This window comes from Georgenia sp. Z2081, assembly GCF_055326445.1.
This window is the reverse complement of record NZ_JBUZNK010000010.1, coordinates 90655-146810: the sequence shown is the minus strand read 5'-3', so window position 1 is coordinate 146810 and position 56156 is coordinate 90655. Positions and strand designations below refer to the sequence as shown.

Here is a 56156-nt window from a genome sequence, read left to right as displayed (position 1 = left end):
GAGGTCATCGCGGCGCCCGCGAAGGCGAGCTTGCGCACCGAGCGCCCCACGCGATCGAGCCCGCCGGTCTGGGCGAGTGCCCAGAAGGCGGTCGGCACGAGGTACAGGGCGGAGACCTGCTCGGCCTCGATGAGCTCGACGGCCTGCGGCGCGTTGTAGACGGGCATCTCGACGAACGTGCCGCCGACGATGAGCATCGACTGCAGCGAGCGCAGCCCCATCGTGTGGTACATCGGCATGGCGCCGAGCGTGGACTCGCCGTACTGGTAGCTGCACTGCATGACGTGCGCGGCCGAGGCCGCGAACTCGTTGCGCTGGGTCCGCGGCACGCCCTTGGGCTTGGCCGTGGTGCCCGACGTGTAGAGCATGACGGCGGGGTCGTCCTCGGTGACGACGACGTCCGGCGCCGCGTTGCCGGCGGCGGCGACGACGCTCTCGAAGTCCTCCGCCCCGTCCAGCGGGTCGGTACCGGCGTACAGCAGGACGGGGCTCACCGTCGCCATGCGCAGCGCCTCCTCGGCGACCCCCCGTGCGAGGTCGTCGACGACGACGACCTTCGGCTCGGCGTCGTCGAGGCAGTAGGCGAGCTCCGGCCCCGAGAGCCGGATGTTGTACGGGGTCGAGAGCACGCCGAGCTTCTGCAGCGCGAGGTGCGTGGAGGCCATGACCTCCGAGTTCGACAGGAACATGGCGACCCGGTCGCCCGGGGCCACCCCCAGCCCGCGCACGGCGTTGGCGATCCGGTTGGTGCGCTCGTCCCACTCGCGGTACGTCATGCGTCGCGAGCCGGCGAACCCGAGCCGCTCGGGGAACCGCTCCGCCGTCCAGGCGAGCGTGCGTCCGATCTCCATCGATCAGTTCCTCCTCGTGATGCGGTTGAGAACCCCGCGCACGCGCGCGGTGGTGAGCTGGGTGACCATGGCGATCGCGCTCGGCGGCGCCGTGCTGACGGGCTCCTCGCCACGCGCGGTGGCGTCCATCGCGCGCGTGAACTGGCCGAACATCTCGCGACTGACGTCGCCGGCCAGCGAGCGCCCGAACTGGGCGATGCGACCCGTCATGTGCAGGTCGGCCTCGGCGTGGATCACTGCACCGTCGCCGTGCGGGGCGACCGTAAGGAGCACCTTCGCCTGCACGTTGCCGCCGCCGGCGTCCTCGGCCTGGGCGAGCGCAACGATCCGGCGGTCGGCCTCGTCCCGCTCGACCACGTGGATGTCGCCGACGAAGGCGAGCTTGACGGGACCGAGCGCGACCCGGATGCGGCCCTTGTACCGGTCGTCGCCGAAGTCGGAGACGAGCTCGGCCCCGGGGAGGCAGCGGGCGAGACGTTCGGTGTCCGCCATGACGGCCCAGATCTGCTCGGGGGTGGCGGCCACCTCGTCGTCGACCTCGATCGCCACGGTCGGCTCGGTGGCGGGCATGCGGATCTCGGCGACGCCCTGGTCGTCGTCGGTCTCGTCCTGCCCGGCGTCCGAGGCGCGCCCGCCCACGCTGTCGCGCGGGAGGAGGGCGGCCGTGGCGCAGTTGTGCGGCGCGGGGACGCCATCCGGGTGGTCCTCGGAGACCTCCGCGACCGCGTCCATGATGTTCCGGTACCCGGTGCAACGGCACAGGACGCCGGACATCTTCTCGGGCAGCTCCTCGCGCGACACCCCGGGCTCGTGGTCGAGGAGGTCGTAGGCGCTCATCAGCTGGCCGGGCGTGCAGAAGCCGCACTGGAGCGCGTGATGGCGGCCGAACGACTCCTGCAGCGGGTGAAGGTCGTCGGGCCGGCCCAGGCCCTCGACCGTCATGATCTCGGCCCCCTCGAGCTGGCAGGCCAGGAGGAGGCAGGCGCGGGCGGCGTCGCTGTCGACGATCACGGTGCACATCCCGCACACGCCGTGCTCGCAGCCGATGTGGGTGCCCGTGAGGCCGAGGTGGTCGCGCAGGGCGTCGGAGAGCGTGACCCGGGGCGCCACGTCGACGGTGGCGGGCCGACCGTTGACGGTGAAGGACACGCGCACGGTCTCCCCGGCCTCGACCCGCAGGGTCTCCGGGGCGTCCTCGGCCGTGCGGCCGGAGCGTCCGGTCCGGCTCGAGCGGCCCGTGAGGAGGTCGCGGGTGGCGGACAGGGTGCGCGGGGGGTTCATGCGGCGACGCTCCTCACGGTCGAGGTGTAGGCGCGGGCGAGCTCGCGGGCGGCGAGCGTGCGGACCAGGCGGCGGCGGTAGGCGGGAGAGCCGCCGGCGTCGCCGCCGGTCGTCACGACGTCGGCAGCCATCGCGTCGGTCGCTTCGGTCAGCCGGGCGGCCAGGTCGGCGGCCGACCCGTCGGAGCCCTCGAGAGCCTCGGCGAGCGCGCCACCGAGGTCGCGGCGCTGCGGCCGGTCGGAGACCCCGAAGGAGGTGACGTGGGCGTCGCGGATCTCGCCGTCCCGGGTGCGCACCCGGACGCCGACGCCTGCGAGCGCGAAGTCGCCGTGGCGGCGAGCGACCTCGGAGAACCCGTACCCGTCACCGGCCTCGGGCACGGGCATCCGCACCGAGGTGACGACGTCGGTGGGGCCCAGCGCCGTCGTCATGGCCCCGACGAAGAAGTCCTCGGCCGTGACCTGTCGCCGTCCGGCCGGCCCCGCGACGTCGAGCGTGGCGCCCAGGCAGAGCGCGACCGCGGGCAGCTCGGAGGACGGGTCCGCGTGTGCGAGCGAGCCGCACACGGTGCCGCGGCTGCGGATCTCCCGGTGGCCGATCCACGGGAGCGCCTGGCTCAGCAGCGGCACGGTGCCGCGGTGCTCCCGCTCGATGCGGCGCTGGCGGACGGCGGCACCGATGCGCAGGCACCCGTCGGAGATGCCGACCTGGGCGAGCTCGGGGACGCGGGTGATGTCGACGAGCGTGGCCGGCCGGCCGAGCCGCATCGCGAGGACGGGCACCAACGACTGTCCGCCGGCGATGACCTTGCCGCCGCCCTGCTCGTCCGCGGCGACGAGCTCGGCGACGACGTCCGCGAGCCTGGTCGGTCGGACGTAGGCGAAGGGGGCGGCCTTCACGTCAACGGCCCTCGAAGACGGGCGCGCGCTTCTCGGTGAACGCGGCGACGCCCTCGGCGAAGTCGTGCGTCGCGCGCAGCATCGAGTAGGACTTGCGCTCGAGCTCGACGCCGGTGGACAGGGGCCCGTCGACGCCGCGGTCGAGGACCTCCTTGGCGGTGCGCAGGGCGACGGGCGAGTAGCCGAGCATCGTCGACACGACGCGCTCGACCTCGGCCTCGAGGCCGTCGCGGTCCTCGGAGACGGACGCCAGCAGGCCCCAGTCGAGCGCCTGCTGCGCCTGGATCCGCTCGGCGGTGAGGACGTGGTACTTGGCTCGGGAGAGGCCGATGAGGCGGGCGAGGCGCTGGGTCCCGCCGCTGCCGGGCATCATGCCGAGACGCAGCTCGGGCAGGGCGAACTCCGAGCGCGCGGTCGCGAGCCGGATGTCGGTGGACAGGGCGAGCTCGAAGCCGACGCCGAAGCAGTAACCGTCGACCGCGGTGATGACGGGCTTCGGCGAGCGGGCCGGTGCCGTGATGTCCTGACCGAGGTCGGTGAGATCGAACGGCTCGACCTCCATGAAGCCGGCGATGTCGCCGCCCGAGGTGAAGTGCTCGCCCTCGCCGCGGACGACGACGACCGCCACGCGCGGGTCGGCGTCGATCTCGGCGAACCGCTCGGCCATCAGCGCGCGGGTCTCCATCGTCACGATGTTGAACCGCCCGTGGTCGAGCGTGAGGTTGGCGACGCGGCCGTCGTGGCTGCGCTCGAGTCGGATGTCTCCGCCGGTCAGGGGCATGTCGTCTCTTTCCTTCGTGGGTCAGCGGGAGGTGGTGAGCAGGTCGTGGATGACGTTGCCGTGGAGCGGGAGGCGCGTGATCTCGACGTCGTGCGCGGACAGGGCGTCCTCGACGGCGTTGGCCACGGCCACGGGGAAGCTCATCGAGCTCCCCTCGCCGGAGCCCTTCGCGCCGAGCCTCGTGACGGGGGATGGTGTCACCAGCCGGTTCCCCACCAGCGGGAACATCGACTCCGCGGCCGTGGGCACGAGGTAGTCCATGAACGTCGAGGTCGGCTGCCCGGAGTCCGTGTAGGCCATCTCCTCGTACAGCGCGCCGCCCAGGCCGTGGACGATCGCCCCGTGCACCTGGCCCTCGATGAGCAGCGGGTTGAGGACGGTGCCGGCGTCGTGCACGCCGGTGACCTTCTCGACGGCGATCTCGTACGTCTCGGGGTCGATGCGGACCTGGACGAGCTCGGCGACGAAGCCGTAGCACAGGGAGGAGTTGACCTGGTCCGTGCGCGAGGGCGCCTTCGCCTCCGGCGGGACGAACGCGGCCTCGGCGTAGAGGCTGGCCTCGACGTCGTCGGGCAGGGAGCCCGGGTCCCAGTGGACGACGCCCGCGGCATGCCGGAACTTCACCGAGCGCTCGGGCTCGGCGGCGACCCGCACGAGGCCGTCGACCAGCTCGAGCTCGTCCGGCTCCGCCTGGAGCAGCACCCCGGCCGCCACCTTGATCGACGCCGCGATCCGGTCGGTGGCCTCGACGATGGCCGAGGTCAGGAGCGGTGAGAAGCGCGAGGAGTAGCTGCCGGAGGTGACCGTCCACGGCGTCGTCGAGGTGTCCATGTCCACCTTGGGCACGACCTGCTCCAGCGGCAGCCCGAGCTGGTCGGCGACCACCTGCCGGGCGACCGTCGCGTGCCCCTGGCCCTGCGGGACCGTGCCGAGCAGCACGGAGACGACGCCGAACGGGTCGACCGTCACGCGCACGTGCTCCGTCGAGCCGGACTTGTCCCGCCCGGGCGGGCGGTCCTCCGAGGGGGTCGCGAGGCCGACGTAGCCGATGTTCGTGGCCGACGGCTCGACGACGACCGCCACGCCGCTGCCGACGAGCTCGCCGCGCGCGCGGGCCTCGGCCTGCTCGGCGCGCAGCCGCGCGTAGTCGGTCGACTCCAGCAGCAGCTCGACGGCCTTCTCGTAGTCCCCGGAGTCGTAGATGCCGCCGGTGGGCGTGGCGTAGGGGAACGATCCGGAGCGTACGAGGTTGCGCTGCCGCAGCTCGACGGGGTCGGCGCCGAGCTCGCGCGCGATCTTGTCCATCACGCGCTCGAGGCCGAAGTACAGCTGCTGGCCGCCGAACCCGCGGTTGAGCCCGGTGGGTGTCTTGTTCGTGACGACCGCGCGGGACCTCAGGCGCACCGCGTCGATCCGGTAGGCGCCGGTGATGTTGCCGAAGCACCGGTAGAGCGTCGCCGGCTCGGGCGGGCGCAGGTAGGCACCGACGTTCTCGGTGAAGTCGACGTCCAGGGCCTGGACGAGCCCGTCGGCATCGACGGCGGCGGTGAAGCGCATGAGCCGGTCCGACCCGGCCGAGCTCGCGAGCAGGTGCTCGTTGCGGTCCTCGGTCCACCGCACCGGGCGGCCCGCATGCCGGCTCGCGAGCGCCATGAGCGCGATGTAGGGGTAGATGCCCGCCTTGATGCCGAAGCTGCCCCCGTTGTCCTCCGGCACGATCAGCCGCAGCTGCGCCGGCCCGATCCCCAGCGCGCCGGACAGCACCGGCACCATCGAGAACGGTCCGTGGAAGTTGGAGTACGCGGTCACGTGCGGGCCGTCGGCCTCGTCCCGCCACTCGGCGACGACCGAGTAGCACTCCATCGGTGTGGACGAGTACCGCGGGAAGCTGTACTCCCCGGTGACCACGCGCGCTGCCGAGGCGAACGTCTCGTCGACCTCGCCGAAGGTGAACGTGCGGTCGCTCGCGACGTTGGTCTCCGCCGTGTCGTGCAGCAGGGGCGCGTCCGGCTCGATCGCCTTTGCGGTGTCGACGACGGCGGGCAGCAGGTCGTAGTCCACACGGACGAGCTCGGCGGCGTCCTCCGCGGTGTACCGGTCGGTGGCGACGACGACGGCGACCGGCTCGCCGACGAAGCGGACCTTGTCCGTGCCCGTGGGGTAGTAGGGCATCGGTGCGCGCAGCGAGAGGGGGAACGGCTTGAGCGCCTCGAGGACCTCCTCGGGGCCGATGACCGCGGCGACGCCGGGGTGGGCGCGGGCCCGGTCGAGGTCGACCGAACGGATGTAGGCGTGCGGGTGCGGGCTGCGCACGACGGCGGCGACCAGCGTGCCCGGAAGGGGGTCGAGATCGTCGAGGAAGCGGCCACGGCCCGTGAGCAGCGCGGGGTCCTCGAGGCGCGCGAGGCCCTGCCCCACGAACCTCTCGCGGCCGTTCGTATCCCCGGTCATGGCATCCTCCGCCGACATCGTCACATAACCATCCGCTTCAGACGGTATGTCCCGGAGGATGAAACTAGAGTACGGTCGGGGACATGTCAACGGTGCGGCTCTCGACGACGTCCTACGTCGTCCTCGGACTCATCGGGCTGCGTGGCCCGTCCACCTCGTACGACCTCAAGCGCGCCGTCGGCCGCTCAGTCGGCTACTTCTGGCCGTTCCCGCACGCCCAGCTGTACTCCGAGCCGCGCCGCCTCGCCGACGCCGGACTGCTGGAGGTCGAGACGGAGTCGGACGGGCGCCGCCGGCAGACGTTCTCACTGACGTCGCAGGGCCGCACCGAGCTGTCGCGGTGGCTCGCCGAGCCCGTGACGGACCCCATGCAGATCCGTGACGTCGCCGAGCTCAAGCTCTTCCTCGGTGAGCTTGCCACCGAGGACGACCTGCTCGCGCTCGCCGAGGAGCAGGTCCGCCAGCACGGCGCACGGCTGGGCGTGTACGACGACATGGCGGCCCGCTACGAGGGCGCCCCGCGCCTGGCCCCACGTCTGCGCTCGCTACGGCTCGGGCAGCGGCTCGAGCGCGCCGCGCTCGAGTTCTGGACCGAGCTCGTCGACGAGGTGAGCACCGGCGCCGGCCGGGCTGACGAGGAAGGCACCGGCACCGACCCGGCCGACGAGGTGGGGACGGAGGGCGATCTCATCTACACGGTGGCCGCCACCGAGGACCTGAGGCGCCGGGCATGACCGGCGAGCTCCACGTCACGAGAACCAGCGACCTCCACGTCACCACGACCGGCGACGGCCCACGGGTGGTCCTGCTGCACTGCGACGCCGCCACCGGCAGCACGGGGTGGCGCGCGCAGCGCGGACTGGCTTCGCGCTGGACCCTCGTGGTCCCGGACCGACCGGGCTACGGCCGCAGCCCGCGCGCCCGGGTCGACTTCGAGGCCGAGGCGCCCGCACACGCGGGCCTCCTGAGCGAAGGCGCGCACCTGGTGGGCCACTCGAACGGTGGCGTGGCCGCCATGCACGTCGCCGCGCTGGCACCGCACCTGGTCAGGTCCCTGACCCTCGTCGAGCCGCCCGCCTTCGGCGTCACCGACGCGCCCGAGGCCGTCGCCACCCGCGAGCGGCTCATCGAGCTCTGGGAACAGGGGCCGGACGACCCGTTCGAGTTCTGGGACCGGTTCTCCCGAACGATCGGCGAGCGCCCGTGGCCCCGGCCGCCCCTGCCCACCGCCTTCGAGGACGGCGTGCGGGCCGTGATGGGCTCGCGCGGCCCGTGGGAGGCGCGCCCCGACCTCGCCGGACTCCGCGCGGCGAGCTTCCCGGTCCTCGTCGTGTCCGGCGGGCACCACGCCGGGTTCGAGGCGGTGGCGGACACGATCGCCTCCGCCACGGCCGCCGAGCGGGCGGTGCTGCCGGGCCGCCAGCACATGGTGCCGCTGGTGGGCGAACCGTTCGACGCGCTCGTCGAGGACTTCTGGCTGCGGGCCGAGAGCGCCGAGGAGCGCAACCCCGGCCCCGGTCAGGCCCCGCTCGCGTCCGCGTGAACGGCTGACAGTTCGAGGTACGTCTCGGCGTTCCGGCGGATCGCCTCGACCTCCTCGTCCGTGGTCTGCCGGCGCACCTTGCCCGGGACGCCCGCCACGAGCGAGCGCGGCGGGATCTCGGTCCCCTCGAGGACGACCGTCCCGGCGGCGATCAGGCTGCCCGCGCCGATCCGTGCGCCGGTGAGCACGACGGCGCCCATGCCGATGAGGACGTCGTCCTCGATCTCGGCGGCGTGCACCACCGCGTTGTGCCCGACGGAGACCCCCTCCCCGATGCGGGCGGACTGCCCGACCTCGACGTGGACGCTCACGTTGTCCTGGATGTTGCTCCGTGCGCCGAGCCGGATCTCCTGACCGTCGAGGTCCGCGCGCAGGACGGCGCCGTACCAGATGCTCGATCGCTCGGCCGCCCTCACGCGTCCGACGACCGTGGCGCCGGGGGCGACGAAGGCGTCCTCGGCGAGCTGGGGCGTCGCGCCGTCGGGCAGGGCGAGGGTGCGGGGGGCACGGTCGGCGTTCATGCGCGGCCCCCTGCGCCCGGGCGGCCGTCGAGGCTCGCAGCGACGCCGGGCCAGCGCTCGACAAGCCCGACCTCGATGTCGAACAGGTCCAGCATCCGCCCGACCGAGTGGTCGACCACGTCCTGCACCGTCGCCGGGTGCGTATAGAACGCCGGCACGGGCGGGGCGATCACGGCACCCAGCTCACTCAGCTCGGCCATGGTTCGAAGATGGTTGCGGTGCAGGGGTGTCTCCCGTATCCCGAGGACGAGACGCCTGCGCTCCTTGAGCTGCACGTCCGCTGCGCGTGCCATGAGGGAGGAGGTCACTCCCGAGGCGATCTCGGACATGGTCTTGACCGAGCACGGTGCCACGACCATGCCCATGGTCCGGAACGATCCGCTCGCGATGCTCGCGCCGATGTCGTGGTTGGCGTGGACGACGTCGGCGAGGTCCTCGAGGTCGCCCGTCCGCAGGCCGGTCTCCTGGGCGAGCGTGAGCCGTCCGGCCTTGCTGACGATCAGGTGCGTCTCCACCGGAGTGTCCCGCAGCACCTGGAGGATCCGGATGCCGTAGGCAGCGCCGGACGCGCCGGAGATGCCGACGATCAGGCGCGGCGTCATGTCGGAGAGATCCATGCGTCCATCCTCCTCATCGAGCGGTGACTGCTGCGTGCCAGTCTGTCACGGAGGCGTCGACGACCGCCTCGAGGTCGACGTCGTCCTCGCCCGGCACCCGGATCCTCAGGAACTTCATGTCGGGAGCGCCCGCCGGGACGGTCGCGTCGAAGCCCAGCTTCGCACCGACACCCTCGGTCGTGGACGGATCGAGCTTGGAACCCTGGGACGGTCCCACGACGACGAGGTCACGATCCGCCTGGAACCTCGTAGCGACGGCCCACTCGACCTCGCGCGGATCGTGCACGTCGACGTCGGTGTCCACCACCGTGACGTGCTTGATGTCGTAGTGGGTGGCGAGTGCGCCGAGGATGACGTTCTTCGCCTCGCCCGGCTGTGCCTGGTCGACCTGCACATAGAGGTGGTAGCGAGCGACTCCGCCGAGCGAGAGGTGGACGTCCTTCACGCAGGGAAAGGTGCGTCGCAGGTGCGAGAGGAACGACGCCTCGCGCGGGATGCCCCCCAGCAGGAGGTGTTCGAGCCCGCCTCCGACGATCGTGTGGAACAGCGGGTCCTTGCGATGCGTGACCCGGTCGACCTCGATGACGTGCCTCTCCGCGCGCTCGCCGTAGTACTGGGGGAACTCTCCGAACGGCCCCTCGGGCTCTCGGCGGTTGGCCAGCAACCGACCCTCGATGACGATCTCTGCGTCCGCCGGGACCCGGACGTCGTTGGTACGGCATCGCGTCACCCGAAGCGGCGCACCACGCAGTGCACCCGAGATCTCGAGCTCGTCCTGCCCGAGCGGGACGATCGCCTGGGAGGCCATGAGGGTCAGCGGGTCGACACCGACCACGACGGCGATCTCGAGGTCCTCGTCGGCGGCCTCGAGCTCGTCGAAGAACCGCATCGTGTGCCGCGGCAGCAGGAGCGCCCCCAGGCGGTCCGGCCCGCTCACCTGGAGCCGGTGGATGGAGACGTTCTGGGCGCCGGTCGAGGGCTGACGGGAGATGAGCAGCCCCGCCGTGATGTAGCTGCCGCTGTCGTGCTCGTTGTGCGTCGGGATCGGAAGGATCCGCTCGAGGTCGACCTCTTCGTGCTCGACCTCCTGGACCGGGGCGTGGGGAACCTCCGTCCACGGCAATGGATTGCGACAGGCAGCCTCGAACGTGCTGACCAACTCGTCTTCCCCGACGCCGACCGCCTCAGCCATCCACGCCCTCTGAGAGAGCAGGCCGGAGATCACCGTGCCGTTATGGGTTCCCGGTCGAGGGAACAACGATGCGGTCGATCCGTCCAAGCGGTTGGCGACCGCGGCGACACCGTGCCGCAGATCGATCCCATGGTGGATGACGGACAGGCGGTTGCTCGCCGCCAGGTGGTCCAGCCAGCCTCGGAGGTCACTGCCAGGCGGAAGCTCCTCCCGGTGGTCCGGGTCGTCCGTCGATGCCGCTCGCGTACTCATCTCTGACTCTCCTGCTCGGTTTCATGAAGGGATGGCGGGCACGGATCCGGGATCTACAGGGAGAAGTGGACGTGCTTGAGCTCGGTGAACTGCTCTATGCCCTCGACCCCGCGGGTGCGCCCCAGCCCTGACATGCGATATCCACCCGAGGGGGCTTCTGCGTAGGACCTGTTGTAACCATTGATCCAGACCGTGCCGGAGCGGATTCCTCGTGACACGGACAGAGCGCGGCCGAGATCGCGACTCCACACCGAGGTGGCGAGACCGAACGAGTTCGCATTGACGAGCTCGACCGCGTCGTCCTCGTCCCGGTAGGACTCGACCGAGAGCACAGGACCGAAGATGTCGTCCTGAACGAGTGCCGATCCCGGCTCAGCGTCCGTCACGACACTCGGCGTCATGAAGAATCCGCGGGTGCCCGCCGGTTGAACCTGCTCGCCACCGACGCGGACAGTTGCGTCCCGACGGGCAAGGTCGACATACGACGACACCTTCTCGAAGGCTGCCTCGGAGATCAACGGGCCGAGGTCCGACGTCGGATCACGCGGGTCCCCGACCTTGAGCGCGCCGATCGACTCGCCCAGTCGGTCGGCGGTCTCGCCGAGCTGATCCTCGTGAACCAGCACACGGGTGCAGGCCATGCACATCTGCCCGGAGGTCGTCACCGCGGCGCGGGATGCTGCTGCGAGTGCCTGGTCGAGGTCGCCGTCCGGGAGGACGAGCATCGAGGCCTTGCCCCCGAGCTCGAGCAGCGGCCGAGTCATCGTCTCCGCCGAGTCGCGCAGGACTGCCTGTCCGGCTGCCGTCGACGCTGTCAGAGCCACGGCCGCCGTCCCCGGGTGACGCACGAGGGCAGAGCCGGCCACGGCTCCACCGGCGACGACCTGCAGCACGCCCGCCTCGATCCCCGACTCGTGGCCCAGTCGAACGATGTGCTCCGTGACCATGTGGGTCTGCGGACTCGGCTTGACGATCGCGGTCACCCCGGCAGCGAAGGCCGGCGCCAGGTCCCGCAGCAGGAGAAGGACGGGCCAGTTCCATGGTGTGATGAATACCGTCGGGCCAACAGGCTCACGCACGAGATGCGACTCGCTGCCGTCGGACATCGAACCTGCGCGACCGAGCGGAAGTCGCGCGAGTCCGGCGTTGAACCGCAACGCATCGATACTTCCGACGAGCTCCGTCCGCGCCTCGGCCGTGATCTTGCCGGTCTCCAGGACGATCTCGTCGACCAGGCTGTCGAACTCCGACTCGATCCGTTCCGCCCACCCGAGCAGCACCTCCGCCCGGCGCTTGTGGTCTCGGGGCCACGATCCACGGAAGGCGGCGAGCGAGGCGGAGACGACACGGTCGATCTCCTGGTCGCTTGCCTCGTCGGGGACCTCGAGCTCGTCCTGACTGACCGGTAGAAGGACGTGAGTCATACGAACACCCCACCGCCGTCGACGACGATCGTCTGTCCTGAGACAAAGCCTGCGCTCGGTCCGGACAGCCACATGACTGCTCCCACGAGGTCCTCCGGGACCATCGAGCGTTGGACGGACCGGGTCGAGGCGACCTTGCTCATGTATTCGTCGGTGTTGACTGCGCGGGACCCCGTGTCGTCCACGAGCCCCGGGGATACGGCGTTCACCGTGGTGCCTGATGCGCCCAGCTCACGCGCGGCAGCTCGGGTGAGCCCCTCGACCGCCGCCTTCGACGCGACATAGTGCGCGAATCCTGCGGCCCCCATCCGCGTCACGGTCGAGGCAATGTTGACGACGCGTCCCCCGCCGCCGTCGGCGAGTGCGGGTGCAGCGGCGCGCATCATCTGCCACGTTCCAACGACGTTGACCCGCAGGACGAGGTCCCACTCGGCCTCGGTGAGCTCGAGCATCGAGCGCTTCGCACCGAGCCCGTGATAAACAGCTGCGTTGTTGACGAGGGCATCGAGGCGCCCGAAGCTCTCGACGGCAGCCTCTACCGCGCGGTCGGCGCTCGCCCGATCGGTGATGTCGCCGCCCATGAACTGCGCCCTACCCGGACCAGCGGAGCTTGCCCGTTCGACGAGAGCGCTCGCCTGATCAGCCGTGGACTCGAGGTCCATCGCGAGCACGTTCGCACCGGCTGCCACGAGGGCGCGGAGATACGCCTGGCCGATGTCCCCCACCACACCCGTGAGCAGGACGGTGCGCCCTGCGTGTTCGTTGGTCATGTGTCGCCTTTCAGGTGGTCGACGGTCGGCCGGATCAGTAGAGGAGGCTCTCAGGGGCAACTTCCTCCTCGAGCAGACCGTGCTGATAGGCCAGATCGGCGAGGGTCTCGATCGACTCGATCGCGAACTCGCTGGGCCACCGAGGCAGAACGATCGCTTCACGCACCTCCGGAGCGATCTCCGTGAACTCGGAGAGAACGGCACGCGCCTCGTCCGGGTGCTCCTCCGCGTACGTCAACGACTCCTGCATCGCGGCCTGGAAGGCCTCGATGACCTCCGGGTCCGAGCTCGCGAGCTGCTCCGACGTGAAGTACGCGGCAACCATCAGCTCGGGGTGCACCTCCGCGTAGGGACGACTGATGGACTCCGCTCCCTCGTCGTTCAACATCGTCATGAACGGGTCGAGCACCCACGCGGCCTCCACCCTGCCCTCGGTCAGCGCCGCAGGCATGTCCGGGAAGGCGAGCTCGACGAACTCGACCGCGTCCGGGTCTCCTCCGTCGGCCTCGACGACGGACCTGACCACCGTGTCACCGATGTTGTTGAGGGTGTTGACAGCCACCGTGCGCCCCTCGAGGTCCGACGGAGACGAGATGCCGGATCCAGGCATGGTCATCACGGCGCTGAAGTCCTCCTCGACATCACCCGTGGTCGAGGCAGCCGGAGCCACCCAGCTGAGCCCGAGCCCCTGGTCCGCCGCGATAAGTAGTGATGTCGTGTTGGAGAAGCCGAACTGGAGGTCACCACTGAGCACCGCAGGAATGACGGCGGCGCCGCCCTGGAGCACCTGGATCTCGACGTCCAGACCGTGTTCCTCGAAGATTCCTTCCTGCAGCCCCAACCACGCGGGCGCGGTATCACCGATCGGGATCACGCCGACCGTGATGCTCGTCAGGCCACCATCCCCCTCTGGTGCCTCTCCCTCTGCGTCGCCCCCGCACGCGGCTAGCGCGAGAGCACCGGCGACCAAGACGGTCCCAACTGTCAGTCTGCGACTCATGAGCTGCTCCATTCCTCGTTGAACGTGCACCACTCCGGACACGCACCCACGGTGCTCGTCGTGCAAACGTGATCGGCGCCCCGACTCACGTAGTCCGACTCGGACCATCCTTGTCGGACCATTGAAAAGGTGTCAAGTCCGCTGAGATCCAGGCCGTCATCGCGGCTGGTCAGCTACGGGAGACGAGAGGGTCGCCATCGAGCGCGTTCGGAAGACTCACGCTGCCCTCCGCCGGAGGGCTCTGGGTCAGGCGTGGATCGGGGAGCTGGTGTCGGTCAGCCGCCGGCCGCTCCCGCCCCAGTGCGCGGCGACGATCTCGGCGGCGATCGCGACCGCGGTCTCCTCCGGGGTGCGGCCGCCCAGGTCCAGCCCGATCGGGGAGGAGAGCCGGGCCAGGTTCGCCTCCGAGACCCCCTCCTCGCGCAGCCGGGCCATCCGGTCGTCGTGCGTGCGCCGACTGCCCATCGCCCCGATGTAGCCGGCCCTGGTCCCCAGGGCCTCGACCAGCAGCGGCACGTCGAACTTCGGGTCGTGCGTGAGCACGCAGATCACGGTCCGCTCGTCGACCTCGCGACCGGCGAGATAGTCGTGCGGCCACTGCACGACGATCTCGTCCGCGTCCGGGAACCTCCGGGCGGTGGCGAACACCGGCCGCGCGTCGCACACCGTGACGTGGTAGCCGAGGAACTTGCCCACCCGCACGACGGCCGCGGCGAAGTCGATCGCGCCGAACACGATCATCTCCGGCGACGGCGCGAACGACTCGACGAACACCGTGACGTCCTCCATGCGGTGCTCCCCGTGGGCCCCGAGGTGGAGCACCCCGTTGCGCCCGTGCGCCAGCAGGCCCTCGGCGAGCTCCGCCACGCTGTATGCCAGGTCGGGATCGCGCACCGTGCGGGAGGCACCGTCCGGCCCGAGGACGATCCGGCCGCCGAGCTCGCCCTCGCCGTCGACGACGGTCGCGACCGCCGTCGCACGGCGGTCGGCCTCGGCCGCGGCCACGGCGGGCAGCTCGGGGAACGACTCCGCCGTGACGAGCTCGACGAACACCTCGATGGTGCCGCCGCACGTCAGCCCGACGCCGAACGCCTCGTCGTCGGAGACCCCGTAGGTCTCGCGCACCGGCACGCCGGTCGCGATCACGCGCTCGGCCAGGTCGTACACCGCCCCCTCGACGCACCCGCCGGACACGCTCCCGACGACCTCGCCCGACTCCGCGACCGCCATCGACGCACCGGGCCCGCGCGGGGAGGAGCTCCACGTCCGCACCACCGTCGCCAGCGCGAACCGGGTCCCTGCCCGGTGCCACGCCAGCACGTCGTCGAGAATGTCCCTCATCGCAGCCTCCCTGAACGTCCGCGCCCGGCCAGCACCGGTGCCAGCGCCTCGAGGCCGGCGATGCTGTGACCGGCGCGGAAGTCGTCGATGTGTGGCAGCGCAGCAGCCATTCCGCGCGCCAGCGGTTCGTAGCGGGGATCCGCCTTGAGCGGGTTGAGCCAGACCAGCTCGTGGGCCAGGCGCTGCAGCCTGGCGATGCTCGCGGCCATGACCGCGGGCTCGTCGTGGTCCAGCCCGTCCGAGCATACGACGACGACGGCGCCGCGCAGCGCGTCCTGCCCCCGTCCGCCCCGCAGGAGGGTGGAGATGGAGGACGCGAGCCGGGTGCCACCGTCCCAGTCCGTCACCGCGGCACCGACCCGTTCGAGGGCACGATCTGGTGAGGGCGTGCGCATGTCGGCCGTCACGCGGTGGGGACGCACGCCGATCGTGAACACCTCGATCCGCTCGCCGGCACGCATGAGCATGTGCGCGAACCGCAGGATCGTCCGGCCGTAGGCCGACATGGAGCCGGAGACGTCGACGAGGAAGGTGATCGGCCGCTGACGCGTGCGCCGCCGGAGCCGCCGGAGCCTCAGCGGCTCGCCGTCGGTGGCGAGGAGGCTCCGCATGGTCCCCCGCATGTCGAGGTGCCGACCGGAACGGGCGGGGCGCCGCCGCCTGCTCAGCCTGTGGCGCAGGCGCAGCCGCAGGTCCCGGATCATCCGGGCCGCCTCGCGCCGCTCCTCTTCGGTCATCGCGGTGAACGACTTGACCCGGAGCCGCTCCTCTGCGCTGGCCACGACCCGGGCAGGCTCGGGCTGTTCGCGGTACTCCTCCTCGACACTCCCGTCGGACGGCGGCTGCCCCTGACCGTCCGGAGCCTCGACGAGGAGGCTCGTCGGGGGGCGTGCCACGACGGGGAGATCCTCACCCGGCACGGCACCGGCGAAGAACTCGGCGAACGCCCGCGCGTAGGCGTCGTAGTGCCGAGGGTCCTGGACGAGGATGGCGCGACCGGCCCAGAAGAGCTCGCCCGCCCGCACGCCACCGAGCGCATGGAGCGCCTGGACGAGGGTGAGGACCTGCGACGTGCCGATGCGCACGCCGTGTCCGCGCAGGACCTCGGCGAACTCCGCGCACAGCGTCTCGACCTCCCGCCCGGAGGTCGTCGTGCCGGCCGGCGGGTCCGGGCGCCGGAGGGTGTCCGTCGCCGTCCTCGTCACGCCGGGCCCGAGTCCCGGTCGGGGACGATCGTCTCCACGGCGTCGAGCACGGCCCGCTGGTCGTCGACGTCCTTCGTCATGGTCGAGAGCGTGGCGCGCGCGACGTCCGCGTCGAGCGTCGTCACGCCCAGCATGTGCAGGGCACCTGCCCAGTCGAGCGCCTCCCCGACGCCGGGCCGGTGGGAGAGCTCGAGACCGCGCACCCGTGCCACCGCCTCGCACACCTCCCTGGCCAGCTGCTCGGGCACCTCGGGAGCCCGAAGGGCGAGGATCTCACGTTCACGCTCCGGCCCGGGGTGCTCGACCCAGCTGTAGAGGCACCGGCGACGGACCGCGTTGTGCAGCTCGCGGGTCCGGTTCGACGTGAGGACGACCAGCGGCGGCTCGGCCGCGCTCACCCGGCCGATCTCGGGGATCGTCACGGCGAAGTCGGACAGGAGCTCGAGCAGGAACGCCTCGAACTCGTCGTCGGCCCGGTCGAGCTCGTCGATGAGCAGCACGGCACCCGAGCCTGCCCGCAGCGCCCGGAGCAGGGGACGCTCAAGCAGGAACTCCTCGGTGAACACATCGGCGTGACCGGCGCCCTCGCGGACGGCCAGCAGCTGCGCCGGGTAGTGCCAGTCGTAGAGCGCCTGGCTCGCGTCAATGCCCTCGTATGCCTGGAGCCGGACGAGCTCGCGACCGAGCACGTCGGCGAGCGCCCGAGCGATCTCCGTCTTGCCGACGCCGTTCTCCCCCTCCAGGAGCAGCGGACGGCCCAGCCGCAGCGCGAGGAACGCCGCCATCGCGAGGTCGTGGCCGGCGACGTAGCCGACACCGCGCAGGGCGTCCCGCAGCTCGCCCGCGTCGGCCGGTCGGGCCTGGGCGGGCGAGCCGTGGTGCTCGGGCACGGTCGTCATGTGCTCAGTCCTGACCGGCGCGCCCTGGCGACGCTCTCGACGATGGCGGACGGCTTGACCGGCAGCTCGCGCACGCGCATGCCGAACTCCTTCAGCGCGTCGTCGATCGCCGCCGACAGCACGCCCGGGGTCGCCATGCGGCCGCCCTCGCCGCCGCCCTTGATACCGAACTCCGTGTACGGCGACGGGGTCTCGACGTGCCCGAGCTTGACGTACGGGACCTCGTGCGCTGTCGGCACGAGGTAGTCACGGAACGAGATGGCCTCGAACGTCCCGTCCTCCCCGTACGGGAGCTCCTCGAGCAGCGCCGTGCCGATGCCCTGGGCCGTGCCGCCGACCACGTGGCCGCCGAGCGTCACGGGATTCACGACGGTGCCGGCGTCGTGGACGGCGGTGTAGTCGAGGATCTTCAGCAGACCGGTGTCCGGGTCGACCTCGACGACGGCGATGTGGCAGTTGTGCCCCATGATCGGGTAGAAGACGCCGAGGTCCGCGCGGTCGGCGGACGGCATCGTGGTCATCGGGTGGTCGTACGTGAACTGCTCCTCCAGCCCGCTCGTCACGCCCGGCGGGAGGTTGAGGGCGAAGAAGTAGGCCGTCCCGGCGACGTCGGCGAGCCCGAGGCTGACGTCGGGGGCGCCCTTGACCTGGACGCGCTCGTCGACGATCTCCAGGTCCTCGGCCGGCACCTCGAGGGTGTGCGCCGCGATGTCGATGACCTTCTTCTGCAGCTTGCGCGCCGCGCCGCGGATCGCGCCGGTCACCATCACCGTGAAGCGGCTGCCGCCCGGCCCGGTGCCCGGCAGTGCGTGCGCCGAGTCCTGGTACCGGATGTTGACGGTCGACGGGTCGGTGCCGAACTCCTCGGCGACGACCATCGCGGCCACGGTCTCCGGGCTGTTGCCCCACATCGCCTGCGAGTGCAGGACGACGTGGAACTGGCCGGTCGGGTCGATGGTGATCGTCGCGCTCTCCGGGCTCGAGGTCGGGGCGAAGCCCGGCTCGTCGAACCAGTACCAGAACTCGGTCGAGCTGAAGACGCTGCGCTCCTGCGTCGAGACGAGGCCGATGCCGACGTAGCGGCCCTCCTCCTCGCGTAGCCGGACCTGCTCGGCGCGCCAGTGCTCGAGGTCGACGAGCCCCAGAGTCTCGTCGAGGACCGCCTCGTAGTCGCCGGAGTCGTAGAGGTTGCCGCCCGGGATCTTGTGGGGGAACTGCTCGGGCCGGATGAAGTTCTTCCTGCGGATGTCCTCCGGCCGCATGCCGGTCTCCTTCGCGGCCAGGTCGACGAGTCGTTCGAGCACCCAGTTCTGCACCTCGGAGCCGAAGCCCCGGTAGGCGCCCTGCTGGCACTTGTTCGTCACCGCGGCACGGAGGTGGTACTTCAGCTTCCCGATGTTGTACGGCCCCACCGACTGCGAGAGTGCGTTGCCGTGGGTGCCGACGCCGAACTGGAGGTAGGCGCCGTAGTCGTCGAGAACATCGACGTCGAGCGCCGTGAACGTCCCGTCCGCGGTGAGCGCGAGCCGGGCCTCGTAGTACCGGTCGGACGCGTGGTGGTCGGAGTTCATCGTGTGGTCGAGCCGGTCCTCGATGTAGGCGACCGGCTGGTCGACCTGCAGCGCGAGGAACCCGGCGAGGGTGGGGACCTTGTGGGCGGTGAACTTGGTGCCGAAGCTGCCGCCGGCCGGGACGGGCTGCAGGGTGACCTGGTTGCTCGGCAGCTTGAGGGCGGTGGAGATGAGGAAGGCGAAGTAGGTGAAGTTGATCGAGTTGCAGAAGATCTCGAGCACGCCGTTGAGCCCGGGGCGGGCGACGGCGCCGGTCGTCTCCATGGGCGTGCCTGAGGACCGTCCCCAGTGGAGCGTGTCGGAGACGATGATGTCTGCCTCGGCGAACGCCTCCTCGGCGCCGCCGAAGTCGAAGGTCCGCTCGTAGGCGAGGTTGGAGCCGTGCTCCTCGTGCAGCACGGGAGCGTCGGGCTCGAGCGCTGCGAAGGGGTCGACGACGTGCGGCAGCGGCTCGATCTCGACCTTCAGTGCGTCGACGCCGTCCTCGGCGATGTAGCGGCTGTCCGCGATGACCGCGACGACGGCCTCACCGAAGTAACGCACCTTGTCCACCGCGAGCGGGTACTGCGGGATCGTCGCCGGCCCGAAGTTCATGCAGGGGTTCATCTTCGCCTTGCAGTCCTCGCCGGTGACGACGGCGACGACGCCGGGGATCTTCAGCGCCTCGGAGGCGTCGACGGAGACGATCCGGCCGTGCGCGACCGGGCTGCGGTAGACGGCGGCGTGCTTGAGCCCGGGGATCTTGAGGTCGGCGATGTAGCCGCCGCGACCGACGAGCAACCGGGGGTCCTCGACCCGCTTCATGCTCCGGCCGATGTACCGGTGCTTGCTTCCTTCCGGGGCCGGCACGGACTCGGTGCCGCTGCGGTGCTCGGTGCTGGCGCTGGTCATGACTCGTGGCCTCCTGCCTCGTCCGCGGCTCCGTTGCCGCCGGCCGCTGCCGTGGCCCGACGCGGGCACCCGCCCGCGTCGAGCTTGCGTGCCGCGCACTGGACGGCGTTGATGATGTTCTGGTAACCGGTGCACCGGCAGAGGATCCCGGAGATGCCGTCCCGCACCTCGTCGTCGGTCCGGTCCCGTCTCTCGTCGAGCATCTCCTTGGTCCGCAGGACCATCGCGGGGGTGCAGAAGCCGCACTGGAGCCCGTGCTCCTCGTGGAACGCCTCCTGGATCGGGTGCAGGTTCTTCTGGTCGGCGGACAGGGACTCCACCGTCTCGATCGAGTGGCCGTCGACCTGGACCGCCAGCATGAGGCACGAGCGCACGGACTGCCCGTCCATGAGGACGTTGCACGCCCCGCAGACGCCCTGCTCGCAGCCGAGGTGGACGCTGACGAGATCGAGCTCCTGGCGGAGCCAGTCGGCGAGCGTCATGCGCGTCTCGACCTCGCGCACGACCTCGCGGCCGTTGACGGTCACGGTGATCTCGCGCCGCCGGGTGCGGTCCGTCGTCGGTGTCGTCATGCCGTCTCTCCTCTCGCCCCGCGGTGGAGCGCAGCGGTGATCGCGCGGGCGGTGATGGTCGCCGCGACGTGCTTGCGGTAGTCGTGCGTGGCGTGGATGTCGTCGCCGTTGGTCACCTGGTCGCGGACGGTGCGCGCGGCCTCGGTGACGAGCTCAGCGGTCGGTTCGCTCCCGACCAGCAGCTGCTCCGCCGCGGAGGCGCGCAGGGGTCGGTCGGCGATGTTGCCGACGCCGATCGCGGCGGCCGCCACCGTGCCGTCGTCGGCGAGCTCGAGCTGGCAGGCGGCGGCCGCCATCGGCCGGTCGCCGACGCGTCGGGAGACCTCCACGTATCCGTGGGACCCTCCGGGCACCGGCCACCGGGTCGCGACGAGGACCTCGTCGGGCTCGAGCGCGTTGATCTTCTGCCCCACGAAGAACTCCTCGGCCGGCAGCGTGCGGACCCCGGACGGGCCGGCAACCACCATCTGCGCGCCGAGGGTGACGGCGACAGTGGGGAGCTCGGTCGCGGGGTCGGCGAACGCGATGCTGCCGCCGACGGTCCCGCGGTGGCGGATCTCGGCGTGACCGATGTAGGAGATCGCCTCGGTGAGGATCGGGACGGCCGTGCGGACCCCGCCGTCGGTCTCGGCGGTCCGTTGGCGGACACCCGCGCCGATCTCGACGTGGTCGCCGGCGACGACGACCTGCTGCATCTCGGTGACGCGATTGATGTCCACGAGTACCTCGGGCCGGTGCACGCGTGCGTAGATGAAGGGCATGAGGCTGAGGCCGCCCGCGAGCACGGTGGCGTCCGACCCGTGGGCGGACTTCAGCGTCACCGCCTCGTCGATGGTCTCGGGGTCGTGGTAGGCGAAGGCCGACGGCTTCATCGCGCTCCCTTCGTTCTGGTGGTCTGTGCGTCGGCGTCGACGACGCCTGACGGGTGGGAACGTGCTGCTGCGGGGGGCTCCATCGCTCTCCTTCGGGCAAAGGCCTGCTGCCGGGGTCGGGACGACGTCCCGCGACCGGCGTGGACGCCAGTCTCGCGCACACCGCCGAGGTCATCCATGTGGCAACGCACCGACCGCCAGTGGTCGACTGTGCCCCGTCACAGCGGATGCGCCTCCTTGCCGGTCGCGGCCTGGCGAGCCCTCCACCCAGGGGGGAAGACCGGACGGCGACGGTGCACCGTGGACCGGCCGCCGGTCAGCCGGCGTCGACGGGAAGCGGGTCGTTGTCGCTGTCCAGGTGCTCCACGGTGGTGAAGATCAGCTCCTGGTCGCCGATGTTCTCGATGTCGTGCAGCAGGTACTCGCCGGGGCCGAAGTGGAAGTGCCGCGTCTCGCCCGCCCCGTAGGACACGTCGCGCGTGGTGCCGTCGAAGGTGTGCTGTCTGCTCGTCCCCGCCGTCACGGCGGTCCAGAAGTAGTCCAGCACGTGCCGGTGGGCGTGCCACCGCTCCCCCGGCGCCAGCCGGATCTCCCACACGCGCACCCGGTCGGTCTCGCTGAGCAGCCGGGATCCGACGTGACCGTCGAACGCAAGGTCCTCGAACTCCTTGCGCACATCGTCCGGCCAGCCCTCGAAGTTCTCTCCCACCAGTTCTCCGGCCAGCGAGAGATCCGCAAGAAACTTCGGCGTCGTCATCGTTCTCACCACAACCTTCCTCGTCCTGTCGGGTCCGGCCCTCGGGCCCGGTACTTGTTCCGTCCGCGCCGGACGGCGCCTGCTGATCAGGGCGTCGCCGTGGCCCGGGCCGCCTCGCGGGTGAGCACCCCGGCGCCGTAGAGGCCGAACTCCAGGTCCTTGTCTCCGGGCACCCACGTGTTCGTGAACTGCGAGCGCTCCCCCATCGCGGAGACCCTGTCGACGAGCGCGTGCCCCAGCGCGAGCTGCTCGGGCTCCCACGCCGCCAGCGCGGCGGGGATGTCCCCGTCCCCGGACCCCAGCGTCTCGGCCAGCGCCCACGCGTCCGCCGCCGCCTTCGCGCTCCCTGCGGCCGCGTGCGGTCGGGACGCGAAGGACGCATCGCCGACCAGGGCCACCCGCCCGACGGCCGCGCGCTCGCTGCGGATGTCGTACAGGGCCTGGATGTACGGCTCCTCGGTCAGGCGCACGAGCTCGGCCGCGGCCGGGGCGAGCAGGTCGCCCGCGGCCTCCTTCATCTCGGCCACGTAGCGGTCCTGCACCTGGCCCGGGTGCACCGACACCGGGCGGGGGATCCCCTGCTTGTCGAGCATCATCTCGTCAAGCTCGGGGCCCTCGGTGACGTTGCGGTACCAGACGTAGTTCATCAGCCGGTCGCCCTGTCCGAGAGCGTCCTGCGACGCCGGGATCGGGTACATGCAGATCTGGGTGTGGGGCGCCACCGAGTAGGCGAGCGCGTCCCCCAGCAGCGCGTGCGACCCCGGGGACAGCAGGCTCTCCGGGACCGTGCCGCGCCAGCCGACGTAGCCGGAGTAGGTCGCTCCCGCACCGGGGTTGAGCCGCTGCCGGCCGATCGACGAAATGCCGTCGGCGAACACGACGAGCTCCGCGCGCTCGACCCGACCGCTGACGAACCGGACCTCGACGCCGTCCTCGTCCTGGCTGAAGCCCGCCGCATACTCGCCGAGCACGTACCTGTGCGCGTCGAAGTCCTCGTAGAGCGCGCGGTAGATCGTCGACCACGAGGAGTATCGCCACTCGATTCTCTCCTCGTGGAGGATCGCGTCACCCTTGCCCAGGTAGCGCAGGTAGCTCGTCGCCGAGCTCACGTCCTCGGGCGTTCGCTCGCTGCGCTCGGCGAACCATCGCACCGTGTCGGGCTGCAGCACGATGCCGCCCCCGCGGTCGGTCAGCAGGCGGGGGGTCCGCTCGAACACGGTGACGTCGAACCCCAGGTCGCGCAGCAGCAGCGCCTGCGTGAGACCGCCGATCGATCCTCCGATCACGAGGGCCCGCGCGCCGTCGAACGTTGTCACCATCGACTTCTCCTTCGTAGTGGTTCGCGGCCGGTCGACGCCGGTCTCCCCGCGTCGCGCCCGGCCCTCAGTATCGAGGGGCCTCGATGCCGCCTCCATGGCGGGAGCGACAGAAGATGCGCAGTTTGCTGTGTCACGGCCCAGTCCTCGCCGCCGGCCGTCGAACCGGCGAGGAACCAGCCGGCGACAGGCGCCCGGCAGGCCACCACGGTGCGGTGACTCGCGTCGGCTGGTGCGCCACCGGCGAGAGGCAGCCGACTTCAGTGCTGCTGCGCGTGCACCGCCATGACAGGGCAGCGCGCACCGAGTAGTACTCGCTGTGCGTCGGAGCCGAAGACGAGTTTGCCGACCGGCGAGCGTCGTCGCATCCCGATGACGACGAGCTCGGCAGACCGCTCGTCGGCGACGCGGAGGATCTCGCTGCTCGGGTCCTCGCTCGACACGATCGGCACCAGCTCGTGCTCGACCCGGGAGTCGACGAGCAGCCGGCCCACCTCGTCGAGCACTCCCGCGACCGCGCGGCGCGCCTCGTCGAGCTCGTCGCGGAACGCAGCCGCGGCACTCGGCCCCTGGGGTTCTCCGGCCCGCCCCACCGACACCACCACGAGCAGTGCGTCGCGCAGGCGTGCCTCGGCGGCGGCAGTGTCGACGGCTGCGCGCCCTGCATCGGTCGGTGAGTATCCGACGACGATCGTCATGTTGTTCCTCCTGGTGCTGATGGGTGTCGTGACGGCGGAACGACGGCGGAGCCCGGACGCGGACCGGGGCTCATCCGAGCAGCGACGGCAACCACGTCACCAACGGTGGGAACGCGGCGAGCAGGCCGAGCGTGAGCAGCATCGCGAGGACGAACGGCATCGCGCCGGCGAAGATCTCGCCGACCGTGGCGCGGTCGCCGAGGACGGCGCTCATGGCGAACGGGGACATCCCGAACGGCGGGGTGAGGAGCCCGACCTCCACCGCGACGATGACGATGATCGCGAACCAGATCGGGTCGAGTCCGAGCGAGGTCACGACCGGGGCCATGAGCGGGACCATGATGAGCAGGATCGAGCTCGAGTCGAGCACCGCCCCCAGCACGATGAGGACGACGACGAACAGCAGGACGACCATCCCCTCCGAGAGCGCCGAGTCGGTGATCCGGTTCGTCATCTCGGTGACCAGCCCGCTGCGGGCAAGGGTCCGGGAGAACAGCTGGGCACCGATCAGCAGCAGCATGATGGAGCCGATGCTGACCGCGGACTCGCGGAACGCGCTGACGATGGCCCGCGTCCGCATGCCGTAGCCGACCGCGACGACGAACGCCCCGGACGCACCGACGGCCGCCGCCTCGGTGGGCGTGAACCATCCGAGCCAGATCCCGCCGAGGACCAGGGCGATGAGTGCGCCGATCGGGAGCGCGCGCACCATCGTCCGCGCGGCCGAGACGTCCTCGACCGTCGTCCTCGCGGTCGGCAGCGCCGGCGAGGAGGACCCGGTGCCGGTCGGCTCCGTGGCGGCGGACGAGGAGGAGGTGGGCGACGCGGTCGCGATCCGCCCGGGCCGGGCCGGGCGGCCGACCCGCTCGGGGCGTGCGACACCGATGGCGGTGATCGTCAGCACGTACACGAGCGCGAGAAGGACTCCGGGCACGATGCCGGCGATGAAGAGGGTGCCGATCGAGACGTTGGCGAGGACCCCGTAGAGAATCATCAGCAGGCTGGGCGGGATGAGCATCCCCAGGACCGAGCTTCCGGCGACGGTCCCCAGGGCCAGCTTCTTGTCGTACCCGCGCGCGACCATCTCGGGCACGGCGATGCGTGCGAAGATCGCGGCTGAGGCGACGCTGACGCCGGTGACGGCGCCGAAGATCCCGTTGGCGAAGACGGTCGCGGAGGCGAGCCCGCCGATGAGCCGTCGCGCCACCAGCCTGGCGACGTCGAACAGGTAGCGCGCCGCGGGGCTGTGGCTCATGAAGGCGCCCATGAGGATGAACAGCGGGATGACGGCGAACACGTAGTCGCGTACCCCGCCGAGCACCGTGTTGGACACGAGCACCGCCGTCTGCTCGACGCTCCCGGTGAGCAGGAGCATCCCGAGCAGGCTCGCGACGAACAGCGAGAAGGCGATCGGAACGCCGAGGACCACCAGGGCGAAGAGCGCCACGACGGCGACGCCTCCGACGGCAAGATCCGCCATCACGCCTCCCTCCTGCCGGTCCGGCCGGAGCCGTTCCGGGAAGAGTGCCCCCCGGCCGGTGCCACGGTGTCGGCACCGTGACCGGGGCCGGCATCGCTCGCGGGGGCAGCACCGTCGTGGTCGGCGGACGACCGGGGCCCTCGGTGCGCGGCAAGCAGGCACTCCACCGCCATGCAGACGGCGAACAGGACGACGATCGTGCGTAGCGGGCCGGTCGGAATCCGAATAGACCCCTCGCCCGAGTACTCGCCGGAGGCCCAGGACTCGAGCATCGGCCCCCAGGTCGACCACGCGACGACGGCGAACACGATGGCGCCGAGCAGGCAGGCGACGATCCAGGCGACGCGCTGTGCTCGCACCGGGAGGCGGTCGACGAGGATCCCGGTCCGGATGTGGCCGCCGCTCCGCATCACGTAGGGCACGCACAGCAGTGTCACTGCGGCCACCCCGTTCGAGGCGACCTCGGCGCTCCCGATCACGACGACACCGTCGACGAACCGACCCACCACGCTCGCGAGGACCCAGCCGATCATCACGACGAGGAGCACCCCCGCCAGCACCGCCATGGCACCGGACACGGTCCGCATCACACGGTCGGCTCCGTCGACGAACCTGGCGGCACCGCCAGGACGTGGGCCGCCGGTCGCATCGCGCGCGGTCACTGCTGCTCCCCCGGCTCGTAGGGCACGGGATACTCGTGCCCGAGCTCCTCCTGCGCCGCGATGTAGGCGGAGATGAGCTCGGAGCCGGGCCGCCCGGACTCGTCCATCTCGTCGGCGCGCCGCTGCGGGAGGTCGGCGAGCGCCTCGGTCCAGTGCTCGCGGAGCTCGTCGCTGGGCTCCGTCACCGTCATTCCCTCCGCCGCCATCGTCTCCTCCGAGTGCGCCACGGCCTCGTTGACCGCCTGAGCGGAGACCTGCTCGAACTCGAGGGCGACCTCGAGCACGATGTCCTGGACCTCCGGCGGGAGCGTCTCCCAGGTGTCCTGGTTGACGGTGAGCGCCCCCAGCGGCACCGCGCCGAAGTCCATCGCGGTGAAGTGGCTGAGCACCTCGTAGAGCCGGAGGTTGTCGAATCCCTCGACGAAGTTGACGACGCCGTCGTACACACCCGTCTGGAACGCCGAGTACCACTCGGTCGAGGGCGCCTGGACCGGGACGACGTCCATCGGCCCGAGCCATTCGAGGTTCGATCCGACGCCGGCGACCTGCCGGTCGGTGAGGTCCTCGACCCCTTCGACCGGGAAGTTGGTGCCGAGCCCGTAGTTGCCGACCGCGAGGAACGCGATCGCCGTCTGGTTGCGATCGGCGTAGACCTGCTGGAACTCCTCGTTCCCCTCGTAGACCTGCCGGAACGCGGCGATCGCGATCTCTGCGTCGGGCGAGGAGAAGGGCACGTAGTAGCCGAGGTTGTGCAGGGGGAGCTCAGACGGGTTGTAGGGGAAGACCGAGGCCCCCATGTCGAGCTGGCCGGACTCCATCGCGTCGAGCTCCTCGCCGACCTCGACGTAGGTGCCGAAGAACTCGTCGAACTCGATCTCGTGGATCGTCTCCTCGGAGACCCTGCGTACGACCTCGGGCACGAAGACGTCGGACACCGATCCGACCGAGGTCAGCGCGGTCCGGGGGACCCCGGCTCCGATCGTCAGGGTGAACGTCTCTCCGCCCTCGGCGGTCGTGGGCGCGCCGGTCGAGCAGGCCGCCAGCGCCGCTGCACCCGCCACGACTGTGGCGGCCGTGGTACGCCGCATGGTCGAGCGTCGCCTGCGCGTCATCACGCGAGCCATCGAGAACCCTTCGGGTACGGGGACAGAACTGCCCGAGCGTCACCGGCTCACACTCACCCGCTCAATGGGCCGCTGCACCGCTCGATGAGCTCCCACTGTGGCGACATCCAGTACGGTCGGCCACGAGGGCATGGCAGCGTCGACGCTCCGCCCCGAAAGGACCGCGCCATGTCGCCCACCCATCCCCTCTCGCACGAGCCGATCGACGTCGGCCGTGACGCCTCCTCACCGGAACCGGTCGGCCTACGCGACCTCCTGCACGGCGTCGCCGAGATCTCGTCGGCCGTGAACGAGCCGGTCTCGGTGCCGACCCTCCTCAACCTCGTGGCGGAGACCGCGTGCCGGCTCATGGGATTCGACTTCTGCGGCGTGTTCCTGCCCGACCGCACCAAGGGCGTCCTCGTGGTCGAAGGCTCCTACGGGTTCTCGCCCCGGTACATCACCGAGGTCAACGCCCTCCACCCGATCACGATCGAAGAAGGTACGACGCAGGCCCCGTCCACGCGCGCGTTCCTCACGCAGGAGCCGGTCCAGGTGCTCGACACCGCGACGGACCCGGCGTTCGCACAGTGGGGCGAGGGGGCCCGGGAGCAGGGGTTCCGCTCCATGATCGCCGTGCCGCTCATCGTGTCCGGCACGACCGTCGGGACCCTCAACGGGTACACGAGCAGGCGCCAGACGTTCGACGAGCACGTCGTCGAGCTCGCCGGCACGCTCGCGAACCAGGCGGCGATCGCCATCGCCAGCGCCCGGTTGCGTACCGCCCAGGCCCGCACGATCCAGAACCTCGAGCAGCTGAACTCCTCGCTCGAGGAGCAGCACACGCTCGCCCAGCAGGCCGAGGCGATCCACCAGCGGCTCGCACAGGTCGCCCTCGAGCAAGGCGGCGTCGAGGGCGTCACGCTGGCGCTGAGCGAGCTGCTCCATCGGTCCGTCGTCGTCGAGGAACCCGGCGGCCGGGAGATCGCGCGCGTCGTGGTGGACGGGCAGTCGCTCACCGCGCCACCGGCCGACGACGGTCCGGGCGACGGCCGCGCGGAGGAGACATCGACCGGTGGAGAGCTGGTCGACGTCGACGGTCCGGACGGCCCCCTGACGATCCTGCAGGTCCGGCTCGGCGGGGACGTCGCCGCCCACGTGTGGCTCGAGGGCCGCAGCGCGGACCTGTCCCGGCTCGAGCGGCGCGCGGTGGACTACGCCGGGACCGTCCTCGCGCTCGAGCTCCTTCGGCGGCGGACCGCGCAGGAGGTCGAGTGGCGCACGTCGAGCGACCTCGTCCACGAGCTCGTGCGCGGTGGGCCGACGACGCCGGCCGACCTGACCTCCCGGGCGCAGCGCCTCGACCACGACCTCGACCACCCGCACGTCGTCCTCGTCGCGCGGCCGGACACGGCGAGCACCGCCGGGGAGAGCGCACTGCTCGGCGCCGCTCGCTCCGCGGCGTCGTCGGTTCGTCCACGCCCGCTCGTGGCCGCGATCGGTCCCTACGTCGTCATGCTGTGGCCCGACGACGAGGAGTCGGCGATCGATGCTGTCGCGAACGAGCTCAGGCGCACCTACCGCCGGATCCGTGGACGCTCCGGGACGGCGTCCGTGACGGTCTCCTCGACCTGCCGCTCGATGCACGAGTACGCGGGCGCCTTCCGTCTCGGGCGTGGCATGGCCGAGCTCGCACGGGTCAGGCGCCGTCGGGACGGCACCATCCGCCTCGACGACCTCGGTCCGATGTCCCTCCTGCTCCAGATCGAGGACCCCGCCGAGCTCGTCCGCTACGCCGAGCGCCTGCTCGGCCCGCTGCGCGCGCACGACGAGCGGCGCGGCTCAAGCCTGGTCGACACGTTGTCCGTGTACTTCGCGCACGATCAGAACACGGCGGCGACGGCGGGCGAGCTGCACGTACACCCCAACACCGTGGGCCTGCGCGTGCGGCGCATCGAGGAGATCCTCGGCCTGTCCCTGTCCGGGACGGACGCCGTCGTCCACGTGGGGATGGCGCTCATGGCCGACCAGGTCGCGCGGACCCTGGACGCGTAGCCCCGTCGCTCAGCGTGCGCGGGAGCGCGAGGAGCGGCACCGCCCACGCGACGGCGACCACCACCAGCGCACCGGCGGTCGCGCCGCGCTCGATCGCCCACGCGAGCAGCGGTGTGCCGATGACGACGAGAAAGTTCGCCGCCGCGTTGAGCACGCCGACCGCGGCCCCCGGCCGGTCGTCGCGCAGCCGCTGGGCGCCGGCGAGGGCCGAGGCGAACGGCAGGCCGCTCGCCACGCCGATCGTCAGGGTCGCGACCACGGCCACGGCCGGCGTCGAGGGGACGGCGAGCAGCAGCGTGCCGACGGCGCAGGCGACCAGCGACACCGCGACGAGGCTGCGGCTGCGGTGGCCGATCCGCGAGGTGAGGTAGCCGCCCAGGGGCCGGCTGACCAGGGTCGTCGCCAGCACGAGCGAGGCCACGGTGGACGCGGTGCGCGGCTCCATCCCCCAACGCTCCGTGAGGATCGTCCCGGTCCAGTTGCCGAGGACGACTCCGATCCCGAACGTCGAGGCGTGCACGGCGGCGAGCCGGAGGAGCTCGGGGTCGCGCAGCAGGTGAGGTCGCGCCCCCGAGGCGGTGGCTGCCGGCGGTCCTTCCTGTGGCGCGTCGTCGACCAGGAGGAGCACGAGCAGCCCGGCCAGGACGGCCACGGCTATGCAGGTGATCCAGGCCGAGCGCCAGCCGAGCAGGTCCTCGAGGGCGGGGATCACCGCGATCGCGATGCCGCCGGTGCCGATCGCCATGCCGCCGAAGACGCCCAGCCCGGTCGGGCCGGTGCGCGAGCGACGCGCCAGCTCGGCGCCCGCGACGAAGCCGACGGCGCAGCCCGCGCCGGCGAGCAGCCGCGCCGGGAACGCGATGAGCAGCGAGGGGGTCACGACGGCGGCCGCGTAGGCCAGCACCGTCAGGCCCAGTCCTGCGAACGCGGTCCGGCGCACGCCCCACCGGTCGACGAGGACGCCGGTGGGGATCTGGAGCGCCGCATAGGCGACAGCGAACACGGTCGTCAGCAGGCCGATCGTGACGAGGGTGGTGCCGTGCGAGCGGGCGAGCGTCCCGGCCGCAGCGCCCGCGGCGGCGAGCCCCCAGCCGGCGGCGGAGGCCAGGAGTCCGGCAGGGATCAGGAGGAGCGGGTGCGGCCGGTCCGATGCGCCTGCTCGCGTGCCGCTCCCCGTCACGCAGACCTCGTCTCCCTCGTGTCCTCGTCCGCGACCGGCACGCACCGCCGGTCCGGACGTTCGGGCAGCCATTCTCACCCTCGACGCCGACCCCGTCCATGTCGGCCCGGCCAGCGGACCGCGCCGCCGGTGTGCCGGGCCACCGCCCCTCGCCCGCGCTGTCGCCACCGGGAGCGACCCACACCGGACGCGGGCCGGACACCCCTGTCACGGGTCAGCCCGGGACGTCGACGTCCTCCCCGCCGGCGAGGTCGCCGCACTCGACGAGCCGCACGCGCTGCCCGCGCAGGTAGGGCGCCGCCCCGTCGTCGTCGGTGAGCGCGGCGAGCAGCGGGGCGAGGTGGACGGCCGGGACGACCACGGGGTGCCTCGGGCGTCCGTCGAACGCGGCGCGGGCGAGGTCGTCGCCCGCGGCTGAGAGGACGCGTGCGACGACGTCGTGCCCGATGTCGGGGTAGTCGACGAGGTGGATGGCCACGTGCCCGGCGCCCGCGGGGACCGCGCCGAGCCCGGCCCGCAGCGAGACTCCCATCCCCCGGTCCCACCCGGCGCAGTGGACCTCCTCCGCGCCGCGCGGTATCTCGGGCCGGGCGGCGCCGGTGACGACGAGCACGCGATCGCAGCCGCCCCGACCCAGTGCGTCGACGGCGTGCTCGAGCCAGCCCGGGACGAGGATCTTCGGGTGCCCGTAGCGCCTGCCCGCGCCCGCGGCGAGCAGCAGCCCGTACGTCCCACCGGCGGGGGCCTCCGTCTCCATCCGGCCAGCGTCCCCCAGCCGGGGCTCGGCGCCAAGCGGGGCGGCAAGCGGGGTGCTCGCCGCCGATCCACAGCCCGCCGAGGTGGAGAACTGTCCACGTGTCGCCGTGTGTCATCGACCGCCCGCGTGATGCACTACGGTCACCCGTCTACCCGGGACCACCCGTTCCGGATACCGCACGACCTCGGAAGGAGACCCGCGATGTCCCACGACGCCACGACCGTCGGCTCCACGAGACCTGAGCGGGTGGCCGAGGCGTCCCCCCTTACCGGCGCACCGTCGGCCCTCTCACCGGACACCGCCTGGATGCTCCCGCCGGCCGAGCTCGTCACCGACGTCGAGTCGGCGTTCACGGGGGCTCCCCGGACGACCCCTCCGCCGTACGGCGGGCTGCGCTACACGGCCTCCTGGTGGGCGGCGCGCGCCGGCCACTGAGCACTCGCGGACGGGCCGGCCGCGCTACCGGGCGGGCAGCGCCGCCCCCACAGGCTCCGGGTCGCTCGTGGCGAACCGTTCGATGCGCACCCACACGACCTCCGACCCGAGGCCCTCCCAGCCCGGCGGGACGTCGACGTCGAGGGTCTGACCGTCGCCGAGCTCGACGTCGAGGCGGACCGCTCCGACCGAGGCCGTCACGGCGACCGGCCTGGCCGGGAGCGCCCCGGGCAGCTCGTCGAGCGAGGCGCGGGCGTCCGCCGCGCGGACGTGGACGAGGCACGCGCCGGGCGTACCGTCACCCGCCCGGGTGGCCGCGCCGCCACCCCGCCCGGGCCGGCCGGCCGGCGCGGGGCCGCCGGGCGTGCCGTCCGTTCCGACGAGCTCGGTCCCCGCGACGGCGACGCTCCCCGAGGGGGTCCGTTCGCCGTCGAGCGTGGTCACCCCGGTGAGCCGGCGCCCGAAGTCCGACCGGGGGGCGGCGAGGAAGGTCTGTACGGGCACCGACTCGGCGAGGCCGCCGTCGGTGAGGACGACGACGTCGTCGGCGAGGCTCGCGACGTCGAGCAGGTTGTGCGTGACGAGCATGCCCGTGCGGCCGACCAGCACCTCGCGCACGACGTCGCGCACCTCGGCGGCCGCGCGGACGTCGAGGGCGGCGAACGGCTCGTCGAGCAGGAGCACGTCCGGGTCGACGGTGAGCGCGCGGGCGAGCGCCACGCGGGCGCGCTGGCCGCCGCTGAGGGTGCCGACGCGTCGGCCCGCGAGGTGCTCGGCGCCGACCCGGCACAGCGCCGCGTGCGCCTGCTCGCGGGCCGAGGCGGTGCGCGCGCCGCGGATCCGGGGGCCGAGGGCGACCGCGTCGACCACCCGCTGGCCCGGCAGGAGTCCCGGGTTCTGGCTGAGCAGGGCCGTGCGGGGGGCGCGGTCGTCGGAGGCGGCATCGGGAGCGGGCGCGCTGCCGACGGCCGGCGCACCCTGGGTGCCGCCGGTTCCCGCCCCCGCGTCGGCGCGGTACGCGCTCACGTCGGTCTCGGCGTCCGGGAGCAGGCCCGCGAGCGAGGCGACGAGGGTGGACTTGCCCGCACCGTTCGGCCCGACGACCGCGGTGAGGCGGCCGGGCCGCAGCGTCACGCGGACGTCGACACCCCGCGCAGGGTGCACGACCCGTGCCCGCAGAGCGACGGCCGCCCCCCGGTCGGTGCGTCCGGCGTCGTCGGGCGTGGTTCCGGCTCCGGACCGGAGCGGGGACCGGTCACCCGGGCCCTCTGCGGACCCCTCCTCCGGAGGTGCGCCCCGGTCCCGGCCGCTGCCGGCGGTGAGCCGGCCCGCGAGCCACAGGCCGGCGCCGATGAGGACCACGGCGGTGAGGATGAGGACGAGCGCCAGCGCGTAGGCGCCCTCGGGGTCGGAGACGCGCGAGAGGTAGATCGCCGTCGGCATCGTCTGGGTGACACCGGGCAGGGAGCCGGCGAACGTCAGGGTCGCCCCGAACTCGCCCAGGGCGCGCGCCCCGGCCAGAGCGGCACCGGTGACGACGGCGGGTGCCACCGCCGGGAGGACCACGCGCGCGAGGACCGTCCAGCGCCGCGCACCGAGGGCGCGCGCGGCGTCGGCGGGGGCGGGGTCGAGCACGCGCAGCGCAGACTCGACGGTGACGACGACGTACGGCAGCGCGACGAACACCTGGGCGAGGACGACGGCGGGGGTGGTGAACCCGACGTCGAGTCCGAGCTCGCCGAGGACACGCCCGAGGGGTGAGTTGCGCCCGAGGGTGGCCACGAGCGCGAGGCCGGCGACCACCGGGGGCAGTGTGAGGGGCAGGAGCACGAGGAGCCGCGCGACCGGCGCCAGGCGCGCCTGACCCGACAGCCACAGGCCGAGCGGCACGCCGAGCAGCGTCGTGACGACGGCAGCCGCGGCAGACGTGCGCAGCGAGAGCCACAGGGCGTCGAGCAGGTCGGGCCGGGACAGGGTCTCTGGCAGCCCGGCCCAGTCGACGCGCGAGACGAGCCCGACCAGGGGGAGGACGAGGTAGGCCAGGGCGAGGATCCCGACGGCGACGACCGCCGGGTGCCGCCCCGACGCACCCACCGCGGCGGACGGCGGGGTGGCGGCTGTACGCCCGGTCCGCTCACGTGTCACGGGCGTCCGAAGCCCTCCTCGCCGAGGGTGGCGCGCACGTCCTCGGACAGGAAGTGCACGAGGAGGCTCCCGGCGTCGTCGCCGGCGTCGGCGGTGAGCGCCACCGCCGAGGTGACGATGACCTCCTGGGACTGGTCGAGCTCCACGAACTCCAGGTCGCCGACGTCGGTCTGGTAGACGATGCCGACGTCGGCCTCACCGGTCTCGACCTTGCCGACCGTGTCGGTGACGTTGGGTTCGAGGGAGACGGGGTCGTACTCGACGCCGCTCAGCTCGGCGAGCTCCTCCGTCGCCGTGCCGCAGGGCACCTCGGGCGCGCAGACGACGAGCCGGTCGGACGCCCACGCGTCGGCGCCGCTCTCGATGCCGCCGGGGTTGTCCGGCGCGATCGCGGCGACGAGCGTGTTCGTCGCGAGGTCGGTCGGGTCGGCCGCGACGCCCTCCTCGACCGCGCGGTCCATCGTCTCGAGGTTCGCGGTGACCAGCATGTCCCCCGGCGCACCCTCGACCAGCTGGTCGACGAGCGCGTTCGAACCGCCCCCGACGACGGAGACCTCGACCCCGGAGGTCTCTGTCCAGTCCTCGGCCGCCGCGGTGAGCACATCCGCGAGCGAGGCGGCCACGTAGATCGTCAGGTCGCCGCCGTCACCGCCGCCTGCGCCGTCGCCGACGTCGTCCGACCCGGACCCGTTCTCGTCGTCGCTCGTGCCGCAGGCGGCGAGCCCCAGTGCGAGCACTCCCGCGCTCGCGGCGAGCGCCACCCGTCCCGGGCCTCGTCTCATGTCACCCGTCCGTTCGATCGCCGTCGTGATGCCGATGATTCGGCATGAATGGAACCCTAGCACCGCATCTGCGGCGCTGTTCGCGTGTTGTCAGCGTGGATGCGGAACGTCTCATGTTCGCAGGGTCGCGTCGGCGTCGGCGTCGGCGTCGGCGTCGGCGTCGGCGTCGGCGTCGGCGTCGGGCGAACGTCCCACGGGCCCGTCTCCTACCGTGGTGAGCATGAACACGACTCCGGACGTCCCCGCTGCCGTCATCACCGTGTCCGACCGCTGCCACGCCGGCACGCAGGAGGACCGCTCGGGCCCGCTGGCCCGCGACCTGCTCGCCGCCGAGGGCATGGTCGCGGACGAGGCCGTCGTCGTGCCCGACGAGATCGACGCCATCCAGGGGGCCGTGCGCGCGGCCCTCGAGGCCGGCGCCCGCCTCGTGCTCACCACCGGCGGGACCGGGGTCGGGCCGCGGGACGTCACGCCGGAGGCCGTCGCTCCGCTGCTGGCGCTCGACCTGCCGGGCGTGGCCGAGCAGGTCCGCGCCCGCGGCCTGGCCTCGACGCCGCACTCCGTCATCGCGCGCGGGGTCGTCGGCCTCACGGACCGGGGCGAGCGCGGCGCGCTGGTGGTCACGGCGCCCGGATCGACGGGCGGGGTGCGGGACACGGTCGCCGTCGTCGCGCCGCTCGTGCGCCACGTGCTCGGGCAGGCCGCCGGCGCCGCGCACTGAACGGAACCCCCGGGCCCGCCGGGCAGAGCTCCACGGTCCCTGCGATCCACGGACCCCCGGTCCACCCCACCCACTGCCGCTCCTGTGCGCCGTGACACAACGGCAACCTCGGGCCACCGCACGGATCGGCGACGCGGGCGGTCCGCCGCCTACGATCGGACGGACGACGCGGCTGCGCCCGGCAGCGGGGCGCAGCGAACGCGTCGGCCGGTACGCGGGCTCACGGCCGGCGCCATCACCAGGACACCGGACGGGGCCCGCACCCCGGAACAGGCGAGGAGCGACGAACGAGCGATGATCTTCAAGGCCGTCGGCGAGGGGCGCCCGTACCCCGACCACGGCCTGGTCACGCCCAAGGAATGGTCCGCGGTCGCGCCGCGCCAGGTCCGCCTCGACCAGCTCGTCACCACGCGCGCCGAGCTGGACCTGCACTCGTTGCTCTCCTCCGACTCGACGTTCTTCGGGGACCTCTTCGCCCACGTCGTCCGGTGGCAGGGCGCCCACTACCTCGAGGACGGGCTGCATCGGGCGCTGCGCGCAGCGCTCCAGCAGCGGACCGTCATCCACGCCCGGGTGCTCGACCTGGACGACCCGACGAACCCGACCGGCACGCACACCGCGATCGACGCGCCGCTGCGCCGCTCGTCCCGGGCCGGCTCCACGCGCCCTCCGCTCGGCTCGGCCCCACCGCCTCCTCCGCGCACGTCGACCGCCCCTCCGCCGCCGCCACCGCCGCCCACGTCCGCGGCCGGGCCGGAGCGCCAGGTGCGCCGCCGTCCGCTCTCCCGCCGTCGCCCACCTACCGATCGCGCGTGACCTTCTCGATTACGGTGGCCCGGTGAACTCGGCCCGTACCAAGCTGTCGCCGCACGACCGACGTCGTCGCGCCATACAGCAGCGGCAGACGACCGTCATCGGCGGCCTCGTGGCCGTGCTCCTGCTCGTCGCCCTCGTCGCCGCCGCGATCTGGGCCCAGATCCTGCCCAGCCCGTTCGACCGGGAGTTCAGCGCCGACCCCGAGTCCGCCACCGACGGCGGCGGCACGGGCGAGGCGTCCCAGCCGTGCCCCCCGCCCGGCGCCACCGCGCGGCCGCTCGACGAGATCACGGCGAACGTGTTCAACGCGACCGAGCGCGGCGGGCTCGCGGGCACCACCGCGCAGGAGCTCGCGGCCGCGGGCATCGTCGTCAACCAGCAGGGCAACTGGGCGGGCAGCCCGATCACGGGGGCGGTCCGGATCATCGCCGGCGCACCGGGCGTGGTGCCCGCCTACTCCGTGGCGCGCGTGTTCCCCAGCGCCGAGGTCACGATGGACGACCGCACCGACGAGTCCGTCGACATCGTCCTCGGCGAGGCCTACGACTCGCTGCTCCCGCCCGAGGAGATGACCGCGCTCGACCCGACCGAGCCGCTCGTCGCCCCCGAGGAGTGCGTGCCGGTCGAGGAGGTCCCGACCGACGGCTGAGCCGCCGGGGCGGACGCCCCGCGGCAGGGTCGGTCCGCGCTCCCCCGGTCACGACCGGCCTGCGCCCCGCGCGACCCTCGGTCCGCGCTCCCCCGGTCATGACCGGCCTGCCCCCCGCGCGACCCTCAGTCCGCGCTCCCCCGGTCACGACCGACCTCCGAGCCCGACGGCGCCGACGCCGGCGAAGCGGACTCCTGGTGCGTCCCACGCAGCCAGGCGATGAGTCGCATGCCGTGGTAGACGATCAGCGTGGCGAACGAGCCGAGCGCGATGCCCTCGAACGTCATGTCCCCGATGACGAGGGTGAAGTTGGCGATGCCGATGACGAGCGCGACGGCCGCGGTGTTGAGGTTGGCCGGGTCGGAGAAGTCCACGCGGTGCTGCACCCAGATGCGCGCACCGAGCATGCCGATCATCCCGTAGAGCACGGTCGCCGCACCGCCGAGGACGCCGGCGGGGATCGTCGCGATGAGCTCCCCGAACTTCGGTGACATCGACAGTGCGAGCCCGAACAGGCCGGCCACGAGGTAGGCCGCCGTCGAGTAGACGCGCGTGGCGGCCATGACTCCGATGTTCTCCGCGTAGGTCGTGGTGCCGGAACCGCCCCCGCTGCCGGCCAGGACGGTGGCCAGGCCGTCGGCCATGAGCGCCCGCCCGGTCACCGGATCGAGGTCGCGCCCCGTCATCGCGGCCACCGACTTCACGTGGCCCACGTTCTCCGCGACGAGGACGAGGACGACGGGCAGGAACAGGCCGAGCACGTTGATGTCGAACGTCGGGGCGGTCAGGTCCGGCAGGCCGATCCAGGCGGCGTCGCGCACCGGGTCGAGGTCGACCTCGCCGCGCACGAGCGCCGTGGCGTACCCGATGAGCACGCCGACGAGGATCGAGAGCCGCCCGAGCAGCCCCTTGAACAGGACGGTGATCAGCAGGATCGACACGATGGTCACGACGGCCGTCACCGGCGCCAGCTGCACGTTGCCCCACGCGGCCGGCGCGAGGTTGAAGCCGATGAGGGCGACGATCGTTCCCGTGACGACCGGCGGCATGACGAGGTCGATCCACCTGGATCCGGCGACGTGGACGAGCAGCCCGACCAGCGCCAGCGCCACGCCCGTGACGAGCACGCCGCCCAGGGCGAGGGCCATCTCCTCCGGTGTCGGCTCGCCGGGGACGACCTGCAGTGCCGTGATCGGCGCGATGAACGCGAAGCTCGAGCCGAGGTAGCTGGGCAGCCGCCCGCCGGTGATGACGAGGAACAGCAGGGTCCCGACGGCGGAGAAGAACAGCGTCGTCGCGGGCGGGAACCCCGTGAGGAGGGGAACGAGGAACGTGGCGCCGAACATGGCCACGACGTGCTGGGCGCCGATGCCGATCGTCGCCGGCCACGAGAGCCGCTCCTCGGGGGCGACGACGTCGCCGGACCCCACGACCTTGCCGTCCCCGTGAAGGGTCCACAGACCCTTGCGGCCCGTGTGTTCCGTGCGTTCCGTGCGACCCGACGCCATGTGCACTCCCTCGCCTACCTGCGCGTTCGTGGCCCCGGGCGGGACCCGCGCAATGCTAGCCCCGCGCCGGGGGCCGCTCCCCGCGGCGGACCGCGACGTCGTCGGCCGCCCTGTGCGATGCTGCGAACGTCCGGGCCGGCGCCCGGACCCGCCGGCGCCACGGGCTCCGGCCTGGCTGTGGCAGCGCGGACGGAGGGGCGATGAGCGAGCACGGGTGGCACCTCCCTGCCGGCGCGGGCGACCGGTTCGCCGGGGCCGGCGGCGCGGGGGCCGGTAGCGCAGCGACCCGCGCGCCGGCCGGCGAGGCGCTCGCGACGTACGGGGCCGCGCCGACGCCGGGCGGGCCCGCCACGGCACCGTACGGGGTCGCCGACCTGCCCTGGGCGTGGAACGGCAGCGAACGAGCGGACTCGACGCCGCCGGGCCGCGCCCACGAGCCGTTCCCGGGCACGGAGTTCGTCGACCTGCAGGCCACTCTCGGCGGGCAGGGCTACGAGGGGCGGCCGCCGCGCACCGACGGCCTCGCCGTGCTCACCCTCGTGGTCGGCATGCTCGGCGTCATCCCCTGGGTCGGGCTCGGGGCGATCGCGCTCGGCCACGTCACCCTCCACCGGCTCGCGCAACGGCCCTACACAGGGGGTCGCGGCATCGCGCTGACGGGCACCGTCCTCGGTTACCTGACGGTGGGCGTGCACGTGCTCATCGAGCTGTTCGTCGAGACGTTGCGCTCATTCTTCTGAGCCCGCGCTCGACGGCTCCGCCGCCGCCCTAGCATCGCGGCCATGAAGCCGTTCCTTCTCCTGGCGACCCGGCCGGAGAACGCCGTCGCCGACGCGGAGTACGAGCAGCTGCTGCGGCACACCGGGCTCGCGCCGGACGAGCTCGTGCGCGTGCGGCTCGAGCAGGGGCCGCTCCCGGACATCGACCTCGGGGACCTGTCGGGCATCGTCGCCGGGGGCAGCCCGTTCACCGGGTCCGTCCCGGAGGAGACGAAGTCCGACACCCAGCTGCGGGTGGAGGCCGAGCTCGCCGGCCTGCTCGACGTCGTCGTCGCCGAGGACTTCCCCTTTCTCGGGGCCTGCTACGGCGTGGGCACGCTCGCCCGCCATCAGGGGGCCGTCGTGGACGGGACGTACGCCGAGCCGATCTCGGCCCCGGTGGTCGAGCTGACGGATGCGGGCCTCGACCACGAGCTGTGCGCCGGGATGCCGCGGAGGTTCCAGGCGTTCGTCGGGCACAAGGAGGCGGTGCGGCAGCTCCCCGGGGGTGCGACGCTGCTGGCCACGTCCGAGCGCTGCCCCGTCCAGATGTTCCAGGTGCGGGAGAACCTGTTCGCCACGCAGTTCCACCCCGAGCTCGACGTACCGGGGATCCTCCAGCGCATCGAGGCCTACCGGCTGGCCGGCTACTTCGACCCGACGGACCAGGCGCTGGTGGAGCAGGCGGTCGAGGACGTCGACGTGTCTGCGGCCCACAAGGTGCTGACGAACTTCGCCCGCCTCTACGCCCGCCACTGACCGACTGACCCGCTGACCCGCTGACCCGCTGACCCGCTGACGAGTGAGCGGACTTCTGCCCGGCGCCCGTGACGAGTGAGAGGACTTCTGCCCGGCGCGCATGGCGAGTGAGCGGACTTCTGCCGGTTGGGGAGCGGGTCGCGGGTGTCGCGGTGTGGCGCCGTCGCCCAGTCAATCGGGTAACCACCGAGGCAGTCCCCCCGGGGCACTGCCTCGATGGGTATCCCACTGACTCACCGACCAGACCGAGCCGGCGCCGGGCACGACGACGGCGAAGGGCGGGCCCCGCACCTATCAGGATGCGGGACCCGCCCGTCGTGAAGCCGAACTCCGCTCACTCGTGGAGCGGAAGTCCGCTCACTCGCCGATCGTCGGCATCAGCTCCTGGTTCAGCGGCGCACACCAAGGGTGTCGCTGCCGTCACCGTCCCAGTCGCCGACGAACACGGTGTCGCTGGACCGGCCGTAGTGCTGCTCGATGTCCGCCCAGCCTGACTCCAGGCTGTTGGACACCAGGTACAGGTTCCCGCGGCGCGAGGCGAACGTGTCCACCCCGTCGCCGTCGAAGTCTCCCACCAGCACCTCGTCGTGCACCCGGCCGTAGGTGAACTCCGCGTCCGCCCAGCCGGTCTCGAGCGAGTTCGACACCAGGTAGGCGCTCCCGCGACGCACCGCGAAGGAGTCCACGCCGTCGCCGTCGTAGTCACCCACGAACACGCCGTCGGTGGCCCGCCCGTAGTCCAGCTCGGTCTCGGCATTGCCGCCGGTCAGCGAGTTGGTCAGGAAGTAGCTGTTCCCGCGACGCACCGCGAACGAATCACTGCCGTCGCCGTCCCAGTCGCCCACCAGCACCGTGTCCCCGGCGCGGCCGTAGGTCAGCTCCACGTCGGCAGCACCGCCGTACAAGGAGTTGGAAAGGAAGTAGGCGTTGCCGCGGCGGACCGCCAGCGTGTCGCTGCCGTCGCCGTCCCAGTCACCGACCAGGACGTCGTCACCCGGGCGGCCGAAGCTGAACTCGTGCTCGGCATTCGCGTCCCACCCGTTGCTGAGGTAGAACCCACGCCCCGGCGTCGGCGGCACCGGCTCACCGGGCTCGCCCGGCTCCTCCGGGTCCTCGACGAGGTCGGTGACCTGGAAGAACGTCGTGGTGCCGGAGACCTCGTTGCCGACGATGAGCAGCGGCTGCTCGTTCGGCGACTCCTCGGCCGTCACGAACGCGAGACCCTCGGGACCGAGGTCGCCCGCCTGCGGGAGCGCCTCCTCGGTGTTCCCGGCGTCGGCCTCGTCCTCCATCGAGATGGAGAAGTCACGGTTGTTGACGTAGGTGACGAACGTGGCGCCGGCCGGTTCGGTGATGTCGTAGACGGCCACGCCGCCGACGCGCTCGAACCCGATGAAGGCGTACGTGCGGTCGCCGACCGCGCCGAGGACGAGGCCCTCGGGCTCGGGGCCCTTGTCCTCGGAGCGTCCCTCGAGGTTGGACTCGGAGTGGTTGGAGTTGAAGAACTCGGGCGCCGCCTCGTGGGTGATGCGCTCGAAGTCCTCGCCGGAGTCGAAGACCCGGTTGCCCTCGGTGTCGAAGATCGAGAAGGAGCGCGAGCCGAAGGCGTGGAGCTCCTCGTACATCCCCGTCTCCTCGTTGAAGCCCTCCTCGATGCTGACGTTGAGGCGACCGAGCTCGTCGTCCTCGAGCAGCTCCGCGGGGAAGAACTCCGGGTCGACCGGCCCGTGGCCGACGTAGTCCTCGTCCTCGGGGTCGGCCCCGAGGTGCTTCACCCGCACGGACTCGAGGTAGTCGTTCTCTGTGCCCTCGCCCCACTCGCGCGCGTCGCCCTCGTTGGCGGTGACGATGTAGTCCTGGTCGCCGACCGTGTAGGCGCCGACCGAGTCGGGCATGTAGATGCCGAACAGGTTGTCGTAGGTGCGGATATCGAACGTCGGGTCGTCCTCAGGATCCCGGTCGGACGGGTCGATGCCCTGGCCCTCGGCGGAGTGGTCCTGGCGGCCCAGCGGGAGCAGGTCGGTGAGCGTGGCCGACCCGATGTCGACGACGGCGATCGCGTTCGCCTCCTGGACCGACACGTACGCGGTCGACCCGGCGATCGTCACGAACTCCGGCTCGAGGTTCTGCGAGATCCGACGCTCGGGCTCGCCGTTCGTGTTCGGCCGCTGCGGGCCGAACACGCGCACGCCCTCGGGCAGGGTCTCCGGGGCCTCGTCGAACTGGTGGAAGGTGACGGTCTCGACGTCGGCGGCCGTGGCGGCGGCGATCCCGCCCGGGAGGGCGACGACGGAGATCGACCCCTCCGGGTCCACCGAGAAGTCGTCCGCCGGCTCACCCTCGTTGGCGACGACGGCGTGGCCACCGTCCTCGGAGAGCGCGACGGAGTCGGGCAGCGGTCCGACCTGGACCGCGCCGAGGGTCGTCGGCTCACCGCTGACGTCGACGAACATCAGCCAGCCGTCGTCGGTCTTCGTGGGGTTCTCCACCGCGACGACGGCGAGGCCGTCCTCCCGCACGTCGATCGAGTTGGCGATGGCGCCCTCGGGGATGGTGCCGCCACCGTCGACGTCGACGCCGGCCGCGGCGATCTGCCCGGACTCGACCGGGGTCGTGGGGTCGCCGGAGTCGATGACCTGGACGACGCCGTCGAGGGCGTTGACCACGAACGTCCGCTGAGTGGGGGCGTGGAAGGCGACGATCTCGGAGGCGGACTCGTCGAACACGCCCGACTCGAAGGTGCCGATCGGGTCGAGCGACACCGACGGGTCGTCCGCGGAGACGGTGATCGGCTCGGGGACGATCGCGGTGCGGCCGGGCACGGAGCCCGGCCCGGCGACCGCCGGGGCCGCAAGTGGCAGGAGGAGGGCGGAGCCGAGGACGGCGGCTCCGCACGCGCGGAAGCGCTGGCGGTTCATCAGGTGTCACCTTCGTCGGTGGGACTGGGGAGCCACCAACGTACGAGCGAGCGGTGGCCGTCCGATGACCTCGAGGTGAACGTCCCGGGTTGCCGCGCGCCAGTGGTCGGCCCATCCGCGCGCGCTCGCGCAGAGCGAACGACAGCGGCGGCCACGCCCCCGTCCGGTTGCGGACCCGGGGCAGGCGCGGAACAGTGGAATGCAGGCCCGGCGCTCGCCGGGAGCTCGACGACACGAGGAGGTGGCCCGATGGGCCTCGGTGACAAGTTCGACGAGATGAAGGGCGCGGCCAAGGAGAAGTTCGGCGACGCCACGGACGACCGCTCCACCCAGGCGAAGGGCGCCGCAGAGAAGCACGCCGCCAGGGCCAAGCAGGACGTCAAGGAGGGCGTCGACAACCTCAAGGAGGGCGCTCAGGAGCGGTTCGGCGACGACAAGCCGCGCAACGTCTGAGCCTGCCCCACCGCCGTCGGCCGCGCCGACGACCACACCCGAGCCCCCGGCCGATCCGGCCGGGGGCTCGGTCGTGCTCGACGGCGAGCAGCGCTCCGGGCCCGGGTGCGCCGGCCCCACACGGGTACGCCGGCCCGACCTCCGGTTCGCCGTGGGGCCCGGATCTACCGCGGCCCCTCTCGACCGGGCCGCACGCGGCTGCGATGCTGTGGCCGTCCCGCCGGTCGGAGCCGATCTTGTCGTCGATGTCGATCCGTCCCCTCCCCGTTCGACGGGACGGTAGGAGGGCGCACACGGCCCCTCCACGACGAGGGAGCACCACGATGAAGTACATGCTGATCATGCGCAGCACCGACGCCGCGCTCGAGGCCTCCAAGGAGATCGACTTCGAGGAGATCCTCAACGCCATGGGCCGGTACAACGAGTCGCTGATGGAGGCCGGCGTCATGCTCGCCGGCGAGGGCCTGGCCGGAGCCGAGGAGGGGTTCGTCGTCGACTTCGACGGCGAGACGCCGATCGTCACCGACGGCCCGTACGGGGAGACCCACGAGCTGTTCAACGGGTTCTGGATCCTCGAGGTCTCGAGCAAGGAGGAGGCCGCCCAGTGGGCGAGCCGCTGCCCGCTGGGCCCCGGCAGCAAGCTCGAGGTCCGCCGCGTGCACGAGGAGGCCGACTTCGCCGAGTTCGAGGGCAACGAGTACCTCGAGAAGGAGAAGGGCTGGCGCGAGGAGCAGGAGAAGAGGGCGCGGGCCTGAGCACCTCTGACGGAGCGACGGCGTCGTCGTCCGGCGGGGCGGCGTCGTCGTCCGGCGGGGCGGCGTCGTCGTCCGGCGGGGCGGCGTCGTCGTCGTCGAACAGGTCTGTTGCGGACGTGCGCCGAACCGTCGAGGCGGTGTGGCGGATCGAGGGCGCGCAGGTCGTCTCGACGCTCGCGCGCGTGACCGGCGACGTCGCACTCGCGGAGGACCTCACGCAGGAGGCCGTCGCCGAGGCCCTGGAACGGTGGCCGACGACGGGCGTCCCGCGCAACGCGGGTGCCTGGCTCACGGCCGTCGCCCGGCGGCGGGCGATCGACGCGTGGCGGCGTCAGGCGGCGCTCGACGCCCGGTACCGGGACATGGCCAGGGACCTGTCCGAGATCAACGACGACGAGTGGCAGCCGATCCGCGACGACGTCCTGCGCCTCGTGCTCACCGCCTGCCACCCGGTCCTCTCGCGCGAGGCACAGGTCGCGCTCACGCTCCGGGTCGTCGCGGGACTGACCACCGAGGAGATCGCCCGGCTGCTGCTCGTCCCGGTGCCGACGGTGCAGCAGCGCATCGTCCGGGCGAAGAGGACCCTGTCCGCCGCCCGGGTGCCGTTCGAGGCGCCCGACCCGGGCGAGTGGCGCGAGCGGCTCGGCGCGGTCCTCGGCGTGATCTACCTGCTCTTCACCGAGGGCTACGCCGCCACCGCCGGTCAGCGCTGGATGCGCCCCGACCTCGCGATGGAGGCGCTGCGCCTCGGTCGGGTCCTCGCCGGACAGCTCCCGCGCGAGCCCGAGGCGCACGGACTGGTCGCGCTCATGGAGCTCCAGGCCGCACGCTTCGGCGCGCGCACGGCGCCCGACGGCAGCCCGGTGCTCCTCGCCGACCAGGACCGCTCCCGATGGGACCGGGCGCAGACCCTGCGCGGACGCGCCGCGCTCGCCCGCGCCGACGCCGTCGGCCGGGGCCGGGGCAGCTACTCGCTCCAGGCGGCGATCGCGGAGTGCCACGCGGTGGCGCGCCGCTTCGAGGACACGGACTGGGACCGCATCGTGCTGCTCTACGAGGCACTCGGTCGCCTGGCGCCCAGCCCCGTCGTCGAGCTCAACCGGGCGGTCGCCGTGGCGATGGCCACCGGACCCGGAGAGGCGCTGCGGATCGTCGACGGCCTCGCGGGCGCGAAGGGGCTGCGCGGCTCCCACCTGCTGCCGAGCGTGCGGGGCGAGCTGCTCGGCCGGCTCGGGCGTCGCTCCGAGGCGCGCGCCGAGCTGCTCGCCGCGGCCGACCTCACCCGCAACCACCGGGAGGCCGAGGTGCTGCGGGCGAAGGCGGCCGCGCTGTGACGCTTCGACACTCGCGTGCCGGCGCGGCGCGGAGCCGACCGGGCCCGGGCGCGGCCCGGATGCCGCGGCAGGCCTGGATGCCGCGTCACCGAGGCGCGGTGACCTGCGTCAGTACCTGAGGATCGCCGCCACCGGGGCGCCGTCGGGCAGGTCCTCGAGGACGCGCACCGCGCCCCCGGCGCGCAGCGTGGCGCGGGCGGCGACGCCCACGCGCCCGTAGACGTCGTACGGCTCGGGTCGCGACGGGGCGACGGTCGGACCGCCCGATCCGCCCGGGTGCCCGGTCTCCGTCGTCATGAGCAGCGTGTCGACACGCCCCTCGTGAGCCGCGCGGAAGGCGTCGTCGAGGCCCAGCGCGGCACCGCCACGTGCGTGCTGCTCGTGGAAGCGGTCGAGCAGGCGCGCGTTCTCACGGCCCAGGCGCTCCTCGACGAGCTCCCACGCAGCAAGCCGAAGATCGTCCTGGCTCAGGTCGTCGGGATTGCGCTCGATCGCCGCCTCGACCAGGTGCGGGTACGAGCTGACGTCGCGGTACATCGTCACCCACTCGGGGAGACCGGCGAGGATCATCGGCACGGTGCGACCGTTGAAAGAGCTCTCCACCCCGCGCGCGACCTCGCGCAGGAACTCCACCATGTCCTGCTGGTGCACGTTGTCCAGGGCGCTCGCCCCGTAGTAGACGGACCCGCCGTTGCCGATCGCGCCGGACGCGTTCGGACGCGGCACCTTGTCGGACTGCGGCCCGTCCTTCTCGTACACGTCGGAGAAGGCGCGCGGCACCCCGTCCAGCTCGAGCTCGACGATCCGGTCGCGGGCGCCGCGCAGGATCCGCACGTTCTTCTGACTGAGCGCGAGCACCACGAAGTTGCGGTCGGTGAGCAGCGGCAGCAGGGGCGTGAGGACGAACTCGGGCCCCACCGTCGCGTGCTCGGGCAGGTCCAGCGGCACGCGGTAGGTCGCCTGCCAGCCGGGCGCGAGGAACATCGCCAGGCCGTCGGCCATGTGGCTCCAGGCCACGGCGTCACCGTGCAGGTCCCAGGCCGGGGCGAGCAGCTCGTCGATGTCGCGCCGCGTGTGCCCCTCGTCGGTGAGCGTGGCCTCCACGGCCGTGAGCAGCTTCTTCCAGCGCAGCCGGTCGGCGTCGCTCTCCCGCGGGCCGCTCACGCGGTGGGTGGGGACGTACAGGGACACCCTCGTCCCACCACCGTCGCCCACCAGCTCCTCGAACTCGGCCCTGGTCATGAGGTCCATGCGTTCCTCCAGTCGCTCGGTGACCGTCCACGCTATCGTCCGGCGCCTCCCACGTCCTGCCCGATACGGCTGTGCTCCGCACCGCCGCGACGCCGGCCACCGACGAAAAAACGGCTGAACCCCCGGTCACCGGGGGTTCAGCCGTTCACGATGTCCTGAGACATCACATGGCGGTAGCGGTGGGATTTGAACCCACGGTGGCTGTTAACCACACAGCATTTCGAGTGCTGCACCTTCGGCCGCTCGGACACGCTACCTCGGCGCACCACTGTACCCGCGGGGCTCTCCCGCCTCGCACCGATCCGACGCGAGACGTGTCACGCTCACGCGTCGCACACGACGCCGTCACCTGTCGCCCATACCCTGACCTGGTGACTCAGCCGCCGACGCCGAACGGGAGCGGCCACACCCTGGGCGACTTCTTCCCGGGTGTGGGCGCCGGCGACGCGCGCGTCTCCGCCGCGGACGGTGCCAGGCAGGGCGCGGGCACTCACGAGGCCCCGACCACGACCCCCTCGACGCCGAGGCTCCGCCTCATCCCGCCGCCCCCACCCCCACCGGCGGGCTCGCTGCCGCCGGAGCCGAGCGACATCGACGCCGCCGTCGAGCCGCTGGCCGACGCGCTCGACGGCCGCCGCTTCCTCGTGATCTCCGGCGCGGGCATCTCCACCGACTCCGGCATCCCGGACTACCGCTCCCCCGGTTCGCCGGTGCGACGGCCGATCACCTACCAGCAGTTCCTCACCTCGCCCGCACACCGGGCGCACTACTGGGCGCGCAACCACCTGGGCTGGCGCTACATGGCGGGCCGCCGGGCCAACCTCGGCCACCGCACGCTCGCGGAGATGGAGCGGGCGCGATTCGCGACCGGCGTCGTCACCCAGAACATCGACCTCCTGCACGCGCGGGCAGGCCAGCCGACGGTCGTGCACCTGCACGGCCGCTACGACCGCGTGCGGTGCCTCGGCTGCGGCCGGACGATCCCGCGGGCCGAGCAGGACGACCGCCTCGTCGCCGCGAACCCGGGCTGGCGCGAGCGGCTGCTGCGGCTGCGGGACGTCGAGGTCGCGCCGGACGCCGACGCCGTGCTCGACGACACCTCCGACTTCCACGTCGTCGACTGCGAGGTGTGCGGCGGGATCCTCGTGCCGGACGTGGTCTTCTTCGGCGGGAGCGCCGAGCCCGACCGATCGCGCCGGGCGGCCGAGCTGGTCGAGGCGTCCACCGGCGTCCTCGTGACCGGCTCGACCCTGTCCGTGTTCGGCGTGCGCCGCCTCGTCCGCCGCGCGGTGCGCAACGGGTACCCCCTGGTGATCGTCAACCGAGGACCGACCCGGTCCGACGACGACGCGACGGCCACGCTCTCGGCCTCCACCACGCGGGCGCTGCCCGCCCTCCTGCGCGCCCTGCGCAGGCGCCGCGACGCGCGCCCGGCCTGGCAGCGCTGAGCCCTCCCCACGTCGTCGAGCGTGCGGTTGCCGGTCGTCGAGTGTGCGGCTGATGCTCGCCGGAGAATGCGCGCACCCGCACACTCGAGGGTCACGAACCGCACACTCGACGAATCCGGGGGTCAGCGGCGGGCGCGGAAGAAGGACTCCAGCACCTGGGCGCACTCGTCGCCACGCACGCCGGCGACCACCTCGACCCGGTGGTTGAGCCGGGAGTCGCGCACGACGTCGCGCACCGACCCCGTCGCCCCCGCCTTGGCGTCCCACGCGCCGAGCACGAGCCGCTCGACCCGGGCGAGCACGAGCGCGCCGGCACACATCGTGCACGGCTCGAGGGTGACGACGAGCGTGCAGCCGTCGAGCCGCCACTCCCCTATTTCCCGAGCCGCCGCGCGCAGGGCGAGCACCTCGGCGTGGGCGATGGGGTCGGCGTCGGCCTCCCGCCGGTTCGCCCCCTCACCGAGCACGCTCCCGTCGGGACCCAGCACGACGGCGCCAACGGGCACGTCCCCGCGCCCCGCCGCCTGACGCGCCAGCCCGAGCGCCCGGTCCATCGGAGCGCCCCACGGCGACGACGCTCCCCCGCCGGCCCGCACGCTCACCATGCCGCCATGGTGCCAGCCACGAGGCGTGGGCCCCCTACGCTCGGTCCATGACCGCCCGGTCCGACCTGCCGCCCTGGCCCGACACGGTCCCGGCGCACGGCGGTGCGGTGCTCCGCAGGCCACGGACGGCAGACGCGGAGATGGCCCGCGAGCTCGCGACCGACCCGTACGTCCCGCTCATCGGCACGCTCCCCGCGCACGCGAGCAGCGACGAGGCGATCGCCTGGGTGGAGCGGCAGCGCGCCAGGTACGACGACGGCGCCGGGTTCTCGTTCACCATCGTCGAGCGGGCGACCGGGGCGGCGGTCGGTAGCTGCGGCCTCTGGCTCCGCGAGCTGGCCGACGGACGCGCGAGCATCGGGTACTCGCTCGTCCCCTCCGCGCGCGGGCGCGGGCTGGCGACCGACGCCCTCCTGGCGCTGACCGCCTTCGCCTGGACGGTGCCCGCCCTGCACCGCGTCGAGCTGCGGATCGAACCGGGCAACACCGGGTCGCTGGCGGTGGCCGAGCGTGCCGGCTACGTCCGGGAGGGCGTGCTCCGCAGCCACGAGGAGATCGGCGGCGAGCGGGTGGACATGGTGGTCCTCGCCGTCGTACGACCGCGCGAACCCGCGCCCGGTCACGCGCGCCACCGCACGCGCTCCGAGGCTCACCCCGGGTAGGTTCGTCCCATGCGCGTCCACCTCGCCGAGCACCCGCTCGTCGCCCACAAGCTGACCACGCTGCGCGACGAGCGCACCGAGTCGCCGACCTTCCGGCTCCTCGTCGAGGAGCTCGTCATGCTCCTCGCCTACGAGGCCACGCGCGACGTGCGCACCGAGCCGCACGAGATCACCACACCCGTCACGACGACGACGGGCGTGCGGATCGCGCGCCCCCGACCGCTCGTCGTGCCCATCCTGCGCGCCGGCCTGGGCATGCTCGAGGGGATGAGCCGACTCATCCCCACCGCCGAGATCGGCTTCCTCGGGATGAAGCGCGACGAGGAGACGCTCGAGGCGATCACCTACGCCAACCGCCTGCCCGACGACCTCTCCGGCCGCCAGTGCTTCGTCCTGGACCCGATGCTGGCCACCGGTCACACGCTCGTCGCCGCGATCGAGTACCTGCTCGACCTCGGCGCCCGCGACGTCACCTGCATCACCCTGCTGTGCGCGCCGGAAGGGCTGCGGCACGTCGAGGAGACCGTCGGCGCCCGCGGGGACGTCTCGGTGGTCACCGCGGCGATCGACGAGGGCCTCAACGACAGGTCGTACATCGTGCCGGGTCTGGGGGACGCCGGGGACCGCCTGTACGGCATCGTCGACTGACGTCCGCCATGGCGTCGACACCCCCGGTGACCACCACCGCGGACCTCTCGGCCCCCGTCGCCGACGTCCTCGGCGATCCGTACGTCTCCCGCACCGTCCCGCTCTCCCTGACCGACGGGGGCCACGGACACCGGGTGCGCGACGTCGCCACGATCGTGCACCGCGAGGGCACGGGCCGGCACGGCCGCGCGGTGGTCTACCTGCACGGGTTCATCGACACGTTCTTCCACGCCGAGCACGAGCACGCCTGGCACGAGGCGGGCTGGGACCTCTACGCCCTGGAGATGCGACGGTCCGGCCGCTCCCTGCGGCCCGGTCAGGTGCGCGACGACATCCGCATGCTGTCGGTCCGGCACGAGGAGGTGGGCCTCGCCGTCGACCTCGCCCGCAGCGAGGGCGCCCAGGAGGTCGTCCTGCTCGGCCACTCGACGGGCGGGCTGCAGGCCGTGCTCTTCGCGCACGACCACCCCGGCGCCGTCGACGGCGTCGTCCTCAACTCGCCCTGGCTCGACCTCGGCCGCGGCCCGCTCACCGACGTCGTCGCGACCGCCGTGATCGACCGCCTCGCCCCCCTCGCGCCCCGGCTGCCGATCTCCTCGCTGACCGGCACGTACGGCGCCTGGCTCACCGACCCGGACGGCGGCGGGTGGGACGTCCCGCCGTCGCTCAAGCCGACCGACACGATGCCCGTGCACGCGGGCTTCTTCCGGGCCGTGCGGCGCGTGCAGCGGGCCGTGCGGGCGGGCCGCGCGACGGTCGCGGAGCCGGTCCTGATGGCGATGTCGCGACGGTCCGGCGCCCGCGTCGATCCCGGCCCGGCGGACCTGTCGTCCTCGGACGTGGTCCTCGACGTGACGACGATGCGGCGCAGCGTCTCCCTGCTGGGGGACCGCGTCGACGTCCTCGAGGTGCCGGGCGGGATCCACGACCTTGCGCTGTCGCCGGAGCCGGCCCGGTCCTTCTACACCTCGGAGGTCATCGCCTGGGCGAGCTCGCGCCCGTGGGCGCCCTGAGCGCCGGCACCCGCTCATCGTCGGTGCGGTCCGAGGGGCCGACGACGTCGTTCACGTCGCCGTCGGGCAGGGTCGCGTCGGCCTCGGGCGGCGTGAGTCCCGCTGGTGCCGTGGTCACGGACGCGCCGGACGTGGGGACGACGGGGCCCGCCGGACCGGTCGCCCGTTCGACGTCGACCGTGTCGCGCAGGGAGGTGCCCCGCATGAAGATCGTCGCGACGAAGCCGACCAGGGCGAGCGCGAAGATCGAGAGGAACACCGGTCCGATGCCCTCGGCGTAGGCGGCACGCACGACCACCTCGACGTCGTCGGGCAGGCCGGCGAGGTCGAGCGTGCTCCCGGAGGCGTCGCCGCCGGGCATGGTGACGCCGGCGTCGCGCATGTGGCTCGCGACCTGCCGCGCGTAGAGGATGCCGAAGACCTGGATGGCGATCGCGCCGCCCAGGTTGCGGAAGAACGTCACCGAGCTGGTGGCCGCACCCATGTGCCGGAGGCCGACCGTGTTCTGTACGGCGAGCACGAGGTTCTGCAGGCACATGCCCATGCCCCAGCCCGCGACGAACAGGAACAGCGACGTCAGCAGGAGCGAGGTGTCCTGGTGGACGCGGGTGCCGAACAGGAACGTCCCCAGCGTCATCAGACCCATCCCCCACATGACGACGCCCTTCCAGGTGCCGCGGGCCGTGACGACCCGGCCGGACCAGGTCGACGCGATGAGCAGACCGAACATCAGGGGCAGCCCGAGGAAGCCGGCGACGGTGGCCGAGTAGTCGCGGCCGTACTGGAAGTACTGGCCGAGGAAGACGTTGGAGCCGAACATCATCCCCCCGACGCCGAGCGAGGCGACGATCGCGAGCACCGTGGTGCGCGACCCCAGGATGTGCAGGGGGATGAGCGGCTCGGGCACGAGCCGCTCGACGACGACGAACAGCACCGCGAGGACGATCGCGCCGCCGAGCATGAGGGCGGACGGCCACGACGCCCACTCGAAGGTGGTGCCACCGATCGAGATCCACACCAGGAGCAGCGTGGAGCCGACCGCGATGATGGCCGCGCCGAGGAAATCGATCCGGGCCCTGCCGGTGCGTGGGTTCGGCGGGAGCTTGAGACGCGAGCCGACGACCGCTGCGGCGAGCAGCATGAACGGGATCATCACGAAGAAGCACCAGCGCCAGCCGAGCCACGGGGTGTCGACGATGACGCCGCCGACGAACGGGCCGGAGACCGTGGCCACCGCCATGACGGCGCCCTGGTAGCCGTTGTACCTGCCGCGCTTCCTCGGCGGGATGATCGTCGCCATGATGATGATCGACATCATCACCTGGCCACCCATGCCGATCCCCTGCAGGATCCGGGTGGCGATGAGCATCTCGGCGTCCACCGCGAGGCCGCTCAGCAGCGAGCCCAGCACGAAGACGCCGATGAAGGCGATGAGCATGAGGCGCTTGTCGAAGAGGTCGCCGAGCTTGCCCGCGATCGGCGTCATCACCGTGTTGGCGAGGATCGCCGAGGTGATGATCCAGACGTACTGGTCCGGCCGCGCGCCGACCTCGGCGGCGATGACCGGCATCGCGTTGCCGACGATCGTGTTGGCCATCATCCCGAGGAACTGCGTGAGCAGCAGGCCGGTGAGCACGGCCATGATCCGGCGGTGCTCCGCCTCCGCGGCCTCCGCCTCGGCCTGCGTGAGGCCGGCGTAGATCTTCTTCCGCGTGAGGTCCTTCGGCCTGCGCCCGGACTGGCGCGCGCTCGTCCGGGCGCCGGGTGCCGCGGGATTCGTGGGGGTCCTGGAGCTCGTCGTCTCCCTCACCGGTCCTTCGTGTCGGTCGTCGTGGTACTCGCGCCGGTGGCGTCGGCGGTCTCGCTCGTGCTCGCCCCGCCGTCCGCGTCCGCCCCGGCGTCCTCCGCCGTGTCCGCGACGGCGGCCTCGGGCCGGTGCGAACCGAGGCGGTGGAGGCCGGCGGCGAGGGTGGCGAGGTCGTCGGTGTCCCAGTCGGCCGTGAGCCGCCCGACCGCCTCCGTGTAGATCCGGCGGTTCTCCGCGATGGTGGCGCGCCCGAGCTCGGTGACGGACACGACCTGGGCGCGGCCGTCGTCGGGGTGCGGGCTGCGGGAGACGAGGCCGAGCTCGTCGAGGGCGGCGATCTTCCGCGAGATCACCGACACGTCGAGCTCGAGGCCCGCCGCGATGTCCGAGATCCGGGAGCGGTCGAACTCCTGGATCCGCAGCAGCGTGAGGTAGTTGGCGCGGTGGATGCCGGTGTGCTTGTTGACGGCCTCCCCCAGGCCGCGGGTGACCCGCCCCGCCTCGAGCACGGCCAGGACGAGATCGGCGACGACGGCTCCGCGGTCCTCGGGGGGCCCGGGGGGCGCGGGGTCGGGGGTCCGGGAGCTGGCGGACGAAGTATCGGGCACAGTCCCGATATTACGCTTTTGTTTGCCACATGCAACTAGTCGTGAGCCGGGGCACATCGGGCGGGTCGCGGCCATGGTCGGGCGGGCTCGCCGGAGCGGACGAGGCCGGGGACCGGAGGGCGATCGAACGGGCCGGCGCGGCCATCGGAGCGGCCGGGCCACACTGGTGGCGGGGCCGGACGTCCCCGGACATGACGAATGCCCCGGCCGCATACGCGACCGGGGCATCTGCGCGCCCGAAGGGACTCGAACCCCCAACCTTCTGATCCGTAGTCAGATGCTCTATCCATTGAGCTACGGGCGCACGCCACGAGGGCAGGGACCAGGTTACAACGGCCCGGGGACCGCAGCCGCCCCCGTCCCCGTGAGTGTGCTCACCACGACCGGGTGGCCGGCGCGAGGGGGCCGGCGTGCCGGCCCCCTCCCCCGGACCGCCTACATCGCGATGCCGAGGACCCAGTTGCCGAGGGTCATCACCGTGAGGGTGATGAGCACGATCCCCGAGAGGTTGAGCCACAGGCCGGCCTTCACCATCTGGGAGATCTTGATGTAGCCGGAGCCGTAGACGATGGCGTTCGGCGGCGTGGCCACCGGCAGCATGAAGGCGCAGGTCGCGGCAAGCGCCACGGGCACCATGAGCAGCATGACGTCGACGTTCATGCCCGTGGCGACGCCGCCCATGATGGGCAGGAACGCCGCGGCGGTGGCCGTGTTGGACGTCATCTCCGTGAGGAAGATGACGAGGGCCGTCACGCCGGCCACGATGAGGATCACCGGCGCTCCCTCGAGCCCGCCCGCGGCTTCACCGATCCACTGGGACAGCCCCGTCGCGGTGAAGGCGGCCGACAGCGACAGGCCGCCGCCGAACAGCAGGAGGATGTCCCACGGGACCTCCTTGGCGGTGTCCCAGTCGAGGAGCTGGACGCCCTTGTTGACGTCTGCCGGGACGAGGAACAGCACGAGCGCGAGGATCATCGCGATGACCTCGTCGCTGAAGTTCGACTCGGGCCAGACCAGCGGCACGGTCACCCAGGAGATGGCGACTCCGGCGAAGATGACGAGGGTCATCTTCTCCTGGCGGCTCATCGGACCGAGCTTGCGGTACTCCTCCTGGATGACCTCACGGCCGCCCGGGATCTCCTTCATCTCCGGCTTGAACACCACGTTGACGAGCAGCAGCCAGCACAGGAGCGTGAAGACGATCGCCAGCGGGGTGGCGAACAGCATCCACGTGCCGAAGTTGAGGTTGATGTCGTAGTTGTCCGCGAGGTTCGCTCGGAGCAGCGCGTTCGGGGGCGTCCCGATGAGCGTGGAGACGCTCATGATCGACGACGAGTAGGCGATGCCCAGCATGAGCGCGGTACCGAAGTTCGACCTCTTCGTGTCGTCGCCCCTCAGGGTGCCGACCAGCGCCAGCACGGAGAGCCCGATCGGCATCATCATCACGGCGGTGGCGGTGTTCGACACCCACATGGTGAGGAACCCGGTGGCGACCATGAAACCGAGGACGAGCATCTTCGGCTTCGTCCCGACCGCCAGCACCACCCCGAGGGCGATGCGCCGGTGCAGGTTCCACCGCTGCATCGTCAGGGCGAGGAAGAACCCGCCGAGGAACAGGAAGATCGTCGGCGAGGCGTAGGGCGCGGCCGTGTCGCCGATGCTGACGACACCCAGCCCCGGGAAGGCCACGAGCGGCACGAGCGCGGTGGCCGCCAGGGGGATCGCCTCCGTCATCCACCACACGCCCATGAGGACGGCGACCGCCGCCGTGATGGCGATGTGGTGGCCCGACGGCTCGATCTCGTTCTCCGTCAGGGTGGCCACCAGCTCGGCCGACAGCTCCTTCGGGAAGATGAAGTAGATGACGAACGCGCCGACGACGCCGAGCGCGACGCCGATCCATCGTCGGTTGCGGGTCCTGGGGTCGGCGGGGAGATCGTCGAGGCCGGCGGCCCGCGACGTGCTCTCCTTGACTTCTGGGGTGGACACGAGCTGCTCCTTGCGTCGTCGCAGGCGGCAGGGGGCAGGCGTGGGCCGGGCCCCCGCCACGCACCGCTGCGTGGTTCCGGTCGCTCGCGAACCTACCAGCGGGAGAGGCGCGTCACAGGATCTGCGTCATCGCCTTCCGTCGGCGCGTCGCAGGCCCGGCACCGTGATCGTGCCGGGCCCGCGCCGCACGTCGGGGCGGGCCGGCCCTTACGGGGCCGAGCCCTCCCAGTCGGCGTAGATCTCGTAGCCGACCACCTCGAACGTCCCGACGTCGGTCGGCGCCACCTCGGCACGCCCGATCGGCCGCTCGTGGTCGTCCGAGTAGACGTCGCACGTGATGACACCCGTGTCGAACGACTGGTGGCAGTTCTCGATGCTGGACGGCGTCAGCGGCGGGTCGTAGAAGCCCTGGAACGCGTACCAGAGCTCGTCGTAGCCCGCGGCGTCCGTGTACGCCTCGAGCTCGGCGGCGTCACCCTCCGCTGCGGCGAGCGTCGCGCCCCGGACCGCCGCGCGGATGAAGTCGGCACGCCGCACCATGGGCGAGTCGACGCCGTCGCCGTCCCAGTCGCCCACGACGAGCCCGTCGTCGAGGCGCCCGTAGTCGAGGACGGTCTCGGCCGGCCCCGTGGCGATCTCGTCGTGCAGGTAGATGCTGATGCCGCGGCGCACGGCGAGCGTGTCGTGCCCGTCGCCGTCCCAGTCACCGACCAGGACCGTGTCGTCCGCGCGGCCGTAGGCGACCGTCGTGTCCGCCGGCCCCGCGCTCAGCGTGTCGCGCAGGTGGTACTCGTTGCCGCGACGGACGCCGAAGCTGTCGGCGCCGTCTCCGACCAGGAGTTGCTCGGGTAGTAGCCCTCGCCGAGCTCGTCGTTGGAGCCGCCGGTCGCGTGCGCCGCGGTGGCACCGGCGGCGACGAGACCGGTCGTCGCGAGTCCCGCGCCGATGAGGCGCAGTCGTGTGGGTGCGATCTGTGTGCGGTGGGTGCTCATTGCTGATGTCCCTCCAGTGTGGCGTCCTCGGAGCACCGACCGGCCCCCCCGAGTCGTGGGGGGGGGGGGGGGGGGGGGGGGGGGGGGGGGGGGGGGGGGGGGGGGGGGGGGGGGGGGGGGGGGGGGGGGGGGGGGGGGGGGGGGGGGGGGGGGGTAGGG

General features: G+C 72.4%; 51 protein-coding genes, 2 tRNA genes and 1 pseudogene (1 of these 54 running past the window's edge). 16 read left to right on the top strand and 38 right to left on the bottom strand.

Annotation, left to right across the window (positions count from 1 at the left end):
* The 5 genes in view from ACZLKG_RS13495 to ACZLKG_RS13475 are tightly spaced (at most 21 nt apart) and all read right to left on the bottom strand, a layout consistent with a single transcriptional unit that may run on beyond the window.
* Positions 1-851: the 5' portion of a class I adenylate-forming enzyme family protein gene (locus tag ACZLKG_RS13495; protein WP_463649033.1), read on the bottom strand. Its footprint begins 715 nt before the window's first position; the window shows 851 of its 1566 coding nt (coding positions 1-851); its start codon is at positions 849-851; its stop codon lies off the left edge, out of view.
* Between the two features lie 3 nt (positions 852-854).
* Positions 855-2132, bottom strand: a complete 1278-nt coding sequence (locus ACZLKG_RS13490) for a xanthine dehydrogenase family Fe-S subunit (protein WP_463649032.1) — start codon at positions 2130-2132, stop codon at positions 855-857.
* A complete protein-coding gene (locus ACZLKG_RS13485; protein ID WP_425707975.1) occupies positions 2129-3031 on the bottom strand; it encodes an FAD binding domain-containing protein in 903 nt (300 codons plus the stop codon). The genes ACZLKG_RS13490 and ACZLKG_RS13485 overlap by 4 nt, the downstream gene beginning before the upstream one ends.
* A 1-nt stretch (position 3032) precedes the next feature.
* On the bottom strand, positions 3033-3812 hold the full coding sequence (locus ACZLKG_RS13480; protein WP_463649031.1) for an enoyl-CoA hydratase/isomerase family protein: 780 nt from the start codon (positions 3810-3812) through the stop codon (positions 3033-3035).
* Positions 3813-3833: 21 nt separating this feature from the next.
* Positions 3834-6263 (bottom strand): xanthine dehydrogenase family protein molybdopterin-binding subunit, encoded by a 2430-nt coding sequence (locus ACZLKG_RS13475; RefSeq protein WP_463649030.1) that lies wholly within the window; start codon positions 6261-6263, stop codon positions 3834-3836.
* An 83-nt stretch (positions 6264-6346) separates the two neighbouring features.
* On the opposite strand from ACZLKG_RS13475, the gene ACZLKG_RS13470 reads away from it, so the two are divergent.
* Both ACZLKG_RS13470 and ACZLKG_RS13465 read left to right on the top strand, forming a co-directional pair.
* Positions 6347-6997, top strand: coding sequence for a PadR family transcriptional regulator (locus tag ACZLKG_RS13470; protein WP_425707972.1), 651 nt, complete (start codon positions 6347-6349; stop codon positions 6995-6997).
* Entirely contained in the window at positions 6994-7806 is an 813-nt protein-coding gene (locus tag ACZLKG_RS13465) for an alpha/beta fold hydrolase (protein WP_463649029.1), read from the top strand. The genes ACZLKG_RS13470 and ACZLKG_RS13465 overlap by 4 nt, the downstream gene beginning before the upstream one ends.
* On the opposite strand, the gene ACZLKG_RS13460 is transcribed toward ACZLKG_RS13465, so the two are convergent.
* From ACZLKG_RS13460 to ACZLKG_RS13375, 18 genes are all read right to left on the bottom strand, one after another.
* On the bottom strand, positions 7782-8327 hold the full coding sequence (locus ACZLKG_RS13460; protein WP_463649028.1) for a gamma carbonic anhydrase family protein: 546 nt from the start codon (positions 8325-8327) through the stop codon (positions 7782-7784). The two genes, ACZLKG_RS13465 and ACZLKG_RS13460, sit on opposite strands and share 25 nt — an antisense overlap.
* Positions 8324-8944 carry a UbiX family flavin prenyltransferase gene (locus tag ACZLKG_RS13455; protein WP_425707969.1) on the bottom strand — a complete coding sequence of 207 codons (621 nt, stop codon included), beginning with the start codon at positions 8942-8944 and terminating at the stop codon, positions 8324-8326. Before ACZLKG_RS13455 ends, ACZLKG_RS13460 begins: the two co-directional genes overlap by 4 nt.
* 13 nt (positions 8945-8957) lie before the next feature.
* Positions 8958-10388 (bottom strand): UbiD family decarboxylase, encoded by a 1431-nt coding sequence (locus ACZLKG_RS13450; RefSeq protein WP_425707968.1) that lies wholly within the window; start codon positions 10386-10388, stop codon positions 8958-8960.
* Between the two features lie 53 nt (positions 10389-10441).
* Positions 10442-11812 (bottom strand): aldehyde dehydrogenase family protein, encoded by a 1371-nt coding sequence (locus ACZLKG_RS13445; RefSeq protein ID WP_425707967.1) that lies wholly within the window; start codon positions 11810-11812, stop codon positions 10442-10444.
* Entirely contained in the window at positions 11809-12582 is a 774-nt protein-coding gene (locus tag ACZLKG_RS13440; RefSeq protein ID WP_425707966.1) for an SDR family oxidoreductase, read from the bottom strand. The genes ACZLKG_RS13445 and ACZLKG_RS13440 overlap by 4 nt, the downstream gene beginning before the upstream one ends.
* Positions 12583-12616: 34 nt before the next feature.
* Positions 12617-13582, bottom strand: coding sequence for an ABC transporter substrate-binding protein (locus ACZLKG_RS13435; RefSeq protein ID WP_463649027.1), 966 nt, complete (start codon positions 13580-13582; stop codon positions 12617-12619).
* A gap of 246 nt (positions 13583-13828) precedes the next feature.
* Positions 13829-14923, bottom strand: a complete 1095-nt coding sequence (locus ACZLKG_RS13430; RefSeq protein WP_463649026.1) for an XdhC family protein — start codon at positions 14921-14923, stop codon at positions 13829-13831.
* Positions 14920-16128, bottom strand: coding sequence for a vWA domain-containing protein (locus ACZLKG_RS13425; RefSeq protein WP_463649025.1), 1209 nt, complete (start codon positions 16126-16128; stop codon positions 14920-14922). Before ACZLKG_RS13425 ends, ACZLKG_RS13430 begins: the two co-directional genes overlap by 4 nt.
* The gene (locus ACZLKG_RS13420; protein WP_463649024.1) at positions 16125-17027 is read right to left on the bottom strand and encodes an AAA family ATPase; all 903 of its coding nucleotides are present in this window, start codon (positions 17025-17027) and stop codon (positions 16125-16127) included. The genes ACZLKG_RS13425 and ACZLKG_RS13420 overlap by 4 nt, the downstream gene beginning before the upstream one ends.
* On the bottom strand, positions 17024-19489 hold the full coding sequence (locus ACZLKG_RS13415; protein WP_463649023.1) for a xanthine dehydrogenase family protein molybdopterin-binding subunit: 2466 nt from the start codon (positions 19487-19489) through the stop codon (positions 17024-17026). The genes ACZLKG_RS13420 and ACZLKG_RS13415 overlap by 4 nt, the downstream gene beginning before the upstream one ends.
* Positions 19486-20061, bottom strand: a complete 576-nt coding sequence (locus ACZLKG_RS13410; RefSeq protein WP_425707960.1) for a (2Fe-2S)-binding protein — start codon at positions 20059-20061, stop codon at positions 19486-19488. Before ACZLKG_RS13410 ends, ACZLKG_RS13415 begins: the two co-directional genes overlap by 4 nt.
* Positions 20058-20933 carry an FAD binding domain-containing protein gene (locus ACZLKG_RS13405; RefSeq protein ID WP_425707959.1) on the bottom strand — a complete coding sequence of 292 codons (876 nt, stop codon included), beginning with the start codon at positions 20931-20933 and terminating at the stop codon, positions 20058-20060. The genes ACZLKG_RS13410 and ACZLKG_RS13405 overlap by 4 nt, the downstream gene beginning before the upstream one ends.
* Positions 20934-21249: 316 nt before the next feature.
* The gene (locus ACZLKG_RS13400; RefSeq protein ID WP_463649022.1) at positions 21250-21690 is read right to left on the bottom strand and encodes a cupin domain-containing protein; all 441 of its coding nucleotides are present in this window, start codon (positions 21688-21690) and stop codon (positions 21250-21252) included.
* 86 nt (positions 21691-21776) lie between these two features.
* Positions 21777-23006: an FAD binding domain-containing protein gene (locus tag ACZLKG_RS13395; protein ID WP_463649038.1), complete on the bottom strand. Its 1230-nt coding sequence runs from the start codon at positions 23004-23006 to the stop codon at positions 21777-21779.
* Positions 23007-23266: 260 nt separating this feature from the next.
* Positions 23267-23704 carry a universal stress protein gene (locus tag ACZLKG_RS13390; protein WP_463649021.1) on the bottom strand — a complete coding sequence of 146 codons (438 nt, stop codon included), beginning with the start codon at positions 23702-23704 and terminating at the stop codon, positions 23267-23269.
* Positions 23705-23774: 70 nt separating this feature from the next.
* On the bottom strand, positions 23775-25184 hold the full coding sequence (locus ACZLKG_RS13385; RefSeq protein ID WP_463649020.1) for a TRAP transporter large permease: 1410 nt from the start codon (positions 25182-25184) through the stop codon (positions 23775-23777).
* A complete protein-coding gene (locus ACZLKG_RS13380) occupies positions 25184-25771 on the bottom strand; it encodes a TRAP transporter small permease (RefSeq protein WP_425707954.1) in 588 nt (195 codons plus the stop codon). Before ACZLKG_RS13380 ends, ACZLKG_RS13385 begins: the two co-directional genes overlap by 1 nt.
* Positions 25772-25842: 71 nt before the next feature.
* Complete coding sequence (locus tag ACZLKG_RS13375; protein ID WP_425707953.1) at positions 25843-26934, bottom strand: C4-dicarboxylate TRAP transporter substrate-binding protein; 1092 nt, start codon at positions 26932-26934, stop codon at positions 25843-25845.
* Between the two features lie 204 nt (positions 26935-27138).
* Between ACZLKG_RS13375 and ACZLKG_RS13370 the strand changes: the two genes are divergently transcribed.
* The gene (locus tag ACZLKG_RS13370) at positions 27139-29004 is read left to right on the top strand and encodes a helix-turn-helix domain-containing protein (RefSeq protein ID WP_463649019.1); all 1866 of its coding nucleotides are present in this window, start codon (positions 27139-27141) and stop codon (positions 29002-29004) included.
* Here ACZLKG_RS13370 and ACZLKG_RS13365 read toward each other — a convergent pair.
* Together ACZLKG_RS13365 and ACZLKG_RS13360 are read right to left on the bottom strand one after the other, a co-directional pair.
* Positions 28967-30184 carry an MFS transporter gene (locus tag ACZLKG_RS13365; RefSeq protein WP_463649018.1) on the bottom strand — a complete coding sequence of 406 codons (1218 nt, stop codon included), beginning with the start codon at positions 30182-30184 and terminating at the stop codon, positions 28967-28969. The two genes, ACZLKG_RS13370 and ACZLKG_RS13365, sit on opposite strands and share 38 nt — an antisense overlap.
* Before the next feature lie 214 nt (positions 30185-30398).
* Positions 30399-30941: a nucleotidyltransferase family protein gene (locus ACZLKG_RS13360; RefSeq protein ID WP_463649017.1), complete on the bottom strand. Its 543-nt coding sequence runs from the start codon at positions 30939-30941 to the stop codon at positions 30399-30401.
* Between the two features lie 201 nt (positions 30942-31142).
* On the opposite strand from ACZLKG_RS13360, the gene ACZLKG_RS13355 reads away from it, so the two are divergent.
* Positions 31143-31376, top strand: coding sequence for a hypothetical protein (locus tag ACZLKG_RS13355; protein WP_463649016.1), 234 nt, complete (start codon positions 31143-31145; stop codon positions 31374-31376).
* Between the two features lie 24 nt (positions 31377-31400).
* On the opposite strand, the gene ACZLKG_RS13350 is transcribed toward ACZLKG_RS13355, so the two are convergent.
* Both ACZLKG_RS13350 and modA read right to left on the bottom strand, forming a co-directional pair.
* Positions 31401-33521 carry an ATP-binding cassette domain-containing protein gene (locus ACZLKG_RS13350; RefSeq protein WP_463649015.1) on the bottom strand — a complete coding sequence of 707 codons (2121 nt, stop codon included), beginning with the start codon at positions 33519-33521 and terminating at the stop codon, positions 31401-31403.
* A complete protein-coding gene (modA, locus tag ACZLKG_RS13345) occupies positions 33518-34303 on the bottom strand; it encodes a molybdate ABC transporter substrate-binding protein (RefSeq protein WP_463649014.1) in 786 nt (261 codons plus the stop codon). The genes ACZLKG_RS13350 and modA overlap by 4 nt, the downstream gene beginning before the upstream one ends.
* Before the next feature lie 220 nt (positions 34304-34523).
* Here modA and ACZLKG_RS13340 point away from each other — a divergent pair, with 220 nt between their 5' ends.
* The 3 genes and pseudogenes from ACZLKG_RS13340 (at position 34524) to ACZLKG_RS13330 (ending at position 36489) form a co-directional block, all read left to right on the top strand.
* Complete coding sequence (locus ACZLKG_RS13340; RefSeq protein WP_425707946.1) at positions 34524-35024, top strand: MogA/MoaB family molybdenum cofactor biosynthesis protein; 501 nt, start codon at positions 34524-34526, stop codon at positions 35022-35024.
* 294 nt (positions 35025-35318) lie between these two features.
* A pseudogene (locus ACZLKG_RS13335) lies at positions 35319-35612 on the top strand (type II toxin-antitoxin system VapB family antitoxin); the annotation flags it as partial.
* Between the two features lie 250 nt (positions 35613-35862).
* A complete protein-coding gene (locus tag ACZLKG_RS13330) occupies positions 35863-36489 on the top strand; it encodes a LytR C-terminal domain-containing protein (RefSeq protein WP_425707945.1) in 627 nt (208 codons plus the stop codon).
* A 125-nt stretch (positions 36490-36614) separates the two neighbouring features.
* Here ACZLKG_RS13330 and ACZLKG_RS13325 read toward each other — a convergent pair whose 3' ends face one another.
* On the bottom strand, positions 36615-37997 hold the full coding sequence (locus tag ACZLKG_RS13325) for a uracil-xanthine permease family protein (protein WP_425707944.1): 1383 nt from the start codon (positions 37995-37997) through the stop codon (positions 36615-36617).
* A 200-nt stretch (positions 37998-38197) separates the two neighbouring features.
* On the opposite strand from ACZLKG_RS13325, the gene ACZLKG_RS13320 reads away from it, so the two are divergent.
* Together ACZLKG_RS13320 and ACZLKG_RS13315 are read left to right on the top strand one after the other, a co-directional pair.
* Complete coding sequence (locus ACZLKG_RS13320; protein ID WP_425707943.1) at positions 38198-38737, top strand: DUF4190 domain-containing protein; 540 nt, start codon at positions 38198-38200, stop codon at positions 38735-38737.
* A 42-nt stretch (positions 38738-38779) separates the two neighbouring features.
* Positions 38780-39514, top strand: coding sequence for a glutamine amidotransferase (locus tag ACZLKG_RS13315; RefSeq protein WP_425707942.1), 735 nt, complete (start codon positions 38780-38782; stop codon positions 39512-39514).
* A 389-nt stretch (positions 39515-39903) separates the two neighbouring features.
* Here the strand turns inward: ACZLKG_RS13315 and ACZLKG_RS13310 are convergent, their stop codons facing one another.
* Positions 39904-42432, bottom strand: a complete 2529-nt coding sequence (locus ACZLKG_RS13310; RefSeq protein WP_463649013.1) for a choice-of-anchor I family protein — start codon at positions 42430-42432, stop codon at positions 39904-39906.
* Between the two features lie 249 nt (positions 42433-42681).
* Here ACZLKG_RS13310 and ACZLKG_RS13305 point away from each other — a divergent pair, with 249 nt between their 5' ends.
* The 3 genes from ACZLKG_RS13305 (at position 42682) to ACZLKG_RS13295 (ending at position 44974) form a co-directional block, all read left to right on the top strand.
* Complete coding sequence (locus ACZLKG_RS13305; protein ID WP_425707940.1) at positions 42682-42885, top strand: CsbD family protein; 204 nt, start codon at positions 42682-42684, stop codon at positions 42883-42885.
* 323 nt (positions 42886-43208) lie between these two features.
* On the top strand, positions 43209-43640 hold the full coding sequence (locus tag ACZLKG_RS13300) for a YciI family protein (RefSeq protein ID WP_463649012.1): 432 nt from the start codon (positions 43209-43211) through the stop codon (positions 43638-43640).
* Positions 43641-43756: 116 nt separating this feature from the next.
* Positions 43757-44974, top strand: a complete 1218-nt coding sequence (locus ACZLKG_RS13295; protein ID WP_463649011.1) for an RNA polymerase sigma factor — start codon at positions 43757-43759, stop codon at positions 44972-44974.
* 108 nt (positions 44975-45082) lie between these two features.
* On the opposite strand, the gene ACZLKG_RS13290 is transcribed toward ACZLKG_RS13295, so the two are convergent.
* Positions 45083-46225, bottom strand: coding sequence for a baeRF3 domain-containing protein (locus ACZLKG_RS13290; protein WP_463649010.1), 1143 nt, complete (start codon positions 46223-46225; stop codon positions 45083-45085).
* Positions 46226-46393: 168 nt separating this feature from the next.
* Positions 46394-46482: transfer RNA gene (locus ACZLKG_RS13285), tRNA-Ser, on the bottom strand.
* Positions 46483-46794: 312 nt separating this feature from the next.
* Here ACZLKG_RS13285 and ACZLKG_RS13280 point away from each other — a divergent pair.
* A complete protein-coding gene (locus ACZLKG_RS13280) occupies positions 46795-47673 on the top strand; it encodes a Sir2 family NAD-dependent protein deacetylase (protein ID WP_463649037.1) in 879 nt (292 codons plus the stop codon).
* 122 nt (positions 47674-47795) lie between these two features.
* On the opposite strand, the gene tadA is transcribed toward ACZLKG_RS13280, so the two are convergent.
* Positions 47796-48278 (bottom strand): tRNA adenosine(34) deaminase TadA, encoded by a 483-nt coding sequence (gene tadA, locus ACZLKG_RS13275; RefSeq protein ID WP_463649009.1) that lies wholly within the window; start codon positions 48276-48278, stop codon positions 47796-47798.
* A 47-nt stretch (positions 48279-48325) separates the two neighbouring features.
* Here tadA and ACZLKG_RS13270 point away from each other — a divergent pair, with 47 nt between their 5' ends.
* From ACZLKG_RS13270 to ACZLKG_RS13260, 3 genes are read left to right on the top strand one after another with little or no spacing between them, the layout of a single operon-like run.
* The gene (locus tag ACZLKG_RS13270; protein ID WP_463649008.1) at positions 48326-48940 is read left to right on the top strand and encodes a GNAT family N-acetyltransferase; all 615 of its coding nucleotides are present in this window, start codon (positions 48326-48328) and stop codon (positions 48938-48940) included.
* Between the two features lie 9 nt (positions 48941-48949).
* Positions 48950-49588 carry a uracil phosphoribosyltransferase gene (gene upp / locus ACZLKG_RS13265; protein WP_463649007.1) on the top strand — a complete coding sequence of 213 codons (639 nt, stop codon included), beginning with the start codon at positions 48950-48952 and terminating at the stop codon, positions 49586-49588.
* A gap of 26 nt (positions 49589-49614) precedes the next feature.
* Positions 49615-50601 carry an alpha/beta fold hydrolase gene (locus ACZLKG_RS13260; protein ID WP_463649006.1) on the top strand — a complete coding sequence of 329 codons (987 nt, stop codon included), beginning with the start codon at positions 49615-49617 and terminating at the stop codon, positions 50599-50601.
* Here the strand turns inward: ACZLKG_RS13260 and ACZLKG_RS13255 are convergent.
* From ACZLKG_RS13255 to ACZLKG_RS13230, 6 genes are all read right to left on the bottom strand, one after another.
* The gene (locus ACZLKG_RS13255; RefSeq protein ID WP_463649005.1) at positions 50564-52411 is read right to left on the bottom strand and encodes an MFS transporter; all 1848 of its coding nucleotides are present in this window, start codon (positions 52409-52411) and stop codon (positions 50564-50566) included. The genes ACZLKG_RS13260 and ACZLKG_RS13255 overlap by 38 nt on opposite strands.
* The gene (locus tag ACZLKG_RS13250) at positions 52408-53016 is read right to left on the bottom strand and encodes a MarR family winged helix-turn-helix transcriptional regulator (RefSeq protein WP_425707930.1); all 609 of its coding nucleotides are present in this window, start codon (positions 53014-53016) and stop codon (positions 52408-52410) included. The genes ACZLKG_RS13255 and ACZLKG_RS13250 overlap by 4 nt, the downstream gene beginning before the upstream one ends.
* Before the next feature lie 231 nt (positions 53017-53247).
* Positions 53248-53320, bottom strand: a tRNA-Arg gene (locus ACZLKG_RS13245).
* A gap of 131 nt (positions 53321-53451) precedes the next feature.
* Positions 53452-55005, bottom strand: coding sequence for an SLC13 family permease (locus ACZLKG_RS13240; RefSeq protein WP_463649004.1), 1554 nt, complete (start codon positions 55003-55005; stop codon positions 53452-53454).
* A 207-nt stretch (positions 55006-55212) separates the two neighbouring features.
* Positions 55213-55677 carry a hypothetical protein gene (locus ACZLKG_RS13235; RefSeq protein WP_463649003.1) on the bottom strand — a complete coding sequence of 155 codons (465 nt, stop codon included), beginning with the start codon at positions 55675-55677 and terminating at the stop codon, positions 55213-55215.
* A gap of 95 nt (positions 55678-55772) precedes the next feature.
* On the bottom strand, positions 55773-55997 hold the full coding sequence (locus ACZLKG_RS13230; protein WP_463649002.1) for a hypothetical protein: 225 nt from the start codon (positions 55995-55997) through the stop codon (positions 55773-55775).
* Between the last annotated feature and the right edge of the window lie 159 nt (positions 55998-56156).

Excerpts from the sequence above, each read along its gene's own strand:
- ACZLKG_RS13430 (WP_463649026.1), bottom strand. The coding sequence starts at position 14,923 with ATGAGGGACATTCTCGACGACGTGCTGGCGTGGCACCGGGCAGGGACC.
- ACZLKG_RS13320 (WP_425707943.1), top strand. The coding sequence starts at position 38,198 with ATGAGCGAGCACGGGTGGCACCTCCCTGCCGGCGCGGGCGACCGGTTC.
- ACZLKG_RS13450 (WP_425707968.1), bottom strand. The coding sequence starts at position 10,388 with ATGAGTACGCGAGCGGCATCGACGGACGACCCGGACCACCGGGAGGAG.
- ACZLKG_RS13470 (WP_425707972.1), top strand. The coding sequence starts at position 6,347 with ATGTCAACGGTGCGGCTCTCGACGACGTCCTACGTCGTCCTCGGACTC.
- ACZLKG_RS13270 (WP_463649008.1), top strand. The coding sequence starts at position 48,326 with ATGACCGCCCGGTCCGACCTGCCGCCCTGGCCCGACACGGTCCCGGCG.
- modA (WP_463649014.1), bottom strand. The coding sequence starts at position 34,303 with ATGAGACGAGGCCCGGGACGGGTGGCGCTCGCCGCGAGCGCGGGAGTG.
- ACZLKG_RS13325 (WP_425707944.1), bottom strand. The coding sequence starts at position 37,997 with ATGGCGTCGGGTCGCACGGAACGCACGGAACACACGGGCCGCAAGGGT.
- ACZLKG_RS13490 (WP_463649032.1), bottom strand. The coding sequence starts at position 2,132 with ATGAACCCCCCGCGCACCCTGTCCGCCACCCGCGACCTCCTCACGGGC.
- ACZLKG_RS13300 (WP_463649012.1), top strand. The coding sequence starts at position 43,209 with ATGAAGTACATGCTGATCATGCGCAGCACCGACGCCGCGCTCGAGGCC.
- ACZLKG_RS13445 (WP_425707967.1), bottom strand. The coding sequence starts at position 11,812 with ATGACTCACGTCCTTCTACCGGTCAGTCAGGACGAGCTCGAGGTCCCC.
- ACZLKG_RS13410 (WP_425707960.1), bottom strand. The coding sequence starts at position 20,061 with ATGACGACACCGACGACGGACCGCACCCGGCGGCGCGAGATCACCGTG.
- ACZLKG_RS13315 (WP_425707942.1), top strand. The coding sequence starts at position 38,780 with ATGAAGCCGTTCCTTCTCCTGGCGACCCGGCCGGAGAACGCCGTCGCC.
- ACZLKG_RS13310 (WP_463649013.1), bottom strand. The coding sequence starts at position 42,432 with ATGAACCGCCAGCGCTTCCGCGCGTGCGGAGCCGCCGTCCTCGGCTCC.
- ACZLKG_RS13230 (WP_463649002.1), bottom strand. The coding sequence starts at position 55,997 with ATGAGCACCCACCGCACACAGATCGCACCCACACGACTGCGCCTCATC.
- ACZLKG_RS13375 (WP_425707953.1), bottom strand. The coding sequence starts at position 26,934 with ATGCGGCGTACCACGGCCGCCACAGTCGTGGCGGGTGCAGCGGCGCTG.
- ACZLKG_RS13455 (WP_425707969.1), bottom strand. The coding sequence starts at position 8,944 with ATGGATCTCTCCGACATGACGCCGCGCCTGATCGTCGGCATCTCCGGC.
- ACZLKG_RS13480 (WP_463649031.1), bottom strand. The coding sequence starts at position 3,812 with ATGCCCCTGACCGGCGGAGACATCCGACTCGAGCGCAGCCACGACGGC.
- ACZLKG_RS13340 (WP_425707946.1), top strand. The coding sequence starts at position 34,524 with ATGAACACGACTCCGGACGTCCCCGCTGCCGTCATCACCGTGTCCGAC.
- ACZLKG_RS13475 (WP_463649030.1), bottom strand. The coding sequence starts at position 6,263 with ATGACCGGGGATACGAACGGCCGCGAGAGGTTCGTGGGGCAGGGCCTC.
- ACZLKG_RS13435 (WP_463649027.1), bottom strand. The coding sequence starts at position 13,582 with ATGAGTCGCAGACTGACAGTTGGGACCGTCTTGGTCGCCGGTGCTCTC.
- ACZLKG_RS13305 (WP_425707940.1), top strand. The coding sequence starts at position 42,682 with ATGGGCCTCGGTGACAAGTTCGACGAGATGAAGGGCGCGGCCAAGGAG.
- ACZLKG_RS13460 (WP_463649028.1), bottom strand. The coding sequence starts at position 8,327 with ATGAACGCCGACCGTGCCCCCCGCACCCTCGCCCTGCCCGACGGCGCG.
- ACZLKG_RS13390 (WP_463649021.1), bottom strand. The coding sequence starts at position 23,704 with ATGACGATCGTCGTCGGATACTCACCGACCGATGCAGGGCGCGCAGCC.
- ACZLKG_RS13360 (WP_463649017.1), bottom strand. The coding sequence starts at position 30,941 with ATGGAGACGGAGGCCCCCGCCGGTGGGACGTACGGGCTGCTGCTCGCC.
- ACZLKG_RS13405 (WP_425707959.1), bottom strand. The coding sequence starts at position 20,933 with ATGAAGCCGTCGGCCTTCGCCTACCACGACCCCGAGACCATCGACGAG.
- upp (WP_463649007.1), top strand. The coding sequence starts at position 48,950 with ATGCGCGTCCACCTCGCCGAGCACCCGCTCGTCGCCCACAAGCTGACC.
- ACZLKG_RS13415 (WP_463649023.1), bottom strand. The coding sequence starts at position 19,489 with ATGACCAGCGCCAGCACCGAGCACCGCAGCGGCACCGAGTCCGTGCCG.
- tadA (WP_463649009.1), bottom strand. The coding sequence starts at position 48,278 with ATGGTGAGCGTGCGGGCCGGCGGGGGAGCGTCGTCGCCGTGGGGCGCT.
- ACZLKG_RS13355 (WP_463649016.1), top strand. The coding sequence starts at position 31,143 with ATGTCCCACGACGCCACGACCGTCGGCTCCACGAGACCTGAGCGGGTG.
- ACZLKG_RS13290 (WP_463649010.1), bottom strand. The coding sequence starts at position 46,225 with ATGGACCTCATGACCAGGGCCGAGTTCGAGGAGCTGGTGGGCGACGGT.
- ACZLKG_RS13440 (WP_425707966.1), bottom strand. The coding sequence starts at position 12,582 with ATGACCAACGAACACGCAGGGCGCACCGTCCTGCTCACGGGTGTGGTG.
- ACZLKG_RS13385 (WP_463649020.1), bottom strand. The coding sequence starts at position 25,184 with ATGGCGGATCTTGCCGTCGGAGGCGTCGCCGTCGTGGCGCTCTTCGCC.
- ACZLKG_RS13465 (WP_463649029.1), top strand. The coding sequence starts at position 6,994 with ATGACCGGCGAGCTCCACGTCACGAGAACCAGCGACCTCCACGTCACC.
- ACZLKG_RS13370 (WP_463649019.1), top strand. The coding sequence starts at position 27,139 with ATGTCGCCCACCCATCCCCTCTCGCACGAGCCGATCGACGTCGGCCGT.
- ACZLKG_RS13420 (WP_463649024.1), bottom strand. The coding sequence starts at position 17,027 with ATGACGACCGTGCCCGAGCACCACGGCTCGCCCGCCCAGGCCCGACCG.
- ACZLKG_RS13400 (WP_463649022.1), bottom strand. The coding sequence starts at position 21,690 with ATGACGACGCCGAAGTTTCTTGCGGATCTCTCGCTGGCCGGAGAACTG.
- ACZLKG_RS13380 (WP_425707954.1), bottom strand. The coding sequence starts at position 25,771 with ATGCGGACCGTGTCCGGTGCCATGGCGGTGCTGGCGGGGGTGCTCCTC.